This is a genomic window from Jeongeupia sp. USM3, assembly GCF_001808185.1.
Classification (GTDB): domain Bacteria; phylum Pseudomonadota; class Gammaproteobacteria; order Burkholderiales; family Chitinibacteraceae; genus Jeongeupia.
This window is the reverse complement of the sequence record NZ_CP017668.1, coordinates 3201714-3257025: the sequence shown is the minus strand read 5'-3', so window position 1 is coordinate 3257025 and position 55312 is coordinate 3201714. Positions and strand designations below refer to the sequence as shown.

General features: G+C 67.5%; 54 protein-coding genes and 4 tRNA genes (2 of these 58 only partly in view). 33 read left to right on the top strand and 25 right to left on the bottom strand.

Annotated elements, in window-relative coordinates:
- Positions 1–501, top strand: the 3' portion of a protein-coding gene (locus tag BJP62_RS15445; protein ID WP_070531031.1) for an ATP-binding protein. 885 nt of this gene lie to the left of the window's left edge; only the last 501 of its 1386 coding nucleotides appear in the window; its start codon lies off the left edge, out of view; its stop codon occupies positions 499–501.
- Between the two features lie 130 nt (positions 502–631).
- Here the strand turns inward: BJP62_RS15445 and tpiA are convergent, their stop codons facing one another.
- From tpiA to glpD, 3 genes are all read right to left on the bottom strand, one after another.
- The gene (gene tpiA, locus BJP62_RS15440) at positions 632–1393 is read right to left on the bottom strand and encodes a triose-phosphate isomerase (protein ID WP_070531029.1); all 762 of its coding nucleotides are present in this window, start codon (positions 1391–1393) and stop codon (positions 632–634) included.
- Positions 1394–1397: 4 nt separating this feature from the next.
- Entirely contained in the window at positions 1398–2894 is a 1497-nt protein-coding gene (gene glpK, locus BJP62_RS15435; protein WP_070531028.1) for a glycerol kinase GlpK, read from the bottom strand.
- Between the two features lie 80 nt (positions 2895–2974).
- Positions 2975–4630 carry a glycerol-3-phosphate dehydrogenase gene (gene glpD, locus BJP62_RS15430; RefSeq protein WP_070531026.1) on the bottom strand — a complete coding sequence of 552 codons (1656 nt, stop codon included), beginning with the start codon at positions 4628–4630 and terminating at the stop codon, positions 2975–2977.
- A gap of 165 nt (positions 4631–4795) precedes the next feature.
- On the opposite strand from glpD, the gene BJP62_RS15425 reads away from it, so the two are divergent.
- Complete coding sequence (locus BJP62_RS15425; protein WP_070531024.1) at positions 4796–5473, top strand: alpha/beta hydrolase; 678 nt, start codon at positions 4796–4798, stop codon at positions 5471–5473.
- Between the two features lie 65 nt (positions 5474–5538).
- Here BJP62_RS15425 and BJP62_RS15420 read toward each other — a convergent pair.
- The 5 genes from BJP62_RS15420 to BJP62_RS15400 form a co-directional block, all read right to left on the bottom strand.
- Positions 5539–5614 (bottom strand) — tRNA-Glu (locus tag BJP62_RS15420).
- 14 nt (positions 5615–5628) lie between these two features.
- Positions 5629–5705: transfer RNA gene (locus tag BJP62_RS15415), tRNA-Arg, on the bottom strand.
- Positions 5706–5732: 27 nt separating this feature from the next.
- A tRNA-Glu gene (locus tag BJP62_RS15410) sits at positions 5733–5808 on the bottom strand.
- 69 nt (positions 5809–5877) lie between these two features.
- A tRNA-Ala gene (locus BJP62_RS15405) sits at positions 5878–5953 on the bottom strand.
- Positions 5954–6037: 84 nt separating this feature from the next.
- Complete coding sequence (locus tag BJP62_RS15400) at positions 6038–6838, bottom strand: outer membrane protein assembly factor BamD (protein WP_083300956.1); 801 nt, start codon at positions 6836–6838, stop codon at positions 6038–6040.
- Here BJP62_RS15400 and rluD point away from each other — a divergent pair.
- Together rluD and pgeF are read left to right on the top strand one after the other, a co-directional pair.
- Positions 6837–7886 (top strand): 23S rRNA pseudouridine(1911/1915/1917) synthase RluD, encoded by a 1050-nt coding sequence (gene rluD / locus BJP62_RS15395; RefSeq protein ID WP_070531023.1) that lies wholly within the window; start codon positions 6837–6839, stop codon positions 7884–7886. The genes BJP62_RS15400 and rluD overlap by 2 nt on opposite strands.
- Positions 7852–8628 (top strand): peptidoglycan editing factor PgeF, encoded by a 777-nt coding sequence (gene pgeF, locus BJP62_RS15390; protein ID WP_258577562.1) that lies wholly within the window; start codon positions 7852–7854, stop codon positions 8626–8628. Before rluD ends, pgeF begins: the two co-directional genes overlap by 35 nt.
- Before the next feature lie 26 nt (positions 8629–8654).
- Here pgeF and BJP62_RS15385 read toward each other — a convergent pair whose 3' ends face one another.
- On the bottom strand, positions 8655–8852 hold the full coding sequence (locus BJP62_RS15385) for a hypothetical protein (RefSeq protein ID WP_070531019.1): 198 nt from the start codon (positions 8850–8852) through the stop codon (positions 8655–8657).
- Positions 8853–8964: 112 nt separating this feature from the next.
- Between BJP62_RS15385 and BJP62_RS15380 the strand changes: the two genes are divergently transcribed.
- A complete protein-coding gene (locus BJP62_RS15380) occupies positions 8965–10242 on the top strand; it encodes an inverse autotransporter beta domain-containing protein (protein WP_070531018.1) in 1278 nt (425 codons plus the stop codon).
- A 15-nt stretch (positions 10243–10257) separates the two neighbouring features.
- Here BJP62_RS15380 and folE2 read toward each other — a convergent pair whose 3' ends face one another.
- The 9 genes from folE2 to BJP62_RS15335 all read right to left on the bottom strand — a co-directional run bounded on the left by folE2 (position 10258) and on the right by BJP62_RS15335 (position 16675).
- Entirely contained in the window at positions 10258–11052 is a 795-nt protein-coding gene (gene folE2, locus BJP62_RS15375) for a GTP cyclohydrolase FolE2 (RefSeq protein WP_070531016.1), read from the bottom strand.
- 215 nt (positions 11053–11267) lie between these two features.
- On the bottom strand, positions 11268–12056 hold the full coding sequence (gene fliR, locus BJP62_RS15370) for a flagellar biosynthetic protein FliR (protein WP_070531014.1): 789 nt from the start codon (positions 12054–12056) through the stop codon (positions 11268–11270).
- Positions 12056–12325: a flagellar biosynthesis protein FliQ gene (gene fliQ, locus BJP62_RS15365; RefSeq protein ID WP_070531013.1), complete on the bottom strand. Its 270-nt coding sequence runs from the start codon at positions 12323–12325 to the stop codon at positions 12056–12058. Before fliQ ends, fliR begins: the two co-directional genes overlap by 1 nt.
- Before the next feature lie 30 nt (positions 12326–12355).
- Positions 12356–13096 (bottom strand): flagellar type III secretion system pore protein FliP, encoded by a 741-nt coding sequence (gene fliP, locus BJP62_RS15360; protein ID WP_070531011.1) that lies wholly within the window; start codon positions 13094–13096, stop codon positions 12356–12358.
- Entirely contained in the window at positions 13093–13503 is a 411-nt protein-coding gene (gene fliO, locus BJP62_RS15355) for a flagellar biosynthetic protein FliO (RefSeq protein WP_070531010.1), read from the bottom strand. Before fliO ends, fliP begins: the two co-directional genes overlap by 4 nt.
- Before the next feature lie 5 nt (positions 13504–13508).
- Positions 13509–13946: a flagellar motor switch protein FliN gene (gene fliN, locus BJP62_RS15350; protein ID WP_070531006.1), complete on the bottom strand. Its 438-nt coding sequence runs from the start codon at positions 13944–13946 to the stop codon at positions 13509–13511.
- Positions 13939–14949: a flagellar motor switch protein FliM gene (gene fliM / locus BJP62_RS15345; protein WP_070531004.1), complete on the bottom strand. Its 1011-nt coding sequence runs from the start codon at positions 14947–14949 to the stop codon at positions 13939–13941. Before fliM ends, fliN begins: the two co-directional genes overlap by 8 nt.
- A gap of 33 nt (positions 14950–14982) precedes the next feature.
- A complete protein-coding gene (gene fliL / locus BJP62_RS15340) occupies positions 14983–15483 on the bottom strand; it encodes a flagellar basal body-associated protein FliL (protein ID WP_070531002.1) in 501 nt (166 codons plus the stop codon).
- A 136-nt stretch (positions 15484–15619) separates the two neighbouring features.
- Positions 15620–16675 carry a flagellar hook-length control protein FliK gene (locus BJP62_RS15335; RefSeq protein WP_168163845.1) on the bottom strand — a complete coding sequence of 352 codons (1056 nt, stop codon included), beginning with the start codon at positions 16673–16675 and terminating at the stop codon, positions 15620–15622.
- On the opposite strand from BJP62_RS15335, the gene BJP62_RS19190 reads away from it, so the two are divergent.
- The 3 genes from BJP62_RS19190 to flhA all read left to right on the top strand — a co-directional run bounded on the left by BJP62_RS19190 (position 16674) and on the right by flhA (position 20027).
- Entirely contained in the window at positions 16674–16799 is a 126-nt protein-coding gene (locus BJP62_RS19190; protein WP_257785846.1) for a hypothetical protein, read from the top strand. The two genes, BJP62_RS15335 and BJP62_RS19190, sit on opposite strands and share 2 nt — an antisense overlap.
- Before the next feature lie 6 nt (positions 16800–16805).
- On the top strand, positions 16806–17942 hold the full coding sequence (flhB, locus tag BJP62_RS15330) for a flagellar biosynthesis protein FlhB (RefSeq protein ID WP_070530998.1): 1137 nt from the start codon (positions 16806–16808) through the stop codon (positions 17940–17942).
- Positions 17943–18017: 75 nt separating this feature from the next.
- The gene (gene flhA, locus BJP62_RS15325; RefSeq protein ID WP_083301063.1) at positions 18018–20027 is read left to right on the top strand and encodes a flagellar biosynthesis protein FlhA; all 2010 of its coding nucleotides are present in this window, start codon (positions 18018–18020) and stop codon (positions 20025–20027) included.
- Between the two features lie 164 nt (positions 20028–20191).
- Here the strand turns inward: flhA and BJP62_RS15320 are convergent, their stop codons facing one another.
- Positions 20192–20845, bottom strand: a complete 654-nt coding sequence (locus BJP62_RS15320; RefSeq protein WP_070530994.1) for an RluA family pseudouridine synthase — start codon at positions 20843–20845, stop codon at positions 20192–20194.
- Between the two features lie 100 nt (positions 20846–20945).
- On the opposite strand from BJP62_RS15320, the gene flhF reads away from it, so the two are divergent.
- The 15 genes from flhF to BJP62_RS15245 all read left to right on the top strand — a co-directional run bounded on the left by flhF (position 20946) and on the right by BJP62_RS15245 (position 34216).
- Complete coding sequence (flhF, locus tag BJP62_RS15315; protein ID WP_070530992.1) at positions 20946–22415, top strand: flagellar biosynthesis protein FlhF; 1470 nt, start codon at positions 20946–20948, stop codon at positions 22413–22415.
- A 16-nt stretch (positions 22416–22431) separates the two neighbouring features.
- The gene (locus BJP62_RS15310) at positions 22432–23322 is read left to right on the top strand and encodes an AAA family ATPase (protein ID WP_070530991.1); all 891 of its coding nucleotides are present in this window, start codon (positions 22432–22434) and stop codon (positions 23320–23322) included.
- Positions 23323–23353: 31 nt separating this feature from the next.
- Entirely contained in the window at positions 23354–23854 is a 501-nt protein-coding gene (locus BJP62_RS15305; RefSeq protein ID WP_145927228.1) for a GNAT family N-acetyltransferase, read from the top strand.
- The gene (locus BJP62_RS15300; protein WP_070530987.1) at positions 23851–24933 is read left to right on the top strand and encodes an ABC transporter permease; all 1083 of its coding nucleotides are present in this window, start codon (positions 23851–23853) and stop codon (positions 24931–24933) included. Before BJP62_RS15305 ends, BJP62_RS15300 begins: the two co-directional genes overlap by 4 nt.
- 2 nt (positions 24934–24935) lie before the next feature.
- Positions 24936–25688 (top strand): ABC transporter ATP-binding protein, encoded by a 753-nt coding sequence (locus BJP62_RS15295; protein ID WP_236943614.1) that lies wholly within the window; start codon positions 24936–24938, stop codon positions 25686–25688.
- Positions 25685–26734, top strand: coding sequence for an MlaD family protein (locus BJP62_RS15290; RefSeq protein WP_070530984.1), 1050 nt, complete (start codon positions 25685–25687; stop codon positions 26732–26734). Before BJP62_RS15295 ends, BJP62_RS15290 begins: the two co-directional genes overlap by 4 nt.
- An 8-nt stretch (positions 26735–26742) precedes the next feature.
- A complete protein-coding gene (locus BJP62_RS15285) occupies positions 26743–27324 on the top strand; it encodes a hypothetical protein (RefSeq protein ID WP_070530982.1) in 582 nt (193 codons plus the stop codon).
- A gap of 30 nt (positions 27325–27354) precedes the next feature.
- Positions 27355–28101 (top strand): RNA polymerase sigma factor FliA, encoded by a 747-nt coding sequence (locus tag BJP62_RS15280; protein ID WP_070530980.1) that lies wholly within the window; start codon positions 27355–27357, stop codon positions 28099–28101.
- Positions 28102–28845, top strand: coding sequence for a flagellar motor protein (locus BJP62_RS15275; RefSeq protein ID WP_070530978.1), 744 nt, complete (start codon positions 28102–28104; stop codon positions 28843–28845).
- A gap of 203 nt (positions 28846–29048) precedes the next feature.
- A complete protein-coding gene (locus BJP62_RS15270) occupies positions 29049–29792 on the top strand; it encodes a 1-acyl-sn-glycerol-3-phosphate acyltransferase (protein WP_070530976.1) in 744 nt (247 codons plus the stop codon).
- Positions 29793–29872: 80 nt separating this feature from the next.
- Entirely contained in the window at positions 29873–32227 is a 2355-nt protein-coding gene (locus tag BJP62_RS15265) for a DNA translocase FtsK (RefSeq protein WP_070530974.1), read from the top strand.
- The gene (locus tag BJP62_RS15260; protein ID WP_070530972.1) at positions 32224–33498 is read left to right on the top strand and encodes an ABC transporter substrate-binding protein; all 1275 of its coding nucleotides are present in this window, start codon (positions 32224–32226) and stop codon (positions 33496–33498) included. Before BJP62_RS15265 ends, BJP62_RS15260 begins: the two co-directional genes overlap by 4 nt.
- Positions 33499–33546: 48 nt before the next feature.
- Positions 33547–33780 (top strand): 50S ribosomal protein L28, encoded by a 234-nt coding sequence (rpmB, locus tag BJP62_RS15255; protein WP_070530970.1) that lies wholly within the window; start codon positions 33547–33549, stop codon positions 33778–33780.
- A gap of 16 nt (positions 33781–33796) precedes the next feature.
- Positions 33797–33952 (top strand): 50S ribosomal protein L33, encoded by a 156-nt coding sequence (rpmG, locus tag BJP62_RS15250; RefSeq protein ID WP_067110116.1) that lies wholly within the window; start codon positions 33797–33799, stop codon positions 33950–33952.
- Positions 33953–34036: 84 nt separating this feature from the next.
- On the top strand, positions 34037–34216 hold the full coding sequence (locus BJP62_RS15245; protein ID WP_070530968.1) for a hypothetical protein: 180 nt from the start codon (positions 34037–34039) through the stop codon (positions 34214–34216).
- A gap of 3 nt (positions 34217–34219) precedes the next feature.
- On the opposite strand, the gene BJP62_RS15240 is transcribed toward BJP62_RS15245, so the two are convergent.
- A complete protein-coding gene (locus BJP62_RS15240) occupies positions 34220–35110 on the bottom strand; it encodes a LysR family transcriptional regulator (protein WP_070530966.1) in 891 nt (296 codons plus the stop codon).
- Between the two features lie 231 nt (positions 35111–35341).
- Here BJP62_RS15240 and BJP62_RS15235 point away from each other — a divergent pair, with 231 nt between their 5' ends.
- The 5 genes from BJP62_RS15235 (at position 35342) to acs (ending at position 41953) form a co-directional block, all read left to right on the top strand.
- Positions 35342–35653: a DUF485 domain-containing protein gene (locus tag BJP62_RS15235; protein WP_070530964.1), complete on the top strand. Its 312-nt coding sequence runs from the start codon at positions 35342–35344 to the stop codon at positions 35651–35653.
- Entirely contained in the window at positions 35650–37344 is a 1695-nt protein-coding gene (locus BJP62_RS15230) for a cation acetate symporter (RefSeq protein WP_070530962.1), read from the top strand. The genes BJP62_RS15235 and BJP62_RS15230 overlap by 4 nt, the downstream gene beginning before the upstream one ends.
- Positions 37345–37414: 70 nt before the next feature.
- Entirely contained in the window at positions 37415–39214 is a 1800-nt protein-coding gene (locus BJP62_RS15225; protein WP_070530961.1) for a putative nucleotidyltransferase substrate binding domain-containing protein, read from the top strand.
- Positions 39215–39224: 10 nt separating this feature from the next.
- Complete coding sequence (locus BJP62_RS15220) at positions 39225–39830, top strand: 3'-5' exonuclease (RefSeq protein ID WP_070530959.1); 606 nt, start codon at positions 39225–39227, stop codon at positions 39828–39830.
- Between the two features lie 152 nt (positions 39831–39982).
- Positions 39983–41953: an acetate--CoA ligase gene (gene acs / locus BJP62_RS15215; RefSeq protein ID WP_070530958.1), complete on the top strand. Its 1971-nt coding sequence runs from the start codon at positions 39983–39985 to the stop codon at positions 41951–41953.
- 78 nt (positions 41954–42031) lie between these two features.
- Here acs and BJP62_RS15210 read toward each other — a convergent pair whose 3' ends face one another.
- The gene (locus BJP62_RS15210; protein ID WP_070530956.1) at positions 42032–42898 is read right to left on the bottom strand and encodes a helix-turn-helix transcriptional regulator; all 867 of its coding nucleotides are present in this window, start codon (positions 42896–42898) and stop codon (positions 42032–42034) included.
- 107 nt (positions 42899–43005) lie between these two features.
- On the opposite strand from BJP62_RS15210, the gene BJP62_RS15205 reads away from it, so the two are divergent.
- Both BJP62_RS15205 and BJP62_RS15200 read left to right on the top strand, forming a co-directional pair.
- Positions 43006–44187 carry a glycoside hydrolase family 18 protein gene (locus tag BJP62_RS15205; RefSeq protein WP_070530954.1) on the top strand — a complete coding sequence of 394 codons (1182 nt, stop codon included), beginning with the start codon at positions 43006–43008 and terminating at the stop codon, positions 44185–44187.
- Positions 44188–44448: 261 nt separating this feature from the next.
- On the top strand, positions 44449–46050 hold the full coding sequence (locus BJP62_RS15200; RefSeq protein WP_070530952.1) for a methyl-accepting chemotaxis protein: 1602 nt from the start codon (positions 44449–44451) through the stop codon (positions 46048–46050).
- Here the strand turns inward: BJP62_RS15200 and BJP62_RS15195 are convergent.
- Positions 46038–47177, bottom strand: a complete 1140-nt coding sequence (locus BJP62_RS15195) for a YbdK family carboxylate-amine ligase (RefSeq protein WP_070530950.1) — start codon at positions 47175–47177, stop codon at positions 46038–46040. The two genes, BJP62_RS15200 and BJP62_RS15195, sit on opposite strands and share 13 nt — an antisense overlap.
- Positions 47178–47464: 287 nt before the next feature.
- Positions 47465–49603, bottom strand: a complete 2139-nt coding sequence (locus BJP62_RS15190) for a TonB-dependent receptor (protein ID WP_070530948.1) — start codon at positions 49601–49603, stop codon at positions 47465–47467.
- A 384-nt stretch (positions 49604–49987) separates the two neighbouring features.
- Between BJP62_RS15190 and uvrB the strand changes: the two genes are divergently transcribed.
- A complete protein-coding gene (gene uvrB / locus BJP62_RS15185; RefSeq protein ID WP_070530946.1) occupies positions 49988–52006 on the top strand; it encodes an excinuclease ABC subunit UvrB in 2019 nt (672 codons plus the stop codon).
- A 173-nt stretch (positions 52007–52179) separates the two neighbouring features.
- A complete protein-coding gene (locus tag BJP62_RS15180) occupies positions 52180–53361 on the top strand; it encodes a carbohydrate-binding protein (protein WP_070530944.1) in 1182 nt (393 codons plus the stop codon).
- Between the two features lie 70 nt (positions 53362–53431).
- Here BJP62_RS15180 and BJP62_RS15175 read toward each other — a convergent pair whose 3' ends face one another.
- A complete protein-coding gene (locus BJP62_RS15175; protein WP_070530943.1) occupies positions 53432–53842 on the bottom strand; it encodes a Spy/CpxP family protein refolding chaperone in 411 nt (136 codons plus the stop codon).
- Between the two features lie 245 nt (positions 53843–54087).
- Between BJP62_RS15175 and BJP62_RS15170 the strand changes: the two genes are divergently transcribed.
- Complete coding sequence (locus tag BJP62_RS15170) at positions 54088–55200, top strand: response regulator (RefSeq protein WP_070530941.1); 1113 nt, start codon at positions 54088–54090, stop codon at positions 55198–55200.
- A gap of 33 nt (positions 55201–55233) precedes the next feature.
- On the opposite strand, the gene BJP62_RS15165 is transcribed toward BJP62_RS15170, so the two are convergent.
- Positions 55234–55312, bottom strand: partial view of a GGDEF domain-containing protein gene (locus BJP62_RS15165; RefSeq protein WP_070530940.1) — the 3' portion only. The gene runs 1697 nt beyond the window's last position; 79 of the gene's 1776 nt are visible here — the last part of the coding sequence; its start codon lies beyond the right edge, outside the window — the gene reads right to left on this strand; it ends in the stop codon at positions 55234–55236.

The following is a 55312-nucleotide window of genomic DNA, read 5'->3' as shown; positions in this document are numbered from 1 at the left end:
CTCGAAATGGACGAGATGATCGACAACACGCTCGCCTTCCTGCGCGCCGACGCCAGCAGCGAAAAAACGGTGAAGATCAACGTCGCCGCGCTGCTCGACGGCGTGATCGAGGACATGGAAGCGCTCGGCGCCGAGCCGGTGCTGCGCGGCGACACCCGCCGGCCGCTGCTGGGCCGGCCGCTGGCGCTGCGCCGCTGCCTGTCCAACCTGCTCGACAACGCGCGGCGCTACGGCGGCCCGCAGATCGCCGTCGACGTGAGCGAGACCGGCGACACGCTGGAAATCCGCATCGGCGACCGCGGCCCGGGCATTCCCGAAGCCGACCGCGAACGCGTCTTCGAACCGTATGTGCGGCTCGAAGCATCGCGTGCGCGCCACACCGGCGGCAGCGGCCTCGGGCTGGCGATCGCCCGCGCCACGGCACGCAGCCACGGCGGCGAGATCACGCTGGCCGACCGGCCCGGCGGTGGTCTGGTCGTCGTGCTGACGCTGCCGCTCTAAGCGCGGCTAATCCTGCTGGCCGTGCTCGCTCGCCGTCGTACTGTTGTGGCCGCAGGGACGCCCTGCGGGGCGTTTCGGCCCCCCAAAGGGCCCCTTGCCGGCACCGCTGCGCCGGATTTCGTGAATCGCGCTAGGTACGTGATCCGCGCTGCGCCGCCTTGACGATGGCGAGGAACTCGGCGGCGTCGAGCGACGCCCCACCGATCAGCCCGCCGTCGATGTCGGGCTGGGCAAAGAAACCCGCAGCGTTGTCCGGCTTGACGCTGCCGCCGTAGAGCACCGGCAGCGCCTCGGCCAGCCCGCGTGCCGCCAGTTGCGCCCGGATGAAGCGATGCACCGCCTGCGCGCCCCCGGGGGTCGGCGTCCTGCCGGTGCCGATCGCCCAGACCGGCTCGTAGGCGACGATGACCATCGCCAGCCGTGTTGCATTGAGCAGCGTGAACAGCGGCGACAGCTGCCGCGCCAGCACCGCTTCGGTCTCGCCGGCGTCGTGCTGCGCCTGCGTCTCGCCGATGCAGAACACCGGCCGCACGCCGTTCTCGACCGCGCGCAGCGCCTTCTCGGCGACGCGCACCTCGGACTCGCCATGGTAGATGCGCCGCTCCGAATGGCCGACGATGACGATGCCGCAATCGAAATCGGCCAGCATCGCGCCGCAGACTTCGCCGGTGAACGCACCGCCCACCTCGGCGGAAATGTCCTGCGCGCCCCAGACCACGGCCGACTCCCCCAGCATCTGCTGGCATTGCAGCAGGTAGGGGAACGGCGCGCAGACGCCGATGCGGCCCTCCCCGGCCAGTCTGGCCGCGTCGAGCACGCCGGCCAGCAGCGCCTGGTTGGCGACGAGGCCGCCGTTCATTTTCCAGTTGCCGATCACCCAGCGCTGCCGCATCGCCTCAGCCCCGGGCCGCGCGCCTGGCCGGCAGCGTCGCCTGCTCGACCGCGACTTCCCACTGCGCCATCCGCTGCGCCGCCTCGTCGCGGCTGACGGCGGGCATGAAGACCCGGTCGATCTGCCGCTGCGCTTCCAGCTCGGCAGCGCTGGCGAACAGCCCGGTCGCCAGCCCGGCCAGACAAGCGGCCCCCAGCGCCGTCGACTCGATCACCGTCGGCCTCACCACCGGAATGCCGAGCAGGTCGGCCTGGAACTGCAGCAGCAGATTGTTCGCCGCCGCGCCGCCGTCGACGCGCAGCTCGGTGATTGGCGACACCGCGTCGCGCTGCATCGCCGCAAGCACCGACGTGCTCTGGAAAGCGATCGATTCAAGCGCCGCGCGCGCGACATGGGCCACCGTGGTGCCGCGGCTGAGTCCGACGATCGCCCCCTGCGCCCCCGGCACCCAGTACGGCGCACCAAGGCCGGTGAACGACGGCACGAACACCACACCGCCCGAATCGGGCACCGAGAATGCCAGATCCTCGATATCGGATGAGCTCGAGATCGCCTTGAGTCCGTCGCGCAGCCACTGGACGACCGCGCCGCCGATGAAGACGCTGCCTTCGAGTGCGTACTGCGGCGTGGCGCCGCACGCGGCGGTGCTGATCAGCCCGTTCTGCGACGTCGCGACCGTATCGCCGGTGTGCATCAGCATGAAGCAGCCGGTGCCGTAGGTGTTCTTTGCCTGGCCGCGCGTAAAGCAGGCCTGGCCGAACAGTGCAGCCTGCTGGTCGCCGGCGATGCCGGCAATGGCCACCGGCGCGCCGAACCACTCCGGCTCGCAGCGGCCGTAGACATGGCTCGACGGTCCGACCTCGGCCAGCAGCGCGCGCGGAATGTCGAACGCGGCGAGTAGCGCGTCGTCCCAGCGCCGGGCATGGATGTCGAACAGCATCGTCCGCGACGCATTGGTGACGTCGGTGACATGCAGCCGGCCACCGGTCAGCTTCCACACCAGCCAGCTGTCGACGGTGCCGAACGCCAGCTCGCCCTCCTCGGCGCGCTGCCGCGCCCCCGGCACCTGATCGAGGATCCAGCGCAGCTTGGTGGCCGAAAAATACGGGTCGATGACCAGGCCGGTCCTCGCCCTGACCATGTCATCAAGGCCGGCGTCGCGCAATGCATCGCACAGCGTCTCGGTCCGACGGTCCTGCCAGACGATGGCGTTGGACACCGGCTCGCCGGTCCGCCGGTCCCAGACCAGCGTGGTTTCGCGCTGGTTGGTGATGCCGAGCGCGGCGAGTTCGCCGGCGGCAATGCCGGCCTTCGCCAGCGCCTCGCGGCAGGTCTGCAACTGGCTCTGCCAGATGTCCTGCGGATTGTGCTCAACCCAGCCCGGCTGCGGAAAATACTGGGGAAACTCGCGCTGCGCGCTGGCGACGATCTCGCCGCGCTCGTTGAAGATCACCGCGCGCGAACTCGACGTCCCCTGGTCCAGCGCCATCAGATACGGCATGTGAGGCCCTCGTGTGGCTCGGAGCACCCGTGCTCCGCAAGCCGCGAACTTACCCCCTTCCGGCACGCCGGCGCCAGCGCTCAACCGCGCTGCACCTCGGCGGCAGGCTGCTGCCGCCGCGCGCGCAGCCAGGCATCGAGCCGCTCGGCGTCGCCCCGCAGACAGTGCAGGCCGAGCTTGGTCCGCCGCCAGAGGATGTCGTCGGCGCTGGCCGCCCATTCGTGCTCGACCAGGTAGCGCGCCTCCGCCTCGTACAGGCCGGGTACCAGCTCGCGACCGAGCGCCGCCATCGACCGCGCGGCGCCGATCATCCGGTCGGCCCGGCTGCCGTACAGCCGGCAATAGCGTTCGGACAGCGCATCGGGCAGCCAGCGGTGACGCTGGCGGAAGCACTCGAGAAACGCCTCGAAATCCGGCACGTCGGCAAGCACCGCCGGCAGGCCGAGATCGCCGCCGGGCAGCGGCCGGGTTGCCGTCCACGCCGGCCCGGCGTTGTCGAACCGCGGCAGCAGCATCGCCAGCGCCTCTTCGGCCAGCCGGCGGTAGGTGGTGATCTTGCCGCCCCAGACGTTGAGCAGCGGCGCCCTGCCGGGGCCCGCGTCGTACGCAAGCCGGTAGTCGCGCGACAGCGCCGCCGCGGCTTCGCCGTCGTCGAGCAGCGCCCGGACGCCGGAAAAGCGCCAGACGATGTCGTCCGGCGTCACCGGCCGGGCGAAGTAGCGGCTGGCCATCTCGCACAGATAGCGCTCCTCGTCACCGTCTATCGCCACCAGCGCCGGGTCGCCGTCGTAGTCGACGTCGGTCGTGCCGATCAGCGTGAAATCGCGCTGGAACGGCATCGCGAACACGATGCGGCCGTCGGGATTCTGGAAGAGATAGGCGTACGGATGGTCGAACAGCCGGCGAACGACGATATGACTGCCCTTGACCAGACGCAATCCGCCAGCTTCCGGCGCGGTCGTGGCCAGCCGCAGCCCGATCGCCGATGGCGTGGCCGCCAGCCGCGACCCGGCCACCAATGGCGCGGCCGCCAGCCGCGGCCCGACCACCGATGGCGCGGCCGCCAGCCGCGCAAAGCCCGCCGCCCACGGGCCGGTCGCGTTGACGAGCACGCGCGCATGCAGCCGGGCCTGGCCGCCACCGGCGAGCTGCAGCGTCGCCAGCCAGCCGTCGGGGCCGCGTTCGAGATCGCAGCAGCGGGTTCGCGTCATGATCCGCGCACCGTGCTCGAAGGCATCGAGCGCATTCAGCACCACCAGCCGCGCATCGTCGACCCAGCCGTCCGAATAGACGAAGGCACGGCGGAATCCCGGCTTCAGCACCGCGCCGGCCGGATGCCCGGCCAGCCGGATCGCCCCGGATGCCGGCAGCAGCCGTCGCCGCGCCAGATGGTCGTAGAGGAAGAGCCCGGCCCGGATCAGCCAGGCCGGCCTTTGCGCCGCATCGTGCGGTACGACGAAACGCAGCGGCCGGATGATGTGCGGCGCGAGCCGCAGCAGCAGTTCCCGCTCCTGCAGCGCCTTGCGCACGAGGCCAAACTCGCGGTGCTCGAGGTAGCGGAGGCCACCGTGGATCAGCTTGGTGCTCGCCGACGACGTGTGCTGCGCCAGGTCGTCCTGTTCGCACAGCACCACGCGCAGCCCGCGCCCGGCCGCATCGCGGGCAATGCCGGCACCGTTGATGCCGCCGCCGACGACGAGCAGATCGCAGGGAGGAAGGACGGGCACGCTGGGCATGGCGCGGCACCGCAAATGATCGTACTGCAACTTAGCGCAAAAGCGCGGCGCGCGCAGGCCGGTAGGCCGCGCCGCGCATCCGGCAAACGGGCGGAATCACCGCGCGCGCAAACCGGATCCGGCTAGGCTGGGACAGTTTCCACCACCATCGGCAGGAGCATGAAAATGGCAGCTACCCGGGTTGTACTCGTCCACGGTGCTTGGGCGGATGGCTCGAACTGGAGCCGGGTGATCCCGCTGCTCGACGAGCAGGGCCTCGACGTCGTCGCGGCGCAACTGCCGCTGAGCGCGCTCGCCGACGATGTCGCCGTGGTGCGCAACCTGCTGGCGATGGACGACAGGCCGACCGTGCTCGTCGGCCATTCCTACGGCGGCGCCGTGATCACCGAGGCCGCCACGGCCAACGTCAAGGCGCTGGTCTACGTCGCGGCCTTCGCGCCCGACGCCGGCGAAAGCCTGGGCAGCATCTTCGCGCAGCAAGCCGCACCGCCGGGCGCACAAAGCATCCGGCCGCAGGACAACGGCCTGTTGTGGATAGATCGCAGCCTGTTCCGCGAGAGCTTTGCGCAGGACTGCAGCGAGGCCGACGCGCGTCTGATGGCGGCGGTGCAGAAACCGATCGCCGGCCGCTGTTTCGAGGACACCGTAAGCACGCCGGCCTGGAAGACGATCCCGGCGTGGTATCAGGTCTCGGACGACGACCGCATGATCCCGCCCGAGGCACAGCACCGGATGGCCCAACGGATGGCGGCAACGACGATCTCGCTGCCGGCCAGCCATGCGTCGCTGGTCTCGAGCCCGATCGAGATCACCAGACTGATTGCCGATGCCGCGAGAGCCTGAATCCGGCCGCAGACCGACGGACGAAAAAAAACGGCCCGACATCACTGTCGGACCGTTTTATGTATTGGCGTCCCCACGGGGATTCGAACCCCGGTAGTCACCGTGAAAGGGTGGTGTCCTAGGCCTCTAGACGATGGGGACTGCGGTCGAAGAAGTGGTGCACCCGGAGCGATTCGAACGCCCGACCCTCTGGTTCGTAGCCAGATACTCTATCCAACTGAGCTACGGGTGCACTGTAACTTCAACTTTACTGCTCTTTTGGCGTCCCCACGGGGATTCGAACCCCGGTAGTCACCGTGAAAGGGTGGTGTCCTAGGCCTCTAGACGATGGGGACGTCGTATTAACTTTGCTTCGTACTGCTAGAAATTCAAATCGGCCGCCCAAGCGGCCGATTTCTCAAAACTGGTGGAGGTAAACGGGATCGAACCGATGACCTCTTGCATGCCATGCAAGCGCTCTCCCAACTGAGCTATACCCCCCCAAAAGAGATGCACAGTATATAAACGGGTTCTGTCGTTGTAAAGCCCTTTTTGAAATATTTTTCGACAGAACCCGTCATTCGATCAGAACGGCGTCCACCACGACGGGTCTTCGAAGAAGCCCGGGTTCAATGCCTGCGTATTCGGATAGTTCTTCAGCAGTACGCGCTTGGCGTCGTCGCGCAGATCGTTCAGGCCGAGCTTGTCATAGCTCATCACCATCATCGCCAGCCCGCCCTCGACCTGCTTGGTGTTCGAGTACGTCTCGATCAGGTACTTGCCGCGGTTCGCCGCAGCCAGGTAGGCGCCGCGCTTGTAGTAATAGCGCGCGACGTGCAGCTCGTAACTCGCCAGCGCGCCAAGCAGATAGCCCATGCGTACCTGCGAATCGGCCGCATACTTGCTGTCGGGGAAGCGCTGGATCAGCGTCTTGAAGGTATCGAACGATTCCTTCGCCGCCTTCGGGTCGCGCTCGGACATGTCCTGCTTGGATACCGCCGACAGGAAACCCTGCACCTCGTTGAAGCTCACCAGCCCCTTGAGGTAGAGCGCGTAATCCATGCTCGGATGCACCGGGTTGCTCTTGACGAAGCGGTCGATCGCCGCCTGTGCGAGCAGCGGTTCCTGCGCCTTGTAATGGTTGTACGCTTCCTCGAGCTGCGCCTGCTGCGCGTAGCGGCCGTACGGGTAGCGTGCCTCGAGCGTCTCCAGGAGCTTGGTCGACTTCTCGAAGTTGCGATCGGCCTGCTCGGCCTTGGCGGCGCTGTACAACTGCTCGGCGGACCAGCCCTTGGTTTCGTCGTCGTCCACTTGCGTCGACGCGCAGCCGACCAGCAATACGGCGACCGAAGCGCACGCGAGGAATCGCGGTAGAATCTTGCCCATGATGCATCCTGATTTAGAACCCGACGATTATAGCGACATAAGCGAGTCGCGTGTCCTGACCGCACCGGCCGACGTCGCCGGATCGCGCCTCGATGCCGCGCTGGCGCAACTGCTGCCCGATTACTCGCGCAGCCGGCTTGCGAGCTGGATCAAGGACGGTCTTGTCACCGTCGACGGCCAGCCCGCCAGCCCGAAGCACAAGCTCTGGGGCGGCGAGGCCATCGCCGTCGACATCCAGGCCAGTCCGGACGAGGTCGCCTTCCAGCCCGAGGACATCGCGCTCGACGTGATCCATGAGGACGATACGATCATCGTCATCAACAAGCCGGCCGGCCTCGTCGTCCATCCGGGCAGCGGCAACTGGTCCGGCACGCTGCTGAACGGCCTGCTGCACCACTATCCCGAGCTCAAGGGCGTGCCGCGCGCCGGCATCGTCCACCGCCTCGACAAGGACACCAGCGGCCTGATGGTCGTCGCCCGCACGCTGCAGGCGCAGACCTCACTGGTCCAGCAGTTGCAGGCGCGGACGGTGAGCCGCCACTACTTCGCGATCGCCCAGGGCCTCGTCAAGCGCGACGGCCGCGTCGATGCACCGATCGGTCGTCACCCGCGCGAGCGGACCAGGATGGCCGTCGTCGGCACCGGCAAGCCGGCGGTCACCCACTACCGCGTGCTCGAGCGCTTTTCGGCGCACACGCTGGTCGAGTGCAAGCTGGAAACCGGCCGCACCCACCAGATCCGCGTGCACATGGCGCACATCGGCCATCCGCTCGCCGCCGACCCGGTCTACGGCGGCCGCCCCAGGCTGTTCGCGCCCGAAATCATGCTGGCACTCGAGGATTTCGGCCGGCAGGCGCTGCACGCGAAGAAGCTCAGCCTGGTCCACCCGGCCAGCGGCAAGACGATGACGTGGAAGTCGCCGCTGCCGGCGGATTTCGAAGGGCTGCTGGCGGCGCTGCGCGTCGAGGCCGGCTCGGACGATGCCGACGACGATGACTGGGATGACGATGACGATCACGACGTCGAGCTGGTCTATGTCCGCGACTGAGCGCGGCCCGCTCGAGCACGGCCTGATCCCCGACTGGCCGGCGCCGGCGCGCGTGCGTGCGCTGCAGACGACGCGGGCCGGCGGCGTCAGCGCCGCGCCGTATGACGGCTTCAACCTCGGCGACCATGTCGGCGACGATCCGGCGGCGGTTGCCGCCAACCGCGCCGCACTCGCCGCAGCGCTGCCGGCGACGCCGCTGTGGCTGACGCAGGTCCACGGCACGACGGTGCTCGACGCCGGCGTCCCCCAGCCCGATCCGGCCGCCGACGCCAGCGTCGCCCACGGCCCCGGCACCGTTTGCGCGATCATGACCGCCGACTGCCTGCCGGTGCTGCTGTGCAACGACCAGGGCACCGTTGTCGGTGCCGCCCACGCCGGCTGGCGCGGGCTGTGCGCCGGGGTGCTCGAAGCGACGGTTGCGGCGATGCAGGTGCCGGGTGACACGCTGATGGCGTGGCTCGGCCCGACCATCGGCCGCGATGCGTTCGAGGTCGGCACCGACGTCCGCGATGCCTTTATCGCCCGCGACGCGAACGCCGCCGCCGCGTTCCGGCCCGGCCGGCGCGACGGCAAGTACTGGGCTGACATCGAACTACTGGCAAGGCAGCGGCTTGCCGCGGCCGGTGTCAGCCGGGTCTACGGCGGCGGCCTGTGCACGGTGTCCGATGCGACCCGCTGGTACTCGTACCGGCGCGACCGGACGACCGGGCGGATGGCCAGCCTGATCTGGCTGCAGGACTGAGCAACGCCGCCCTCGGGCGGCGTTGCTCATTCATCGCCCGTTTCGCGGGCTGCCTCCTCGGCCTTGCGTTCGCGGACGATCTGGCCCCGGCGCTTGAGCCAGATCAGCAGCCAGGTCGGCAACACGCCGAGCAGCCCAATCCACACGATCGCCTTGGCGACGCTGCCGCTGGCGGCGGCGAACATCACCACGACATAGAGATAGCCGATCAGCAGGATATACACGGTCCGGTCCTCGTTGAGAGCCCGGATGATACGCCAGCGCGGGCGTCGTCCCACCTGCCGCTCGCAAATTAGTCACGGACCGGCCCCGGCGGTTTTGTCAGAATCGGGGACGATGAACCGTTCCACCCTGCTGGCCGTCCTGCTGCTGGCCTGTACGCAGGCCGGCGCGAGCGACGCCCCGTTCCGCACCGACGCCAGCGGCACCGCTGCGCTGCCCGACATCGGCAGCGGCATCAGCCGCGGCGATGGCGAAAAGGCGCTGGCGACACTCACCGAGCAATCGCTGTCGGCCGGCGAGTACGGCTGGCGCTCCACCCTGCTCGACCGGACGTCGAGCCGGCTCGAGTCCCTGCTCGACCGCTATGGCAAGGCACGGATCGACACCAGCCTCGGCGACGACGGCCGGCTCGCCAGCGCCGGTGCCGACCTACTGTTGCCGATCGACGAGTCCGGGCCGCGCAGCCGCTTCACCCAGCTCGGCGTCCACAGCGACCACGAGCGGACCGTGACCAATCTCGGTGTCGTCCAGCGCGAGCAGCACGGCGACTGGCTGCTCGGCTACAGCGCCTTTGTCGACCAGGGCGGCGACGCGACACGGCTGGGTATCGGCAACAGCATCAGCAGCGACTTTGTCAGCCTCGCCGTCAATGCCTATGTGCCGGTCGGGCAGGACGACGCTGACCGCAGCGAACGCGCCGCACCGGGCTTCGATCTGGATGCGCGCGCCTACCTGCCCGGTTACCCGCAGCTCGGCGGCAGCCTGAAGTTCGAGCGCTATCGCGGCGACGCCATCACGATGGCCGGCAACGACGACGCACGCGACAACCCCTCGGCCGTCACCGCGTCGCTGCACTACACGCCGGTCCCGCTGTTCAGCGTCGGCGCCAGCTACCGGCGCGACGATGATGACGAGCGCGACTGGCAGGTGCAGGCAACGCTCAGCTACCGCTTCGGCGTGCCGCTGGCCAGGCAGTTGCGCAACGACGCGCCAGCGAACAGCCTGACGCGCCGGCGCGACGATTTCGTCGACCGCAACGGCGTCATCGCATGGCAGGGCCGCAGCGAAGCGGAACCGGCCTTCAGTGCCAGCCTGTCGGGCGATACGGCGACCAGCGTGAACCTGTCGGTGCAATCGCAGTATCCGGTGGTCGCGCTGTCCTGGCTTGGCGACGCCGCCCCGCTGGTCGTCCCCGGCGGCCCGAGTCCGCTGCTCGGGCGCAGCGGCACGCTGTCGGCACGGATCAGACTGGCGCTGCCGGCCGACGGCCGCAGCTACACGCTGGCGGCGCGCATTGTCGACAGCAACGGCAATGCGGCGGTCACGCCGGTCGCCCGCGTGCAGGCGCCCGCGCAGCCCCCCATGCAAAACGGGGCCGACGGCCCCGTTTGATTCGCCCGATCGCGCTCAGCCGCGCTTGTCGTGCTCGATCAGCGCGTACGCCGAGTGGTTGTGGATCGACTCGAAATTCTCCGACTCGACCGTATAGGCGACGACGCGCGCATCGGCGTTCAGCCGCGCCGCGACATCGCGGACCATGTCCTCGACAAACTTCGGGTTCTCGTACGCGCGTTCGGTGACGAACTTCTCGTCCGGGCGCTTCAAGAGGCCGTAGAGCTCGCACGATGCCTCGGCCTCGACGATCTGCACCAGTTCCTCGATCCACACGTGCTCGCCCAGCGTGGCGGTGATCGTCACATGGCTGCGCTGGTTGTGCGCACCGTACTGCGAGATCTTCTTCGAGCACGGGCACAGGCTGGTCACCGGCACCAGCACCTTGAGCTGCTGGGTAAACACGCCGTTCTTCAACTCGCCGATCAGCGCCACGTCGTAGTCGAGCAGGCTCTCGACGCCCGACACCGGCGCGGTCTTGTTGATGAAGTACGGGAAACGCATTTCCAGATAACCGGCTTCGGCTTCGAGCCGCTCGCACATCTGCCGCAGGATGGTCTCAAACGAATCGACCGAGATCTCGCGTTCGTGGCCGTTGAGGATCTCGACGAAGCGGCTCATGTGCGTGCCCTTGAAATGCTGCGGCAGGAACACGTACATGTCGAATGTCGCCACCGTATGCTGCACGCCCTCGCTGCGGTCGGCGACGCGGACCGGATGGCGGATCGACTTGATCCCGACCTTGTTGATCGCGATATTGCGCAGGTCGGGGGTGCTTTGCACGTCGGGAATGGACTGCGGGGCGTTCATCGGGGTATCACTCCAGCGGTTGTCGGCCGGACAACCGGTATTTAATTGAAAGCGCAGCCATTATACCGGCGGCCAATAACCGAGTAAACCAGTCGGGAATTCATGCCGCCATGAGCGGTTTGGCGCGGCCGATGCGCCGGCGACGCCTCGCGGCTGGCGCCCTCAGCGGCCGGAACGCGGGCCATGCGGCATGGCTGCGGGCATCGGCCGGATCGCTACGCCGGGCGCAGCGCGGCGAACATCTGCGTGGCGAAGCGGGTCAGCGTCGCCAGCATCGCCTCGATATGCGGCAGCATGTACGGCAGGCTCAGGTACATCGCGGCGACGCCGATCGCCAGCAGCAGCGGAAAGCCGATCGCGAACACGTTCAGCTGCGGCGCGGCGCGGGTCATGATGCCGATCGCCAGGTTGGTGATCAGCAGCACGCCGACCACCGGCAGTGCCAGCATCAGGCCGAGACGGAAAATCGACGCCCCCTGCTCGACCAGCAGCCGGAAGCCGCCGGCGCCGAGCGGCGCGGCGTCGATCGGCAGCAGCGTGAAGCTCTCGACCAGAATGCGCAGCACGATCAGGTGACCGTTGAGCGCCAGGAAAACCAGCAGCAGCATCATGTTGATGAACTGCGCGACGATGGGGACGTTGGCGGCGCTGTGCGGATCGTAGAAGCTGGCGAAGCCGAGACCCATCTGCAGGCCGATCAGCTGCCCCGCCATGTCCACGGCGTTGAACATCAGCCGGACCGCGAAACCCAGCATCACGCCGATCACGAGCTGGTTGACGGCAATCAGGATGCCCGCGGGCGACACGGCGTTGACGCCGGCCGGCGGACTCAGCATCGGCGCAACCAGGATGGACAGCGCAATCGCCAGCCCGATGCGCAGCCGCACCGGCACCACCTTGTTGGAGAAGATCGGATCGGCGATCAGCAGGCCGAAAAAGCGGCAGAACGGCCACCAGAACAGCGCCAGCCAGAGCTCGATCTGCGCCTGCGTGACGGTGAACATCAACCGATCAGCTGCGGAATGCTCTGGTACAGCCGCACCGTGTAATCCATCGCCGTTTCGATCATCCACGGCCCGGCGAGCACGAAGACAATGAAGGCGATGAGCAGCTTCGGGATAAACGACAGCGTCGCCTCGTTGATCTGCGTCGCCGCCTGGAAGATGCTGACGACCAGACCGGTCGCAAGCATCGCCAGCAACAGCGGCCCGCCCAGCAGCACCATCATCTCCATTGCCTTCTGCATCACGGTGACTACGGCTTCCGGCGTCATCTCAGGCCCCGCTCACGATCCATTTCGCCGCTACCCCAGGTAGAAGCTCTGTACCAGCGACCCCATCAGCAGGGTCCAGCCGTCGACCAGCACGAACAGCATCAGCTTGAACGGCAGCGAGATGATCACCGGCGACACCATCATCATCCCCATCGCCATCAGCAGGCTGGCGATGACCAGGTCGATGATCAGGAAGGGAATGAACACCAGAAAGCCGATCTGGAACGCGGTCTTGAGCTCGCTGGTCACATAGGCCGGCACCAGCACGCGCAGGCTGACATCCTCGGGGCCGTTGGGCTTCTTCATGCCGGAGACTTCGATAAAGAACGCCAGATCCTTCTGCCGCGTCTGCTTGAGCATGAAATCCTTCAGCGGCACGCTGCCCTTGTCGAGCATCTCGTTGAAGCCGATCTTCTGCTCCGAGTACGGCTGGTAGGCCTGCGCGTAGATCTTGTCGAAGGTCGGCGCCATCACGAACAGCGTCAGGAACAGCGACATGCCGATGATGACCTGGTTCGGCGGCGCCATCGTCGTACCGAGCGCCTGGCGCAGCAAGGACAGCACGATGACGATGCGCGTGAACGCCGTCATCATCAGCAGCATCGCCGGCAGGAAGGTCAGTGCGGTCAGGAACAGCAGGGTCTGCAGCGACAGGCTGTAGGCGGTGCCGCCGGCGCCCTGGGTCGCGCTCATGAACGGCAGGCCGGGCTCGGCGGCGATCGCGGCACCGGTGGCGGACAGCAGCGCCAACGCCAGCAGCCAGCGCCTCACGCCTTGCCCTTCTTCATCAACGCGGCGAGCTTCTCGGCAAACGGCGGCAACGGCGCCTGCTGCGCGTCCGGTGCATCGGCCGGGCGCGGCTCGGTGTGCAGCAGGTTGACCGACTGTGCGGTCACGCCCAGCAGCAGCCAGGTCTCGCCGTGCTCGACGATGACGACGCGCTCCTTTGGCCCGACCATCACGCCCGAGACGACGCGCAGCCGGCCTCCGGCCTGGCCGGGCAGCAGCGAGAAACGCCGCATCAGCCAGGCTGCACCGACGATCAGTGCCAGCACCAGCGCCAGCATCGCCAGCACCTGGACGAACTGGCCGATGCCGGGGCTGGCGACGGCCGGCACCGACGCCTGCGCCGACGCAAGGCCGGGCAGCGCGGCCAGCGCAAACGGGGAAAAACGCATGGATTCTACTTGTGCAACCGGCGAATGCGTTCGGCCGGCGTGATGATGTCGGTGAGGCGGATACCGAACTTGTCGTTGACGACGACGACCTCGCCCTGCGCGATCAGGCAGCCGTTGACGAGCACGTCCATCGGCTCGCCGGCGAGCCCGTCGAGCTCGACGACCGAACCCTGTGCCAGTTGCAGCAGGCTGCGGATCGCGATCTTGGTCCGGCCGAGTTCGACCGTCAGCGTCACCGGAATATCGAGGATCATGTCGATATTGCCGCGACCGGCACCGGCAGACGGCGCGGTGTCGAAGCGCTCGAAAATGTCGGCAGCCTGCACCGACGCCTGCACGGCCTCGGTTTCGGCAGCCTCGCTCTGCGCCTGTTCGGCCATTGCCGCGGCCCAGTCGTCCATCACCTCGTCGGCCTGGCTGTTGTCTGTGTTCTCGTCAGCCATGCTGTTCTCCCTGACCTGCTTCATCCTGCGCGCCGTCAGGAGTGCCGAGCACCCGGTTGACCTTCAACGCATACTGGCCGTTGAGAATACCATACTTGCATTCGAGCACCGGCACGCCGTCGACCTCGGCGACGATCGCCTGCGGGATCTCCAGCGAGATCACGTCGCCGGCCTTGAGGTTGAGGATGTCGCCAAGCGTGATGTCCGCATTGCCGAGCGTCGCGATCAGGTCGACCTCGGCATTCTGCACCTGGCTTTGCAGCAGTTTCAGCCAGCGGTTGTCCGATTCGATCCGGTCGGCCTGCATCGTGCTGTAGAGCATGTCGCGGATCGGCTCGATCATCGAGTACGGCAGGCAGACGTGGAAATCGCCGCCGCTGGCGCCGAGCTCGATCCGGAACGTGTAGGCAACGACGACCTCGGTCGGCGTCGCGATATTGGCGAACTGCGTGTTCATTTCCGAGCGCAGGTAGCCGAACTCGCACTCGAACACCGGCTTCCACGCTTTCTGGTATTCCTCGAACACCACGTCGAGCAGGCGCTGGATGATCCGCTGCTCGGTCGGCGTGAAGTCCCGCCCCTCGACACGCACATGATAGCGGCCGTCCGACCCGAACAGGTTGTCGACGACGAGGAAGACGAAATCCGGATCGAAGATGAACAGGCCGGTGCCGCGCAACGGCTTCATCTGGATCAGGTTGAGGTTGGTCGGCACGACGAGGTTGCGGATGAACTCGCTGTACTTCTGCACCCGGACCGCGCCGACGCTGATCTCGGCATTGCGGCGCATGAAGTTGAACAGTGCGATCCGCAGGTTGCGGGCAAAGCGCTCGTTGATGATCTCGAGCGTCGGCATCCGGCCGCGGACGATGCGCTCCTGGCGGCCGATGTCGTAGGTGCGTACCGCAGAGGCGTCACCGGACTCGTCGGACTCGTCTTCTTCCCCGGTCACGCCGCGCAGCAGCGCGTCGACCTCTTCCTGGGAAAGGATATCGTCTGCCATGTATTCAGCGTCCGTCGGCTCGCAAAGACGTCATCACTGGACGATGAAGGTCGTGAAGTTGACCGACAGCACGCCTTCTTCGTCGCCCTCGGCGCCGAGCGTCCGGTTGATCAGCGCACGGACTTCGCCGCCGAGTTTGGTCATGCCGTCGACTGCGCGCACGTCCTGCGGCGACTTGCTGCGCAGGAGCTGGTTCACCTGGCTCTGGATCTTGGGCATCTGCGCCTTGATCCGCTCCTGGCTCTTGGCGTCGGCCAATTCGACGACGATGTCGGTTTGCAGCATGGCATCTTCGTCGGGCGAGTTCAAATTGACGGTGAACTGTTGCAGCTTTTCGAAGATGGGCGGGTGATCGGCGTCCTTGCCGGCCTTCTTCTTGCCGGTTTCCTGCGCCGTGGCAACCTCGTCGCCGGCATCCGCCGAGCGCGTCAGCAGGAACGCGGCGGCACCGGCCGCAGCAAGCAGAACCACCGCCAGCACGGCGGCGATGATGATAATGAGCTTCTTGTTGCCTTTCGGCTGAGCTTCGGCCATGAATCCACCCTGTCAGCGCGATGATGATCGCGTCAAAGCGGCCCCGGGCGGGGCCTGGTCGTTGAGCGCGGCGATTATAGCAAAGATTAATAACTAATTATAAACAAGCCCTTGCACCACTCTCAGCGCGGGCCATTCAGGCGTAGAAGCTCAAGCCGCCGCCGCTGACCGGCAGGCGGCGGGTACCGAGATCGACGCGCAATTCGGCCGGCTCGGCTGCGCTTGTCCCGCCGGGACTACGCTGCTGCGACGGGCCCGGGTCCGACTGCGCCTGCTGCTGCGCGTGCTGGTTGAGCGAATCGCTGGCGACCTGAACGTTGACGAGCTGGATGCCCTGGTCGGCAAGCAGCGCGGTCAGCCGCGGCGTCGCGGCGGCCAGTGCCTCGCGCACCGCGGCGTGCTGGCTGGCGAAGACGACGCTGGCCTGGTCGTGCGCCAGCGTCAGCTGCACGTCCATCGGCCCGAGGTTCGGCGGGTTGAGCTGCATCTCGAGCTTCTGCTCCTGGCGACCGATCATCATTGCCACACGCTGCGCGACCGCGTCGCCCCAGCGCGATTCGCCAACGGGCGTCGACACGTGGTGGGTCGGCGCCGGTTTCACCGGCGCTGCCACCGGCTCGGCGGCGGGGCGGAATGCGGTCTCGCTGCGGGCGGCGGCAAACTGTGCCGGATCGACCGTCTCGCCGTTCTCGCCGGTCTCGACGGCGGCAAGTCCGGCCGGCAACGGTTTGCCGTGGGCGGCAACTTCGTCCGTCTCGGTTGCCAGCGGCGCGGCGGCCTGCACGGCAGCGGCAGCCGGTGCATCGGCGCCATCCTGAACCGTTGCGGTGGCGACCTGCGGCATCAGCGCCGGCGTCACGGCCGCAGCCAGCGGGTCGACCGGCGTGTCCTGCAGCGTCGCGCCGGCAACTTCTTCTTCCTGCGGCAGCGGCTGTGCGACGACCTGCGCCATCGACTGCAGCAAGGCCAGCCATGGCGTGGCGGCATCGCCGGGTTCGGGCGCGTCGTCGCGGGCATCCTGCTGCGCCGTCGACGCGTCCTTGCTCTCCGTGGTCTGCGCCGGCTGGCGTGCGGCCACCTCGCGCGCCAGTGCGCTGCCGAAATCCTCCCGCTGGCCGGGATCGCGCGACGACGCGGCCTTGGTCGCCACGGCGCCGGTGGAGGAAGACAGATTGGTGACTGGAGTTGCCATGGGTACGCTCGAACAGACAGCAGGAACGGACTTAAAAGCAAAAGCGATGCCAGCGACGGATGCAAGCGGCGCCGACCGCTCGCACCGGCCGCTGGCCGTGCACGGGCGCAACACGGTAACGTAGCGCACCATGGCAGAAGATTCCGACCTCGAACGCACCGAACCGCCCTCGCCCAAACGGCTAGAGGATGCGCGCAAGAAGGGACAGATTCCCCGCTCGCAGGAGCTGGCATCGTTCAGCGTGCTGCTGACCGGGATGGTCGCGATCGCGATGACCGGCCCGGCGCTGCTGAATGCGCTCAAGCAGGTGATGCGCACCGAATTCAGTTTCACCCGCGCGGTGCTCGCCGACCCGATGCAGATGCACCTGCACTTCATCAAGGCCTGCGAGGCGATGCTCTGGGCCTGCCTGCCGGTGTTCGCCGCGTGCGCGGTGGCGGCGATGCTCGCGCCGATGCTGATGGGCGGCTGGCTGTTTTCGACCGAAGCGCTCGGCCCGAACTTCGGCCGGATGAATCCGGCCAGCGGCATCAAGCGCATGCTGTCGGTGCGCAGCCTCGTCGAGATGGTCAAGGCCATCCTCAAGTCGGGGCTGATCGGCGGCGTTGCCGCACTGGTGCTGTGGAAGGAGCGCGCCGACTTCGTCCAGCTCGTCGCGATGCCGCCCGACAACGGTCTCGTCTACCTGTGGGGGGTGGCGCGGTTCACGCTGTTCGCCGTTGTCGGTGCGATGGCGCTGATCGTGCTGATCGACGTGCCCTACCAGCTCTGGGAGTACTACAAGAACCTGCGCATGACCAAGGAGGAAGTGCGGCAGGAAATGAAGGAATCCGAAGGCGACCCGCAACTGAAGGGGCGCATCCGCCAGCTGCAGCGCGAAGCCGCCCGCAAGCGGATGATGTCGGCGATCCCGAAAGCCGACGTCATCGTCACCAACCCGACCCACTATGCGGTCGCGCTGCAGTACACCGAGACGATGCGCGCGCCGGTCGTCATCGCCAAAGGCTCCTTCCTGCTGGCCGAGCGCATCATCGAGCTCGGCAGGCAGCACAAGGTGACCGTCGTGCGCACGCCCCCGCTGGCGCGCGCGCTCTACCACCACGCCGAGCTCGGCGAGGAAATCCCGGCCGCGTTGTATACTGCTGCCGCCGAAGTGCTGGCGTATATCTACCAGTTGCGGCACTGGCAACGTTACGGCGGCGCCGAACCGGTGCTGAACGAGCAGTTGCCGGTCCCGAAAGACCTCGACCCCGAAGCCGCCGCGTGACGGTGGCACCAATGAAACTGAAGGCGTGTGCGCAATCTTAATCTGACGCGACTGGCCGGCCCGGCGCTGGTGTTCATGGTGCTCGGCATGATGATCCTGCCGCTGCCCGCGCTCGCGCTCGACTTCTTCTTCACCTTCAACATCGCGATCTCGATCATCGTGCTGATGGTGAGCCTGTACACGCGCGAACCGCTCGAGTTCTCGGCCTTTCCGACCGTGCTGCTGGTGACGACGCTGTTGCGCCTGAGCCTCAACGTCGCCTCGACCAAGCTGGTGCTGACCGAGGGGCACACCGGCGCCGGTGCGGCCGGCCAGGTGATCGAAGCCTTCGGCCACGTGCTGATCGGCGGCAACCTGACCGTGGGCATTATCGCCTTCGTCATTCTGACGATCATCAACTTCGTCGTCATCACCAAGGGCGCGGGCCGGATCGCCGAAGTGTCGGCACGCTTCACGCTCGATGCGATGCCCGGCAAGCAGATGGCGATCGACGCCGACCTCAATGCCGGGCTGATCGGCGAAGAGGAGGCGCGCAAGCGCCGCTCGGCGATTTCGCAGGAAGCCGACTTCTTCGGCTCGATGGACGGCGCGAGCAAGTTCGTCCGCGGCGACGCCGTCGCCGGCATCCTCGTGATGGTGATCAACCTGATCGGCGGGCTGATCATCGGCATGGTCCAGCACGACCTGCCGTTTGCCGAAGCCGGCCGCACCTACACGCTGCTGACGATCGGCGACGGCCTGGTGGCGCAGATTCCGTCGCTGATCATCTCGGTCGCCGCCGGCATCGTCGTCTCGCGCGTCGGCACCGAGCAGGACCTGTCCGAGCAGATGCTCGGCCAGCTGTTCGCCAACCCGCAGGTGCTCTACGTCACCGCGGTGGTGATCGGCATCCTCGGCATCATCCCCGGCATGCCGCACTTCGCCTTCCTGCTGATCGCCGCGATTGCCGCCGGCGTCGCGTGGTGGCTGGAAAAGCGCACGGCAAGGGCGCAGCAGATCGAAGCGCCGGGCGGCGCCGCACCGGCGGCAGCGGCAGCGGCGCCGCAACCCTTGCAGGAGGTCAGCTGGAGCGACGTCCAGCCGGTCGACCCGGTCGGGCTCGAGGTCGGTTACCGGCTGATTTCGCTGGTCGACCGCAACCAGGACGGCGAGCTGCTGCGGCGCATCCGCGGCATCCGCAAGAAGATCGCCCAGGAGCTCGGCTTCCTGGTCCCGGCGGTGCACATCCGCGACAACCTCGAGCTCAAGCCCAACCAGTACCGGATCCAGCTCAAGGGCGTCGACGTCGGGACCGGCGAGGCCTTCGTCGGCCAGTGGCTGGCGATCAACCCGGGCAACGTCGCCGGCTCGCTCGCCGGCACGGCCACCAAGGATCCGACCTTCGGCCTGCCGGCGACGTGGATCGACGCCAGCCTGCGCGACCAGGCGCAGGCGCTCGGCTACACCGTCGTCGACACCGCAACGGTGATCGGTACGCACATCTCGAACCTGCTGCAGGGGCACGCGGCCGAGCTGCTCGGCCGCGAGGAAGTGCAGTCGCTGCTCGACCACTTCGCCAAGGAGTCGCCGAAGCTGGTCGAGGATCTCGTCCCCAAGCTGATCCCGGTCGGAACGCTGCAGAAGGTGCTGCAAAGCCTGCTCGACGAAGGCATGCACATCCGCGACCTGCGGACCATCCTCGAGGCACTCGGCGAGCACATCGGCCGGACGCAGGACATCGACGAACTGACCGCCGCCGTGCGCGTTGCGCTCGGCCGCGCGATCATCCACCAGCTGTTCCCGGGCGAGACCGAGCTGCCGGTCGTCGCGCTCGAACCGCAGCTCGAGAACATCCTGATGTCGGCCAGTGCCGGCCGCGGCGGGCTCGAACCGGGCCTGGCCGAGCGCCTGCTGCAGCAGGCGTCGCAGTTGTCCGAGCAGATGGAAGCGCAGGGGCTCAACACCGTGCTGATCACGCCGGGCGCGCTGCGGCCGATGCTCAGCCGCTTCCTGCGCCGCTCGATCCCGAACCTGCGCGTGATCGCCCATACCGAAATCCCCGATACCAAGACGATACGCATCGTCGGCGTACTCGGCGGCGCCTGACCCCATCCCATTAGGCGGCTACGCCTGCGCATTTTGCCCCCATCCGATGCTCGGGATCCTCATGGACGTCATGTCCATTCCGGTCCCTGTGCTTCGGGTGGAGGCAAACTGCTTTGGCTCGCTCGCCTATTGGAACGGGCTCTGGTCGCTCCGAAAATCCAGGCTCAGAAAGGTGCCGGCGACTCGAACTCGATCAGCCTGCCGTCGTCCGGATGCGGCAGGACCAGCGACTGCGCATGCAACAGCAGTCGCGGCGCGCGTTCGGCCGCGCCGTACAGCGTATCGCCGAGGATGGGATGGCCGATCGCCATCAGGTGCACGCGCAACTGGTGCGTCCGGCCGGTGAGCGGTTCGAGCGCCACGCGGCTGCAGTCGGCGAGCGGCTCGCGCGACAGTACGGTGAATCGCGTCAGCGCACGCTTGCCGGCTTCGAAATCGACCTTCTGCCGCGGCCGGCTGGGCCAGTCCGCGGCCAGCGGCAGGTCGATCTCGCCCGCGTCATCGACGACCAGACCGCGAACGACCGCGACATAGCGCTTGACGACGCGCCGGTGTTCGAACGCGCTGCCCAGGCGCCGCTGTGCGTCCAGGCCGCGGCCGAACACCACCAGCCCCGATGTCGCCATGTCGAGCCGGTGGATGACCAGCGCGTCCGGATACACCGACTGCACCCGTGCACTGAGGCAGTCGGCCTTGTCGTCACCGCGGCCCGGCACCGTCAGCAACCCGGCGGGCTTGTCGACGACGAGCAGCGACGAATCGGCATGGACGAGGTTCAGGCCGGTATCGGCGGGCGGAAGGTAGGCGAGCGTATGCATGTCGGCAGAATGGGAAGAAGGACCTGCCACGGCCGCTGCCGTTTGTGCGATCCTCACGGGCTGGAGATAATAGCCCGGTTTAACCGGCTCGATTGGGACAATGGTCGTCAAGAAATTCTACGGAGCCACCACCCGTGACGCGCTGCGCCAGGTTCGCGACGAACTCGGCCCGGACGCGCTCATCCTGTCGAACCGGCAGGTGGCCGGCGGCGGCATCGAGATCATGGCCGTCGCCGACTCGGACGTCGCCGCGCTGACCAGCGCGCAGACCATCGCCGCCAGCCGCCCGTCGGCACCGTCGCGCATCGAACCGACACGCATCGAACCGGCACTGCAGCCCGGCCGGCCGCTCGCCAGGGCGCTCGAGCGCTCGTACGCCATTCCCGACGAAGACGACGACGCACCGGCACCGGCACCGGCGCCTGCACCGCAGGTCGTCCGCAGCAACCGGCCGCCGCGCACCGAAGCCCCGGCCGCCGCAGTCAGGCCGGCCGTCACGCCGAGCGTTGCACCGGCCACCGAGATCAAACCCGCGGCCGACACCCCGTTCCGCTATCGCGACGACGAGGCGGTGGAGCCGCCGCCGGCCATCGCGCCGGTCAACGGCGCGATCGACGACATCGCCCGCGAGATGCGCCAGCTGCGCGGGCTGATGGAGCACCAGCTCGCCGGGATGGCGTGGAGCGAATTGTCGCGCCAGTCGCCGGACAAGCTCGACGCGCTGCGGCAACTGCTTGCGGCCGGCTTCTGCCCGGCGCTCGCGCGCCAGCTCGTCGACAAGATGCCGGCACAGATGGCGCCGGAGCTGCGGGCACGCTGGCTCAAGGCCGCACTGGTCCACAATATCGCCGCCGTCGGCGACGGCGACGACCTGATCGCCCAGGGCGGCGTCTACGCGCTGATCGGCCCGACCGGCGTCGGCAAGACGACGACGGTCGCCAAGCTCGCCGCGCGCTGCGCCCTCGCCTACGGCCCCGAATCGGTCGCGCTGCTGACGACCGACAGCTACCGGATCGGCGCGACCGACCAGTTGCGCATCTACGGCCGCATCCTTGGCGTGCCGGTGCACGAGGTCAAGGACGACACCGATTTCGAACTGACGCTCGTCGACCTCGCGTCGCGCCACCTGGTGCTGATCGATACCGTCGGCATGGGCCAGCGCGATCTGCGCATCGTCGAGCAGTTGCGGCTGTTCCAGCACGAGCGTGCGCACACGCTGCTGCTGCTCGCCGCCAACGCCGCGCCGGCGACGCTCGACGACGTTGCGCGCCGCTACAAGAACGAACAGCTCGCCGGCGTGATCCTGACCAAGCTCGACGAGACGATGAGCCTCGGCGGCTGCCTCGACGTCGCGATCCGCCACCGCCTCAAGCTGCATTTCGTCACCAACGGCCAGCGCGTCCCCGAGGACCTGCACCCGGCCCGGGTCGAATACCTGGTCGACCGCGCGTTCCGCGCCGAACCGGGCCGGCCGTTCCAGCTGCAGCCCGACGAATACCCGGTCTACATGGGCGCGCAGGCGGCCAGCACCGACGACGCCGGCTTCGGCGAGCCGACGCCGCGCGCATAAGCGGCAGGGGTCCGAGATGAGCAGACTGTGGGACGACCAGGCCGCCGGGCTCAGGGCGCTGGTCGCCCGTCCCGCCTGCCGCAGCGTCAGCATCAACGGCGGTCGCGGCGGCGCCGGCGCGACGACCGTAGCGATCCATCTGGCCGCGGCGCTGGCCGAGCGCGAACGCGCGGTGCTGCTGCTCGACGAGCACACCGGCAACGGCAATGCCACGCAGCGGCTGCGGCTGTCGCCACCGTACGATTTCGAGGAAGCGATCCGCCGCGAGGTCACGCTCGCCGACGTCATCGTCCCGGCGCCGGGCGGCTTTTCGTTGCTGCCGGCCGCCGCCCGGCCGCAGGTGCTGGCCAGGCTCAACGAAGCCGAAGCGGCGTGGCTGGCGCGCGAATTCGACGCCGTCAGCGTCGACACCGACTGGCTGCTACTCGACACCCGCCCGGCGACCGAGCCCGGCGTACCGAGCCTGTCGCTCGCCGCCGACGATGTCGTACTGATCGTTTCCGAGCGTGCCGAATCGCTGACCGACGCCTACGCGGCGATCAAGCTGATGGCCACCGAGTACGCGCGCGGCGAGTTCCGCATCCTGATCAACCGCGTCGGCGGCGCACGCGAAGCCGGCGCGCTTTTCGAGCGACTGCAACAAGTAGCGATGCGCTATCTCGGTAACCGGGTCAGACTGCGGCTGATCGGCTTCGTCCCCGAAGACGAAAAACTGGCGCGTGCCGCCCGGCTCGGCCGGACGGTGTTCGACGCGTTTCCGGACACCGAGTCGGCGCATGCGTTCCGGCAACTGGCCGACGCGATGCTGCGCTGGCGCCGCCCGGCCGGCGCCGCCGACAGCGCCGCCGATTTCGCCTACCGGCTGGTCGAATCGAGCCGCATCCTCGCCGACCGGCTACAACGTTAGCGTGGGCCCCGTGCCCTGTATGGAAACCCGCATGACGATCTGCCCCGCCACCGAGCAGGACTTCGAAGCCATCTGGACGGTCTTTCGCGCCGTTGTCGCCGGCGGCGACAGCTACGTGTTCGCGCCGGACACCCCCCGTGACGATGCCCGCGCCTACTGGTTCGGCCCCGGCATCCGCAGCTGGGTCGCCGAGCTCGACGGCGAAGTGGCCGGCATGTACAGGCTGACCGCCAACCAGCGCGATCTCGGCAATCACGTCGCCAACGCCTCGTTCATGATTTCGCCGCACGCGCACGGCCAGGGGCTCGGCATGGCGCTCGGCCGGCATTGCCTGGCCGAAGCCCGGCGCGCCGGGTTTGCCGCGATGCAGTTCAACTTCGTCGTCGCGACCAACGAAGCGGCGGCCGCACTGTGGCGCAAACTCGGTTTCACCGTCGTCGGCACCCTGCCCAAGGCCTACCGGCACGCCCGGCTCGGCCTTGTCGACGCGCTGGTGATGCACCGCTTCCTCGACGACATCGAGGCCCGATGAGCACCGCGCCGAGCGCCGAGCTGATCGTCGACTCCGGAAAGCTGCGGCTGCGCGGCCGGCTCGACGCCGCCGGCGCCGCCGCGATCTGGGCGCAGGCGCGCAGCGCCGTCAGCGACGGCTGCATCGTCGATGCCAGCGGCGTCGATTACTGCGACGGCGCCGGCAGCGCGCTGCTGTTCGACCTGATCCGGCGCGGCGCCCGCGTCGACGGCCTGCCCGAACGCTACGCGGCCCTGCTGGCCGACCTGCGTCCGGACGACGCGCTGGTGGTACCCGAGCAGAAAAAACGCGGCCTCACCGACGAGCTTGCCGACTTCGGCAAGGCAATCAGCAGCGAGTTCAGGCTGACGATGGCCTTCATCGGCGTGTTCACCGCCGACATCGCGCGCATCTTCACCGCGCGCGGCAAGATCCGCTGGCGCAACGGTTTCGCCGTCGCCAGCAACGCCGGCGCCGACGCGCTGCCGATCATCGCGCTGGTCGCCTTCCTGTTCGGCGTGATCCTGTCGTTCCAGTCGGCGGTGCCGATGCGCCAGTTCGGCGCCGAACTGTTCGTCGCCGACCTCGTCGGCCTGTCGCTGGTCCGCGAGCTCGCGCCGCTGATGACCGCAATCCTGCTCGCCGGCCGTACCGGCGCGGCCTTTGCCGCCGAGCTCGGCACAATGAAGGTCAACGAGGAGATCAACGCGCTGGTCACGCTCGGGCTCGACCCGTTCCGCTATCTGGTGATCCCGCGACTGCTGGCCGTCGCGATCATCATGCCGATGCTGACCGTCTGCGCCGAGGTCATCGGCCTTGCCGGGATGGCGCTGGTGATGGCGAGCTTCGACATTCCGTTTGCGACCTCGCTGGCGCGGGCGACGGCCATCGTCGGTTTCGACGACTTCTTCGGCGGGCTCGGCAAATCGGTCGTGTTCGGCTTCTTCATCGCCGCGATCGGCTGCCTGCGCGGCCTGCGCACCGGCGCCGGTGCGGCGGCGGTCGGCGAATCGACGACGCGCGCCGTCGTCAGCAGCATCGTCATGCTCGTGGTCGTCGACGGGCTGTTCGCCGTCGTGTTCTATATCCTCGGATGGTGACAATGAGCGATCCGATCATCCGCGCCGAACACCTCGTCTGCGGTTACGACGACAAGGTGATCCTCGACGACGTGTCGTTCGAGGTCGAACGCGGCGAAGTCTTCGTCATCCTCGGCGGATCGGGCTGCGGCAAGTCGACGTTGCTGAAGAACCTGATCGGCCTGTACCGGCCGATGTCGGGACGGATCTGGCTCGCCGGCGAGGAGCTGACCGCACTCGACGGCGCGGCACGGCTGGCGCTGTACAAGCGTTTCGGCGTCGCCTACCAGTCCGGCGCGCTGTTCGGCTCGCTCTCCGTGCTCGAGAACGTGATGCTGCCGCTGTCCGAGCACACGGCGCTCGACACCGCCGCGGTCGAACTGGTCGCCCGGCTCAAGCTGCGCCTCGTCGGGCTCGAGAAGTTCGCCGACTACGTGCCGGCGTCGCTGTCGGGCGGGATGCAGAAGCGCGTTGCGATCGCCCGCGCGATCGCGCTCGACCCCGAGATCGTCTTCCTCGATGAACCGTCGGCCGGGCTTGATCCGGTCACCGGTGCCGAGCTCGACGCGCTGATCCTCCAGCTCTCGCACAGCCTCGGCCTGACCTTCGTCGTCGTCACCCATGAACTCGCGAGCATCATGGCGATCGCCGATACCGCGCTGATGCTCGACGCCAGCGTCCGCGGCGTGATCGCGAGCGGCCCGCCGGCCGAGCTCGCCAACCATTCGCCGGACGAACGCGTCCAGCGCTTCTTTCATCGCAAGGTGGCCGCATGACCCCACGACAAAGCCATATCCGCCTCGGCCTGTTCGTCACGCTGGCGCTGGCGCTGACGCTGGTGCTGCTGATCGCCTTCGGTGCCGGCCGCTGGTTCTCGACCGCGCCGGTGATGGAGACGTACTTCAACGAGTCGGTCAAGGGTCTCGACATCGGTTCGTCGGTCCGCTACCGCGGCGTCGCGATCGGCGAGGTCAGCAAGATCGGCTTCACCGCGAGCAAGTATCCCGAGGCCGCCACCAGCGGCTGGCGCCATCACTACGTGCTGATCGAAATGCAACTGAACCCCGAAACACTCGGGCCGCGCGCCGCGGCCACGCTGAACCAGGCCGCACTGAACGGCGAAATCGCCCGTGGCCTGCGCGTTCGCATCGCGCCGCAGGGCCTGACCGGTGCCAACTACATCGAGATCGACTATGTCGAGGGCAAGCCCAGCCCGATCCTGCCGATCAACTGGAAGCCGACGGCGCTCTACGTGCCGTCGGCGCGCAGCACCGTCGGCCAGTTGCTGAACGCGACGCAAAGCATCGCCGACAAGCTCGCCAAGCTCGACCTGCAGACCATGGTCGACAAGGTCGAGCAGGCCGCCGACACCGTCGACAGCAAGCTGAACGCACTGCCGCTCGAGGAAATCGGCCGCAATACGCAACAGGCCACCGAACAGCTGGCGGCGATGCAGTTGAAGCCGATCGGCGACGAGACGCTGGCCCTGGTGCGCGAGTTGCGGCAGAACAATGCGCGGCTCGGCGCCCTGCTCGCCGACCCGGCGCTCGCCAGCGCACCGGCCGAGCTGCACGCAACGCTGAAATCGGCCAATGCGCTGCTCGCCAACCCGGCATGGGGGTCGTCGCTGAACCGGCTCAACCAGTCGCTCGGCGAGGTCGACCGGCTGCTCGCCGAACGCCATGCAGCGCTCGGCAGCACGCTCGACAACCTCGACCGCGGCAGCGCCGAGCTCGACGCGCTGCTGCACGACATCCGCGCCAATCCGTCATCGCTGCTGTTCTCCGAACCGCCGGCGCCCTATTCCCTGCCGAAACGCTGAGGCACGCCATGCGCCCCCTTCTGATCATCATCGCCAGCCTGTTGATCGCCGGCTGCGCCGGCGGCAGCCGGCCGACCAGCGAATTCAACTACCTGCTCACCAGCGAGCGCCCGGCAGGCCAGGCCAGCCTGTCCGGCACCGTCTATGCGGCCCCGCTGACCGTCGACGAGCCGTTCGGGCAGCGCGGTTTCGTCTATCGCGAAGCCGCACAGCGCTTCGTCGTCGACCCGTATCGCGGTTACCTGTCCGCCCCGGGCCGGCTGATCGACCGCCGGCTGGCGGCCTGGCTGACCGCGGCCGGCGCGACACCGACGCTCGACCGGCAGGCCGCCCGCCATGTCGTCACCGGCCGGGTCGCCGCGCTGTATTTCGACCTGCGCCCGGAGCAGCCAGCCACCGCCGTCATCGAACTGCGGCTCGACCTCGGCAGTCCGGGTGAAGCCGGCCGGGCGCTCGTGATCACCGGCAGGGCCAGGGTCGCACCGGTCAGCAGCGACGGCCTGGCCGCGGCGAGCAACGCCGCGCTCGCTGATGCGCTTTCCCAACTGGAAACGGCGCTGGCGGGCGAAAGCCGGGCCGCGTTGCGGTAAACTGGCCCGGCACCCGTTCCGCCAAGATCCATGCCCAATAAACGCGCCCTCAAGCTTTACCGTGACACCCGCTCCGACAGCGATGCGGAGCTGCTTGCGCGCTCGACGCCGCTGGTCAAGAAGATCGCCTACCACCTGATCGCGCGGCTGCCGGCCAGCGTCGACGTCGAGGATCTGATCCAGGTCGGCCTGATCGGGCTGATGGATGCGGCGCGCAACTTCGATCCGGGCGCCGGCGTCCAGTTCGATACCTTTGCATCACAGCGTATCCGCGGCGCCATGCTCGACGAGCTGCGCAACGCCGACTGGCTGCCGCGCCAGGCGCGGCGCAATCTGCGTGGCATCGATGCGGCAATCCACAAACTCGAACACACGCTCGGGCGCGCGCCGAGCGAAGCCGAGGTCGCCAAGGCGCTCGACCTGCCGCTGGCCGACTATCAGGACATGCTCGGCGACGCACGCGGCCATCAGTTGATCCATTTCGACGACCATGCCGGCCACGACGACGACGGCTCGCTGCTCGACACGATCGCCGCCGACCGGGACGCCGATCCGCTGGCGCAGCTCGACGACAGCCACTTCCGCGCCCGGCTGATCGAAGGGATAGCGCAACTGCCCGAACGCGAAAAACTGCTGATGGCGCTGTACTACGACGAAGAACTCAACCTCAAGGAAATCGGCGCCGTGCTCGGTGTTTCCGAATCGCGCGTCTGCCAGCTGCACAGCCAGGCCGTTGCGCGGCTGCGCACCCGCCTGACCGACTGGACTGCCAGATAAATGGACAAGATCAGCATCCTCGGCCTCGCCATCGGCCTGACCGCCATCCTGCTCGGCCAGTGGCTCGAGGGCGGCCATCTCGGCTCGCTGCTGCAGCTGACGGCCTTCCTGATCGTGATCGGCGGTACTGCCGGTGCGGTGATGCTGCAGAGCCGGATGAGCGACTTCGTCGCCGGGATGAAGATGCTGCGCTGGGTGTTCGTACCGCCGCAGCACGACAACCGCAAGCTGCTGGCCACGCTGGTCAACTGGGGCCACCAGTCGCGCCGCGGCGGCCTCTTGGCGCTCGAGAACGTGATGAACGCCGAGAAGGATCCGTTCGTCAAACGCGGACTGCAGATGCTCGTCGACGGCGCCGAGCCCGAGATGATCCGCCGCGCATTCGAGCTCGACATCGACGCGTACGAGGCCAGCGCCAAGGCCGCCGCCAAGATCTGGGAAGCCGCAGGCGGCTACGCGCCGACGCTGGGGATTCTCGGCGCGGTGCTCGGGCTGATCCACGTGATGGAGAACCTGTCCGATCCGTCCAAGCTCGGCGCCGGCATCGCCGTCGCCTTTGTCGCGACGATCTACGGCGTCGGCATCGCCAACCTCGTTTTCCTGCCGATCGCCGGCAAGCTCAAGCGCCACATCCACAGCGAAGTCGTCCATCGCGAGATGCTGCTCGAAGGCCTGGTCGCGATCGCCTGCGGCGAGAACCCGCGGCTCTACGAGAACAAGCTCGCCGGCTACCTGCGGGGCTGAGCGCCAGTTCGGGGACTTGCCGCGCGTCGGCGGGAGCCATGCAAGGCCAAGCAGCGAATGCCCCAGGGGCCCTTTAGGGTCCGAAAAGTCCCACAGGGACTCCCTTCGGCCACAACGGTACGATCGGTACTGCAAGCGAGCACAACGCCGCCAGCAGGATTTTGTCGGCTGCGCTAAACCGGAAGCAGGACTCCGGAGGCCATATGCGCTGGCTGCTTCATCTGTCGCTCCGCGGGCTGGCCTGGCTCGATCTGGCGCTGTTCACGCTGGCCCTGCTGCTGCTCGGCCTGCTGCCCCGATCGTGGCTGGCCGGCGGATATCCGCGGCTGTTTCGCCGCTGGTGCAGCTGCTTCGTCCGGGCGCTCGACGTCGACCTGCGGCTTCATCAGCATCAGGCCCGGCCGCTGCCCGAGCATTTCATCCTGATCGCCAACCACCCGTCGGCGCTCGAACTCGTCGGCATCCCGGCGCTGTTCGACGTCGTCAACCTGGCCAAGATCGAGGTCCGCGACTGGTGGTTCGTCGGCCGGATCGCCGCCGTAGCCGGAACGGTTTTCGTCAAGCGCGAAAGCAAGGACTCGCGCCAGGGCGCGCTGGTCGCGATGACCGAGGCGGCCCGCAACGGCCGCAATATCGCGATCTACCCCGAAGGCGGCTGCAAGGGCCGGCGCCTCGCCGAACGCTTCCACTACGGCGCGTTCACGATCTCGCTCGAAACCGGCATCCCCGTCGTCCCGGTCTTCGTGCACTACGAGGCACAGGCCGCATTCGCCTGGGAGGGGCAGACGCTGCCGCAGATGCTGATCCAGATCGCCCGTGCGCCGAACCGGCGCGCCAACTACCACGTCTACGACGCGTTCGACCCGGCCGACTTCACCGATCGCGATGCTTACACCCGCCACGTCCATGCCTGCTATCTCGAGTGGCAACGCCGCCATCTCGAATGAACACAGCCCGTCGTCATCGCGCCCTGCGTAGCGGCGAAGCGCTTATAATCGCCGACTGAACCGCTTTCCATCGTTGCGACATGGCCATTTTCCGCAAGAAAAACATCGCCAAGGCGTCGACCCGCACCGCCTTGCCGCCGCAGTTCGCCAGCGTGCTGCGCGAGTCGTGGTGGCTGCTGCTGGTCGCCATCGTCGTCTACCTGGTGCTCGCGCTCGGCAGCTACCACCGCGCCGACCCGGGCTGGTCGCACAGCGCGACACAGGCGGCGGTGCAGAACCGTGGCGGCAGCGTCGGCGCCTGGGTCGCCGACATCCTGCTCTCGGCATTCGGCCTCTCGGCGTGGTGGTGGATCGCGTTCTGCCTCGCCGCCATCCTGTGGGGCTACCGGCGGATCGACCACGTCAACGATTCGTCCCGGCCGGTCGTACTGCTCGCGTGCACCGGTTTCTTCATGATCCTGCTGGCAAGCAGCAGCCTCGAGGCGCTCCGCCTGCACACGCTCGACATCGACCTGCCGCTGGCGCACGGCGGCATCGTCGGCGTGGCGCTCGGCGGCTGGCTGTACCGGGCCCTCGGCTTCGCCGGCGCCACGCTGACCCTGTTCGTCGTCTGGGCGCTCGGCGTTTCGCTGTTCACCGGTCTGTCATGGCTGGCGCTGATGGAAAGGCTCGGCACCGGCATCGAATGGCTGGGTTTCAAATGCGTCGACACCTGGCAGGCCGCGCAGGACCGCCGTATCGGCCGTCAGGCGTCGGTGCTGCGCGAAGAGAAGGTCAGCAGCGAGAAAAAGAAACAGGGAGACAAGGCGCCGCTGAAGATCGAAACGCCGCAGATCGAGGTCCCGGTCGCCAAGGCGGTGATCAAGGCCGCCGAGAAGGAAGCCGAAGCACAGCAGAAGAAGACGGTCCAGCCGACGCTGTTCGGCTTCGACGACCTTCCGGCACCGGTCGCCGGCGGCCTGCCGGCGCTGAGCCTGCTTGCGCCGGTGCCGACCGCGCAGGAAAGCATCAGCAACGACACGCTCGAATTCACCTCGCGGCTGATCGAGCGGAAACTCGCCGAGTTCAATGTCGAGGTCAAGGTCATCGCCGCCTACCCGGGCCCGGTGATCACCCGCTACGAGATCGAGCCGGCGGTCGGCGTCAAGGGCGCGCAGATCGTCAACCTGATGAAGGACCTGGCGCGCGCGCTCGGCCTTGTCAGCATCCGCGTCGTCGAGACCATCCCCGGCAAGACCTGCATGGGGCTCGAGCTGCCGAACCCGAAGCGGCAGATGATCCGGCTGTCGGAAATCCTGTCGTCCGAAGCCTTCCACGGCATGCATTCGAAGCTGACGATGGCGCTGGGCAAGGACATCACCGGCAAGCCGAGCGTCACCGATCTCGCCAAGGCGCCGCACATGCTCGTCGCCGGCACCACCGGCTCGGGCAAGTCGGTTGGCGTCAACGCGATGATTCTCTCGCTGCTGTACAAGGCAACGCCGGAAGAAGTCCGCTTCATCATGGTCGACCCGAAGATGCTCGAGCTGTCGGTCTACGACGGCATCCCGCACCTCTTGGCGCCGGTCGTCACCGACATGAAGCTCGCCGCCAACGCGCTGAACTGGTGCGTGGCCGAGATGGAGAAACGCTACCGGCTGATGAGCCATTTCGGCGTGCGCAACCTCGCCGGCTTCAACCAGAAGGTCAAGGAAGCCGAGAAGGCCGGCCAGAAACTGACCAACCCATTCACCTTGACCCCGGACAACCCGGAGCCGGTCGAGCACCTGCCCTTCATCGTCGTCGTCGTCGACGAGTTCGCCGACCTGATGATGGTCGCCGGCAAGAAGATCGAGGAGCTGATCGCCCGGCTGGCGCAGAAGGCCCGCGCCGCCGGCATCCACCTGATCCTCGCGACCCAGCGGCCGTCGGTCGACGTGATCACCGGGCTGATCAAGGCCAACATCCCGACCCGGCTGGCGTTCCAGGTGTCGAGCAAGATCGACAGCCGCACCATCCTCGACCAGATGGGCGCCGAGGCGCTCTTGGGCCAGGGCGACATGCTGTTCCTGCCGCCGGGCACCGGCTATCCGCAGCGCGTCCACGGCGCCTTCGTCGCCGACGACGAGGTGCACAAGGTGGTCGAATACCTGAAGAGTACCGGCGAGCCCGACTACATCGACGGCGTGCTCAACGGCGGCTTCGAAGCCGAAGCCGCCGGCGGGGCACCGTGGGAAGGCAGCGGCAATGCCGATCCGGAAGCCGACCCGCTGTACGACGAGGCCGTGGCCTTCGTGATCAAGTCGCGCCGTGCATCGATCTCGTCGGTCCAGCGCCAGCTGCGCATCGGCTACAACCGCGCCGCGCGGCTGATCGAGAGCATGGAAGCCGCCGGCCTCGTCAGCCCGATGGAAACCAACGGCAACCGCACGGTGCTCGCACCACCGGCCGAATGAAGACCCGCGCCGCAATCGCCGCCCTGGCCGCCGCGCTGAACGCGCAGGCGGCCGACATCGAGGTGCTGCACTGGTGGACCTCGCCCGGCGAGACGCGCGCGCTGCTGGAGCTCAAGCAGCGCGTCAACGCTGCCGGCTACCGCTGGAACGATTTCAGCGTTGTCGGCGGCGGCGGCGAGAACGCGCTCGGCGTGCTGCGCACCCGTGCCCGCTCGGACAACCTGCCCACCGCCGCAATGACCGGCGGGACCCAGTGGCAGGAATGGCACCGGCAGGGGCTGCTTGGCGACATCAGCGACGTTGCCGACGAGCAGGCATGGTCCGGCATCCTGCCGCCGGTGCTCGACGCCATGCTGAAGGTCGACGACCGCTACGTGGCCGTGCCGCTGGGACTCGCACGGGTCAACATGCTCTGGAGCAACGCCGCCGTCCTGCAGCGTGTCGGCGCCACGCCGCCGCAAAGCTGGAAGGCGTTCTTTCCGCTCGCCGACAAGCTGCGGCATGCCGGGATCGTGCCGCTTGCCCTCGGCCAGCAGAACTGGCAACTGGCAACGTTGCTCGAAGCCGTCATCCTGGCCGAGGCCGGCAGCGACATTCACCGGCAGGTCTTCGTCACACCGGTCGCCGGCGCGACCCGCGACCCGCGCTTCGTCCGGGCGCTGGAGCTGTTCAAAAGACTCAAGCCCTATACCAACGCCACCGGCCCGGGGCGCGAGTGGCATCAGGTCGCCGCCGACGTCATCGAAGGCCGCGCGGCGATGGCCGTGTTCGGCGACTGGGCCAAGGGCGAGTTCGCCGCCGCCGGCAAGCAGCCCGGGCGCGACTACCTGTGTACCGCCGCGCCGGGTTCCGCCTCGGCATTCAGCTTCGATGCGGACATGCTGGTCATGTTCCGCCAGCACGGTCCCGCCCACCAGGCACAGCAGGAGCTGGCGCGGATCGCGATGGGCAAGACGGCTCAGGAAGCCTTCAATTTTTACAAAGGCAATATCCCCGCCCGGACCGATGTGCAGCTCGAACGTTACGACGGCTGCGCCCGTCTGTCGGCCCGCGCGCTGGCCGACGCCGGTCGCCGCGACACGCTGGTACCGTCCTGGGCGCACAATATGGCGCTGCCCGAGGCCGCGCGCACCGCCGTGTTCGACGTGATCGGCCGCTACTGGCGCAGCCCGGCAATGACCGCCGCGCAGGCCGCACGGCAGATCGAGCAGGCGATCGCGACGACCGCCAAACCACAGCGACTTGCCACACAGCTTGAACGCGGCAATTGAATCGTGCTATAAATCCGGTTTTTCTCAGAAGTCAGGGAATACCTAACCATGGCACGAGTATGCAAAGTCACCGGCAAGCGCCCGATGACCGGGAACAATGTTTCCCACGCCAACAACAAGACCAAGCGTCGCTTCCTTCCGAACCTGCAATCCCGTCGTTTCTGGGTTGAAAGCGAAAACCGCTGGGTTCGTCTGCGCGTTTCCAACGCAGCGCTGCGCACCATCGACAAGAACGGCATCGACGTCGTTCTGGCCGACCTGCGCGCCCGCGGCGAACTGTAATCAGGGGTGAATGACCATGCGTGAAAAGATCAAGCTCGAATCGAGCGCCGGCACCGGCCACTTCTACACCACCACCAAGAACAAGCGCACCATGCCGGAAAAGATGGAGATCAAGAAGTTCGATCCCGTCGTCCGCAAGCATGTGATGTACAAGGAAACCAAGCTCAAGTAAGCTGGTTTTCGCTGGTGACACATACTCGAAACCCCGCTACAGGCGGGGTTTTTGTTTGAGCACCCACGATCCGAGGACGACAGAATGCCGATCAACCACTACGACCTTCAGAAGTTTGCCGGCGTGAAAATCAAGGACGCGATCCGCAAGAAGGGCTCGCCCGACCGCTTCGGCAAGGCATCGACCGGCGAACAGAACGCCGACGACAAGGCCAAAACTTCGCTGATGGGCAAGCTGCTCAGGCAGCACACCGAACCGAAGTAAGCCTTACTCGGCCGGCTGCCACACTTCGAGCAGCGTATCGCGCAGCATCGTCACCAGCGGATCGTTCTCGCGCTCGGCCGAGTAGACGAACTGCAGCGGTGCGCTGGTCACGCAGTCCCCGCCCCGCCACAGCGCGATCGAGCCGTCGGCGGCAAAGCGCTTGGCAGTCCGCTCGGCGAGGATCGCCACCCCGAGCCCGGCCTTGACGAGTTCGAGCAGCGTCGCCTCTTCATCGAACTCGCCGACCTTGCGCGGCGCCACGTTCTGCGCCCGCCACAACTCCTGCGTGATCGACGACAGGCTGTTGAACTGCGACAGCCCCAGCCACGGCACCCTGGCCAGTGACTCCCAGTCGTCACCGGCCAGCATCGGCGCCATCAGCGGCGGCAGCGCCACACAGAAGCCGATTTCGGTCAGCGGCAGGTTGTTGACGTTCTGGTACGGGTTGCGGCCGAGATAGAAGCCGCCGTCGAGCGTCTTCTTGCGCACTTCATTGAGGATGCCGCCGGAAATGCCGTGCGTCGTCTGCACCGTCAGCAGCGGATAGCGGCTGCGCAGGCAGGCCAGCCACGGCCCGAGCTTGAGCCGCGCCGGCACACCGATGGTGCCGATCTTGACCTTGCCCTTGGGCTCGCCCGACAGCGCCTTGGCCTTGTGCTGCATGCCGCGGGACAGCGCGAGGATGCGTTCGGCTTCGGGCAGGATGTCCTTGGCCGCCTCGGTCAGCTGCACGCCCCCCGGATAGCGCTCGAACAGCGCGACGCCGAGCTCTTCCTCGAGCGCCTTGATCTGCGCGGTGACCGCGGGCTGCGACAGGTGGAGCAGCTCGGCCGCCTGTGTCAGGTGGCCTTGCTGGGCGACGGCGACGAAGGTACGCAATTGGTACAGTTCCATGCCGTCGATTATCCCGCAAACCACCGCCGCCGTGCGAACGCACGACGAACGCATGTAGTCGCCACGCCGCAGTTTCACTGCACGAAGTAAGACTCGTGCAACGCGGCATCAGAAATGCTGATTCCCGACATCAAAAATTGCAATTAGCTCGCATCGGCGTCCCGGTCATAGAGTGCGTCACTAAGCGGTAACCGCCGGTTACCGCCGGAAACGACTCTCAGGAGGGATAGCATGGATGAAGCAATGATTCAGCGTATCCAGAACAACCCGAAGTTCAGGGAACTGGAGCACAAGAAGACCAGCTTGAGCTGGCTGCTTTCGATCATCATGCTCGTGATCTACTACGGGCTGATTCTGATGATCGCGTTTTCGCCCAAGACGCTCGGCACCCCGCTGGCCGCGAGCGGCGTCACCACCATCGGCATCCCGCTCGGGCTGCTCGTCATCGTTTCGGCCTTCGTGCTGACCGGCATCTACGTACGCCGCGCCAACACCGAGTTCGACCAGCTCAACGCCGAGCTCATCGAGGAGACCCGTCAATGATCCAGCGTCTTTCCACCCCCCTATCTACCCGGCTCGCTCTCGCCGGCACGGCATTGTGTGCCGGCGCGCCGGCCTGGGCCGCCGGTGCGCTCGAGGGGGCCGTGAAGCAGCGCGACCTGAACTGGCACGCGATCATCATGTTCGTGCTCTTCGTCGCCTTCACCCTCGGCATCACCTACTGGGCTGCGCGCCGCACCCGTTCGGCCAAGGACTTCTACGCGGCCGGCGGCGGCATCACCGGCTTCCAGAACGGCCTGGCGATCGCCGGCGACTACATGTCGGCGGCATCGTTCCTCGGGATTTCGGCACTGGTGATGGGCAGCGGCTACGACGGCCTGATCTACTCAATCGGCTTTCTGGTCGGCTGGCCGCTGATCACCTTCCTCGTCGCCGAACGGCTGCGCAACCTCGGCAAGTACACCTTCGCCGACGTCGCGTCCTACCGCCTCTCGCAGACGCCGGTACGCACCTTCGCCGCCATCGGCACCCTGGTCACCGTGCTGCTGTACCTGATCGCGCAGATGGTCGGTGCCGGCAAGCTGATCCAGCTGCTGTTCGGCATGAGCTACAGCTCGGCGGTGATCATCGTCGGCGTGCTGATGGTCGCCTACGTGACTTTCGGCGGCATGCTCGCGACCACCTGGGTGCAGATCATCAAGGCGGTGCTGCTGCTGTGCGGCGCGACCTTCATGGCCTTCATGGTGCTCGCCGCCAGCGGCTTCAGCTTCGAGACCATGTTCGCGACCGCCGTCGCCACGCATCCGAAAGGCATTTCGATCATGAGCCCGGGCGGCCTGGTGTCGAACCCGATCGACGCGATCTCGCTCGGCGTCGGCCTGATGTTCGGTACCGCCGGCCTGCCGCACATCCTGATGCGCTTCTTCACCGTGAAGGACGCCAAGGAAGCGCGCAAATCGGTGTTCTACGCGACCGGCTTCATCGGCTACTTCTACATCCTGACCTTCATCATCGGCTTCGGCGCGATCATGCTGGTGCTGGGTCGTCCGGAGTTCACCGAAAGCGTCAAGAACGGCATCCCGCAACTGATCGGCGGCTCGAACATGGCGGCGGTGCACCTCGCCAGCGCGGTCGGCGGCGACTTCTTCCTCGGCTTCATTTCGGCCGTGGCCTTCGCCACCATCCTCGCCGTGGTGTCGGGTCTGACGCTGTCGGGCGCATCGGCGGTCTCGCACGACCTGTATGCCAACGTGTTTGCCCGTGGTCGTGCCGACGAAGCGCACGAGATCCGCGTGTCGAAAATGGCGACGGTGGCGCTCGGCGTCCTGGCGATCCTGCTCGGCATCGCCTTCGAGAAGCAGAACGTCGCCTTCATGGTCGGCCTTGCGTTCGCGATCGCCGCATCGGCCAACTTCCCGGTGCTGTTCATGTCGATGTTCTGGAAGGGCCTGACGACCCGCGGCGCGGTGATCGGCGGTTCGGCCGGCCTGATCTGCGCGGTGGTGATGATCGTGCTCGGCCCGACCGTCTGGGTGAAGGTGCTCGGCAACGCCGCGGCAATCTTCCCGTACGACAACCCGGCGATCTTCTCGATGCCGCTGGCGTTCTTCGTCACCTGGCTGGTCTCGACCCTCGACAAGAGCGAATCGGCCGCCCGCGAGAAAGCCCTGTTCCTGCCGCAGTTCATCCGTTCGATGACCGGCATCGGCGCAGAAGGCGCATCGAAGCACTAAGCCCTGTAAAGTGGCAGCAGCACCTCAACGCCCCGCCCAGTGCGGGGCGTTTTTTTCGCGGAGCACCGCCATGCCGGAGTTCTTCAGCTACACCCAGCCACCGTTCGACTGCCTGACCCGGGCCGAGCGGAACCGGCTCGAAGCCGCCAGCGACATCGAGTACTTTCCGGCCGGTTCGACGCCGATCGCAGCCGGGACGGCGGTCGACGCGCTGTACGTGATCATCAAGGGCGTCGTCGACGAGATCGAAGACGGCGACATCGTCGCCAGCTATCGCGAGCACGACTGCTTCGACGGCCGCGCCCTCGTCGGCGGTACCGCGGTACGGGCCTTCGCGGTCCACGACGACGCGATCGTCCACCGGATTCCGCGCGACCTCGTCCTTGCCCTGACACGCAGCAATCCGCTGTTCGGCGCCTGGTTCTATCAGGACGTCGCCCAGCGGCTCGCGGCGCTGGCGCAGCACGCGATGCAGGGCGAACTGCAGTCGCTGATCACCGCCCGGGTCGCCGATGCGCCGCTGCGTGCGCCGGTCTGGCTGGCCGGCGACGCCTGCGTGCTCGACGCCGCCCGCGCGATGAAGGACGCGCGCACCTCGTCGGTGCTGGTCCGCGGCGTGCGCGGCGACGGCCTGTTCACCCAGAGCGACCTGCGCGACCTGGTGATCGCCGGCGCCGACGCGGCCACGACGACACTGGCCGATGTCGCGCAGTACACGCTGCTGACGATTGCCGACGGGGCCCACGTTGCCGAGGCGCTGCTGGCATTCACCCGCCACCGGGTCCAGCGCCTGCCGGTGACCCGGGATGGCGGGATCGTCGGCGTGCTCGAGCAGATCGACCTGCTCGCCTATTTCTCGAACCACTCCTACCTCGTCGCCGCGCAGATCGAACGCGCAAGCGATGTCGATGCGCTGGCCGCGGCAGCCGCGCAACTGCGTACGCTGATCGGGCTGCTGCACGCCCAGGGCGTCCGCATCCGGCTGATCGCCTCGCTGGTGAGCGAACTGACCGGCCAGTTGCAGCAGAAGCTGTTCGAGCTCGTTTTCCCGCCCGAATCCCGCGCCCATGCCTGCATCCTCGCGCTCGGCTCGCAGGGGCGCGGCGAGCAGATCGTCCCGACCGATCAGGACAACGCGCTGATCGTCGCCGACGGCTACGCCGGTCCGCCGCTCGACGACGCGGCGGCCGCGTACAACGCCGCGCTCGCCGGCTTCGGCTATCCGCGCTGTCCCGGCGGCGTGATGCTGTGCAATCCGCACTGGCGCCAGCGCCAGGCCGACTTCGCCCGCCGGCTCGATGCGCAGATCGCCACGCCGGACGGCGCGGCGATGCTCGAACTGGCGATGTGGCTCGATGCCGCGCCGGTCGCCGGCAACGCGGCGCTGTGGCCGCCGCTGCACCAGCGCATCGTCGCCGCCAGCCGCGGCAACGACGCGATGCTGAGCGCGCTGGCCCTGCCCATCGTCCAGTTCGCCGCCCCGGCATCGCTGTTTTCACGGCTGACCGGCAGCGACGAACACGTCGACCTGAAAAAAGCGGGGCTGTTTCCGATCGTCCACGGCCTGCGCGTGCTTGCGCTGCAGGCCGGCATCAACGCGACCAACAGCCAGCGCCGCATCGACGCGCTGGTCGACGCCCACGTGCTCGCGCCAGCCTTCGGGCGGGACCTGAGCGAGGCGCTTTCCTTTCTGCAGGCGCTGCAGCTCAGGCTCGGACTGGCACAACTGGCACGCGGCGAAGCACCGTCGTATCGGCTGCAGCCGGCGGCGCTGGCCGCGATCGAGCGCGAGCTGCTCAAGGACGCGCTCGGCATCGCCCGGCGGCTGCGCCAGCTGGTGCAGCACCGTTTCTCGCTGCAGCATTTTTGAGAGCCTGTCCATGCTCGCCGCCCTCTTCTGCAGATTGAATCGCCGCCGGCTTCGCGACCCGCGCTTCGCGGCGCTGTTCGATCCGCCGCCGGCCGGCGAATGCGTGAGCCTCGACTGCGAAACCACCAGCCTCGATGCGCGCAGCGCCGAGTTGCTGAGCATCGCCGCGGTACCGGTCCGCGACGGCCGCGTGCTGCTGTCCGAAAAGCTGGTGCTGACCGTCCGCCCCGAAGGGCCGATCGACGCCGGAACGATTCCGATCCACCGGCTGCGGCCGCAGGATGTCGCCGAAGGATTGCCAGCGCACGAGGCACTGGCGCGCTTGCTCGACTTCATCGGCCCGCGTCCGCTGGTCGGCTATTACCTCGAGTTCGATCTGGCGATCATCAACCGCCATCTGAAGCCATGGATCGGCATTGCGCTGCCGAACCGGGCGATCGACGTCTCCACGCTGTACTACGACCGCCACGTCTCGGCCTACCGGCCCGAGGTCGACCTCTCGCTCGACGCAATGCTCGAGACGCTGCAACTGCCGCGCTGGCCGCGCCACGACGCGCTCGGCGACGCCGTCACCGCGGCGCTGATCTACCTGAAGCTCGCAGCGAACCGCCGTTGAGCCGCTTGCGGCGACCGCCGGTCCCCCTCGCCGGGCCGGCATCAGCGTAACTGATTCCGCGCATCAGAAAACACGATTGGCTTTGCTCTTGCGACGGCTTTACAGTCGCAACATCGCATTTTTTCTTACTTCACAGGCAAGAAGGAGCAAGCATGAGCAGCATCGATTCCGTACTGAAAGAGAACCGCCTGTTCCCGCCGTCCGACGACTTCCGCGTCAAGGCCAACGTCTCGGGCATGGAGGGCTACAACGCGCTGTGCGAGCAGGCCAACCGCGACTACGCAGGCTTCTGGGCCGATCTCGGCCGCGAGCTCGTGAGCTGGAACAAGCCGTTCACCAAGGTACTGAACGACAGCAATGCACCGTTCTTCAAGTGGTTCGAAGACGGCCAGCTCAACATCTCGTACAACTGCCTCGATCGCCACCTCGACGCGCGCGGCGACAAGACCGCGATCATCTTCGAGGCCGACGACGGCAGCGTCGAACACGTGAGCTACCGCCAGCTGCACGCCCGCGTCTGCCAGTTCGCCAACGGCCTGAAACTGCTCGGCGTGAAGAAGGGCGACCGCGTCGTCGTCTACATGCCGCACACCGTCGAAGCCGTCGTGGCGATGCAGGCATGTGCCCGCATCGGTGCGATCCACTCGGTCGTGTTCGGCGGCTTCTCGGCCGGCGCCTTGCGCGACCGCATCCAGGACGCGCAGGCCAAGATCGTCATCACCGCCAACGAAGGCTTCCGCGGCGGCAAGCCGGTGCCGCTCAAGGCCACCGTCGACGAGGCCGTCGCGATGGAAGGCAGCGAATCGATCGAGAAGGTCGTCGTGCTGCGCCGGCTCGAGAACAGCAGCGCCGCGTTCAACGACGCCCGCGACGTCTGGTGGCACGAGCTGGTCGAAGGCCAGCCGACCCAGTGCGAACCGGAATGGGTCGACGCCGAGCACCCGCTGTTCATCCTCTACACCTCGGGTTCGACCGGCAAGCCCAAGGGCATCCAGCACAGCACCGGCGGCTACCTGCTCGGCGCGCTGACGACGATGAAGTGGGTCTTCGACTACCGCGAAGGCGACGTCTACTGGTGCACGGCCGACGTGGGCTGGATCACCGGCCACAGCTATGTTGCCTACGGCCCGCTGGCCATCGGCGCGACCCAGGTCGTGTTCGAAGGCGTGCCGACCTTCCCGGATGCCGGCCGATTCTGGCAGATGATCGAGAAGCACAAGGTCACGACGTTCTATACCGCGCCGACGGCGATCCGCTCGCTGATCAAGCTCGGTGGCGATCTGCCGAAGCAGTACGACCTGTCGAGCCTGCGCCTCTTGGGCACCGTCGGCGAGCCGATCAACCCCGAAGCGTGGATCTGGTATCACGAAACCGTCGGCGGTGGCCGCTGCCCGATCGTCGATACCTGGTGGCAGACCGAAACCGGCGCCAACATGATCGCCCCGCTGCCGGGCGCCGTCGCGACCAAGCCGGGTTCGTGCACGCTGCCGATCCCGGGCATCATCGCCGACATCGTCGACGAAGCCGGCGCGCCGGTCGAGCCGGGCAAGGGCGGTTTCCTCGTCGTGCGCAAGCCGTGGCCGTCGATGGTCCGCACGATCTGGAACGACCCGGAACGCTTCAAGAAGACCTATTTCCCCGAAGACTTCAACGGCCAGCTGTACCTGGCCGGCGACTCGGCCCATTTCGACGAGAACGGCTACATCTGGATCATGGGCCGCGTCGACGACGTGCTGAACGTCTCTGGCCACCGCCTCGGCACGATGGAAATCGAATCGGCACTGGTCGCCAACCCGCTGGTCGCCGAAGCCGCCGTCGTCGGCAAGCCGCACGAGATCAAGGGCGAGTCGGTCTGCGCCTTCGTCGTGCTCAAGGGTGCCCGTCCGGAAGGCGACGACGCCAAGCGCATCGCCAAGGAGCTGCGCGAATGGGTAGCGCACGAGATCGGCAAGATCGCGATGCCCGACGAAATCCGCTTCGGCGACAACCTGCCCAAGACCCGCTCGGGCAAGATCATGCGCCGCCTGCTGCGCGACATCGCCAAGGGCCAGGAGATCACCCAGGACACGTCGACGCTGGAAAACCCGGCCATTCTCGAGCAGCTGGCCAAGAGCGCGATCTGAGTTTCAGCAGGACCAGCAGTACGTTTTCACGGCAGCACTTCAGCCCCACCTTGCGGTGGGGCTTTTTTTCGTCGGGACTTAGCCGGCCGGCGCGCGCCGCAGCGCCTGCAGCAGCTCGCCCGGACTGATGTCGAAGTGCTGGCGGAAGCGGCGCGAGAAGCTCGCCACTTCCTGATAGCCGACCTGCTCGGCGACGGCGGCGACATTGCCGCCGCCGGCCACCAGCAGTTCGCGTGCACGGTGCATGCGCTGGCGGATGATCAGCTGCTGCGGCGTGGCGTCGAGATGCCGGACGCACAGCCGGTGCAGGTGCGCCGCGCTGACGCCGTGGGCGAGCGCGAACGCCTCGACCCGCCAGTCCCGCGCCGGCGCATGCCGGACCGGCTCGAACAGCGCCCGCAACCGCGCGGCGACCGCCTCGTCGCCCCGGCCGGCCAGCGCCCGCCGGAGCAGGTCGAGTGCCAGCAGCAGCGCCTGCCCGGCAAAGCCGGCCTGGCCGAGTCTGGCCTCGGCGCACAGCACGCGCACGGTCTGGTAGAGGCTGTCCGCATGCATCAGCGGCCGGATGCCGACGCGGTCGCCGGCCAGCATGCGCCACGCCGGTACGTCGTCGAGCAGGAACCACGCCAGCCGCCACGGCCCGCCGTCCGAGCGGAAGCCGCTGTGGCCGCGCGCCGGCAGCACCGCCATCTGCCCCGGGCCGAGCGCCAGCCTGTGTGCGCCATCGGTCACCACGCCGGTGCCGGCGGCACAGGCCAGCACCACGTGGAACGGCGCACCGATGCGCTCGACATGCAGATGGCCGTCGACCTCGGAATGGCCGGCAAACAGCAGCGCGTGCTCGGCCAGCGCGAGCAGGTGCGGGTGGTGGTAGCGGCGCGCGCCGACCGAGCACTGCCGGGTGCCCTCGCCCACATCGAACATTTCCTGATAGATCGTCGACATCGCCGGTGCTGGATTCGAACAAAATGACAATCAGATTGCGACATTCCATTGCGAAGCTCAATTGCTTAACTTGGCCACTTGCAGCTCATCCAACCAAGGAGAACCGAATGTTGCGTTACCTGCCGCTCGTCCTGTTGCCCGTCCTCAGCGCCTGCGCCACCGGCCCGGCGCAGACCGCCGACGCGCCGAAACTGATTTCCTACCTGCCGACCTGGCAGACCGACGCCGAGCGCGCGCGGGGCGCCGAAGTCCTGCCCGGTCTCGATGTCGGCATCTACTCCTTCCTGCTGGTGAAGCCGGACGGCAGCGCCTACATCGACGCCAAGAACGCCGATGCGGCCAAACAGTGGAAGCAGGCGTTCGCCAAGGCGCGGGTCAGGAACCCGAAGCTGGCCTGCCAGTGGGCGATCGGCGGCTGGACCGGCTCGCGCAACATCGCCAAGGTCGCGCAGACCGACGCCGGCCGGACCCGGCTGGCGCAGACCTCGGTCGCGATCATGCGCGACTACGGCTGTCAGGGCCTCGACCTCGACTGGGAGCACCCGGTGACCGGCGGCGACTATGCGGCCGACGCCTCACCGGCCGACCGCGACAATTACACCAAGCTGCTGCAGGCGCTGCGCAGCGAACTCGACCAGCGCGGCAAGGCCGATGGCGCCCGCTATGTGCTGACGGCAGCGATCCCCGGCACCAACGGCGGCTGGGGCTCGTCCGGTTACGACCTGAAGGCGGCGGCCAAGCTGCTCGACTGGGTCAACCTGATGAGCTACGACTTCTACGGCGCCTGGAGCCCGCGCGCCGGGCTGCACGCGGCGCTCTACCCGACCCCGGGCGAGGCCGATGCGAGCGTCCTCAACGCCGACGGTGGCGTGAAATACTTCATCGCCCAGGGCTTCAAGCCATCGCAACTGGTGCTCGGCGTGCCGTTCTACGCGCGCGGCCAGGGCAATGTCGAACCGGGCCCGAACGGCGACGGCCTGGCACAACCGTCCAAGGGGCCGGGCCTGCTCGACGACGCCGAACCCGGCACCGCCAAGTACTCGACGGCCGTCGCGACGCTGATCGGCAAACCCGGCTGGCAGTCGTTCCGCAGCAAGGAAGCCGGCAACGCGCCCTACCTGTACAACGCCGGGCTCAAGCAACTGGTCAGCTATGACGACGCGGTCTCGCTCAAGACCAAGGCCGACTACGTGAAGGCCGAGCAGCTCGGCGGCGTGATGATCTGGGAGCTGACGCAGGACGACGCCGAGCACAGCCTGTGGCATGCGCTCGAGCGCAACCTGCGCTGAAACCTGCGGGTCGCGCCGTCCGGACGGCGCGGCCCGCCAGGCTGCCCCGGCAGCCCCCTCCCCCGCGCTGTTTGCATTCGACTTTCTGCGCTTGCAACGCACAAAGGAACGGGCTGAAAGCCTTGCTGCAAGCCGGTTCCGGCGCCTTGCCGGACTCGGTAAAAACCCTGAGATCGTTTTGCCACACCGGTGCCGGCGGCAACGCTGTAGTGCGAAAACGGCTGCTACATTAGGTCATCATCATATTCGAGGGATGGCCCGATGAAGATCGCTACACGCCTGTACCTGCTCTGCGGACTCGGGGTCGCCGCCGTCGTGCTGATGGCACTGGTGTCCGGCCTGCTGCTGGCCAAGATCCGCGACAACTCGACCGAGATGCTCGACAACGCCGTTCCGGCGATGCAGAACCTGAACCGCGCACAGGAGGTGTTCCTGCGCCTGCGCATGAGCATCTACCAGCACCTGGTGCAGCAAGAACCAGCCGGCAAGGACAAGGTCGAAGCCGGCTTCAACAGCCTGCGCAGCGAGCTGGGCCAGATCTTCGAATCCCATCTGAACCGCTTCGGCAACCCCGCCGACGTGCGCCAGGCGCGCGACGAGATCGACCGCTACCTGCCCCAGGTGCAGGAGATCCTCAAGCATTCGAGGAGCGGCCAGCACGACGAAATACCGGCCGCCATCAGCCGGGCCGCGGCACAGGGTGAAAAGGCGATTGCCGCGATGAAGCAGGCCGTCGACAACAACCAGCGCCTGCTCGACCAGTCGCGCCAGGACGTGACCGGCGCCATCGCTACCGGGCAGAACGCGAGCCTGATCACCCCGCTGGTCGCCACCGCGCTACTGTTCGTGCTCGGCACGCTGATCGTGCGCAGCGTCACCGGCCCGCTCGGACAGCTGCGCGATTCGGTCGTCCGGCTCGCCAGCGACTACGATTTCACCCGCCGGATCCCGGCGCGCGGCAGCGACGAGGTGAACCAGACGCTGCACGCGTTCAACGGGCTGCTCGACACGATGCAGCAGAGCTTCCGCCAGCTGCAGCAGGTCGGCAGCGGCCTCGGTACGTCGGCGACCGAGCTGGCCGACGCGTCGACACAGATGTCGGCCGCGTCGAACGACGTCAGCGAGTCGACGGCGAACATGGCCGCCGCGGTCGAACAGATGACCGTCAGCGTCACCCACGTGGCCGACCGTGCCGGCGGTGCGGACGATCTGGCGCGTGAAGCCGGCCGGCTCGCCGGCAGCGGCGGCGCGGTGATCGAACAGACCATCGGCAAGATCAACGGCATCGCCGCGACGGTCGGTACCGCGGCAACGCAGATCGGCAGCCTGAAGGAGCGCACCGCCGAGATCAACGCGGTGGTCAACGTGATCAAGGACATCGCCGACCAGACCAACCTGCTGGCGCTGAATGCGGCGATCGAAGCGGCGCGCGCCGGTGAAACCGGCCGCGGCTTTGCCGTCGTCGCCGACGAGGTGCGCAAGCTCGCCGAACGCACCGCGGTATCGACGCGCGAGATCGCCGGCACCGTCGAGGCGATCCAGGCCGAAGCCGACCAGACGGTCACGTCGATGCAGGCCGTCGTCACGCTGGTCGGCGACGGCGTCGCCCAGGCCGAGCAGGCCGGCGCGGCGATCCGGCAGATCCGCAGCGGCAGCGACGACGTCGTGCATCAGGTCAGCGAGATTTCCGGCGCGATGCGCGAACAGAGCCAGGCCAGCACCAGCATTGCCCAGCAGATCGAACGGGTGGCGCAGATGAGCGAGGAGAGCAACGCCACGGCGATGCACACCGCCGCCGCGGCCGAGCACCTGCAGCAGATGTCGCGGCAGCTGCAAGCGGCGATCGAACGCTACCGGGTCTGACCGTCCGACGCGACCACGCCGGAGGCGAAGCAGTCGGCCTGCCAGCGCATCAGCCGCGGCAGGTCGCCGGCGGCCGCAACGGCGCGCTGATGGTCGGCCTGGCTCAGCCCCGGTTCGAGCTTGTCGCGGTAGACATGCAGCACCTTGGCGGCGTCGAATTCGCGCGCCAGCGGCGTGAGCCGGTCGAGCAAGGCGCGCGCATTGTCGAGATAGCCTGCGCGCTCGCCGGTCCACGGGTCGACCATCTCGCCGGCCAGCCCGTAGCGGCAGGCCTGGAAGCGGTTGTACGGATAGACGTCGTACAGCGGCGGCGGCGCCGGCCGGGCGAGGTAGTACGCGCACATCAGCTGTACCAGCCCGGCGAGGCCGGCGGCGATTTCGACCGTCAGCGGCGTATCGAAGATGCGGAACTCGACCGTGCCGTACTCGGGCTTGGGGCGGATGTCCCAGTAGAAATCCTTGATGCCGCCGACGATGCCGAGCCCGGTCAGACCGTCGATGTAGTCGCGGCACTCGGCCCAGTCGGCAAAGGCCGGCATCGCGCCGGAATACGGGAACGACGTCAGGCTGTGCAGCCGCGAGCAGGCAAAGCCGGTATCGGCGCCCTCCTGGAACGGCGACGCGACCGACAGCGCGATCAGCAGCGGAATCCACGGCGACACCGAGCGGATCAGCTCGATCGCCCGGTCGCCGTCGCCACCGACGCCGACGTGGACGTGCATGCCGAACACGGTGAACTGCTTGCTCAGGTAGCCGTACTTTTCACCGAGGTTGAGGTAGCGCTCCTTTGGGAAGAACGCCTGCTCGTGCCAGTTGCGGAACGCGTGGGTGCCGCCGCCGCTGATGCGCAGCCCGCATTCGTCGACCAGCGGCAAGAGATAGCTGCGCATCGCCCGCAACTCGTCGAGCAGTTCGTGCCAGCGGCCGTGCACGCCGCTGTTGTACTCGATCATCGTCTGGGTGATTTCGGGGCAGAAGAAGAAGCGCTTGTCGGCGTGCATGCGCATCAGCTCGAGCAGGTTGAGCGCTCCGGCGCTGAGCTCGAAGGTATGCGGCTCGAGCAGCATCAGCTCGAGCTCGACCCCGAGCGTGAGCATGCCCGCGGATTTGAACGGCGGCAAAGACATGGCGGCTCCCCGCGGGCGAAAAGCGTCCGCGCAATAGCTACGATGCCGGGCGGCGGGTTAAATTCCCGCATTCCGTCCATTCGAGCGGACCGCCCTGTTCGTCGAACGCCCGAACCCGCCGAACAAGCCGTGCCGGCCCTTCCCGCCCGCCGGCGCCCCGGCGGCGCCGCCGCCGTCCGTCAGGCCGGCGTCCGGCGTGATGCGCGGACAGCGCCGGCCCTGCACCGCAGGTCGAATGCGTCGCGCAGCGAGGAGGGCAACGCCGCCGCGGACGGCCCGGCGCCCGCTCAGAACCGCACGGCCAGGCCGGCCCTGGCGCTGCGCCGCCCTTGCGGCGCGATGTCACGGGTCAGCGAGCTCGCGTAGCGGATTTCCTCGTTGCTCAGGTTGTCGCCACGCAGATAGGTCGTCCAGTCGGTTGCGCCATTGCGGAAGCGGTAGCTGAGCGCCACGTTGGCCACGGTGTACGCGTCGCTGGGCGTGTCGTTCTGCGGCACACGGTCCTGCTCGGCCGCGTGCAGCACTTCGGCGCGCAGCGACAGCGGTCCCCGGCCGTAGACGATCGCGCCGTTCAGGCGCAGCGGCGGAATGCGCGGCAATGCCTCGCCGGAATCCCGCTGCTCGCCCCGGGTCACATCCCCCCACACCTGCAGGTCGATCGACTGCGCCGCGTTCTGGAACACGCGCCAGTTGCTGTCGAGCTCGAAGCCGTACAGCTTGGCCGGCACGCCCTCGTAGGCGTATTCCGGCGACTCGCCCTCGCGCTGCACCTTGCCGCAGTGGTCGTGATCGCCGTGCGAATGGCACCAGCGGCCGGTACGCTCGAGCGCGATGAAATTGGCGAAGTGGCTGTAATAACCGCCAAGCGAGAGCCGGTCGGCGCCGGCCCGGTAACGCAAGGCCGCATCCAGCGAGCCGGCTTTTTCCTTGCCGGCATCCGGATCGCCACGCTCGAACGTGCCGGTGGCGACGTGTTCGCCGTTGGCATACAGCTCGTACTGGCTCGGCGCGCGCTCGGTGTACGCCGCGTTGCCGGCGAGCGACCAGCCGCCGGCGAGCGGCTGCACGACGCCGGCCGACAGCGAGCCGGCGGTGAACGAGCGCGACTCGCTGTTCTTGAAGCGGCGGTTGTCCGAGGCGTTCGGGCTGAGGCTGCTGTAGTCGATCCGGCCCCCAAGGCTGAACTGCGCCGTCGCCGCCTGCCACTGCTCGAGCACGAACAGCGCGATCTTTTGCGTTTCGGTATCGGGCACGAAGGCTTCCTCGCCCAGCGCCGAGAATCGTGTCTGGCCGAACTGCACGCCGACGACGCCGGTCAGCGCGCCGACGGCGGCATGGCGCCCTTCGATCCGTGCGTCGTAGCCGCGATTGCCGAAGGTCGTACCCACCTCGCTGCCGTGCAGTTCCTGATGGCCGTAATCGGTGTAGGCCAGATCGGCCTTGACGTCGGTGAACGGACCGGCCAGCCCGTTTTTGGCGAACGCCAGCGAAAACCGGTCCTGCTTCAGGTCCAGACGTACGTCCTCCTCAGCCACCGAACCGTAGTTGCTGCGGTAGCCGCTGTAGGCGAAGCCCAGATGGCCGTCGTCCCAGGTCCGCGACACGCCGAACGCCCCGCCATGCGCGCGGCTGTCGCTGTTGGGCAGCCGGCCCTGTGGCGACTCGGGCTCCGACGCCTCGTGCCCGTGCTCGTCTTCTTCGCCATGTTCATGGCCGTGCTGCGGCGGCTGATAGCTGCCCTGCCCGGCACGCTGGCGCTCGGACCAGGCATAGCCGGGGATGCGCAGGTCGTCGCTGCGGCGGCCGAACACGTCGACGTGCACGGCGTAGTCGCCGTTGCCGGCGTCGATACGGGCACCGCCAACGCGCTCGTTGGCCGCGCCACCGTATTCAAGCCGCGCGGCACCGGACACGCCGTCGAGCTGCGCCGACGGAATGCGGTTGTCCAGCGTGTTGACGACGCCACCGATGGCGTTGCCGCCGTACAGCAGTGCGGCCGGGCCGCGGACGATTTCGATGCGTTCGGCAACGGCGACATCCTGCGCGACCGCGTGGTCGTACGACAGCGCCGAAGCATCCAGCGCCCCCATGCCGTTCTGCAACAGCAGAATCCGGTCGCCGTCGAGCCCGCGGATCACCGGCCGGCTGGCACCGGGGCCGAACGACGTCGATGCGACACCGGGCAGGCCGGTCAGCACTTCGCCCAGCGTGCCGGCGTCGCGCAGCAACAGCGCATCCCCGGCCAGCTGGGTGACCGGTACGGCCAGATCGCCGTTGCCGAGCGGATTGGCGGTGACCACCAAGGGCGCGAGCGTGGTCTCCGTTTTCCGCTCGTCGGCCAGCACGGCCGGTGAAAACGCCAGGGTAAAAGCCGCGAGCAGCGGCGTCAGCGGACGCGCCCGCAACGGGCGGTGAGGGTGAGACATGACAACTCCATGGGTTCGGGATGGCAGCCGAAAGCGGCCCGGCCCGGCGATGCCGCGGGGCCGGGCGCCGCCACCGGGGTCGACGAGAGGTCTGTCGGCGCTCGCCGGCACGAGGGGGGCGTGCACGGCCGGCAGAACCGGCGCATCGGCAAGGCAGACAGGTTCAAACCGGGCCACAAATGCAACTCAGTTTCAACAAGCATCTCATAAATGCAACTGTGTTGCATATATCAATGGCATTCGGCTGTATTTGCCAAGCGTCATTGCCCCCTGAACCGGCGTGCGGAAGGATTTTGACCCGGAGCCCGGCTTGCCCCTGCAAGCCGGCGGGCCGGGCGCGTACAATCGACCGCATTCGCGCCCGAGACGCGCCCGAGACCGATCATGTTCGTCGAATTCCCGAATTCACCGTACAAGCTGTTCCAGCCCTTCCCGCCTGCCGGCGACCAGCCGACGGCGATCGCCGGGCTGATCGACGGCATCGAAGACGGCCTCAAGTACCAGACGCTGCTCGGCGTCACCGGCTCGGGCAAGACCTACACGATGGCCAACGTCATCGCCCGCACCGGCCGGCCGGCGATCGTGATGGCGCCGAACAAGACGCTGGCGGCGCAGCTCTACGCCGAGTTCCGCGAGTTCTTCCCCGAGAACGCCGTCGAGTACTTCGTCAGCTACTACGACTATTACCAGCCCGAAGCCTACGTGCCGAGCCGCGACCTGTTCATCGAGAAGGACTCGGCGATCAACGAGCACATCGAGCAGATGCGTTTGAGCGCGACCAAGGCGATGCTCGAGCGGCCGGACTGCATCATCGTCGCCACCGTCTCGGCGATCTACGGTATCGGCGACCCGTCCGACTACCACAAGATGATCCTGCACCTCAAAGAGGGCGAGAAGCACGCGCAGCGCGACATCATCAAGCGGCTCACCGCGATGCAGTACGACCGCAACGAAACCGACTTCGCCCGCGGCACCTTCCGCGTCCGCGGCGACGTGATCGACATCTTTCCGGCCGAAAACGCCGAGCTGGCGCTGCGGATCTCGCTGTTCGACGACGAGATCGAGACGCTGCAGCTGTTCGACCCGCTGACCGGCCACATCCGCCAGCGCGCGGGCCGCTACACGGTGTTCCCGTCCAGCCATTACGTGACGCCGCGCGACACGGTTTTGCGCGCGGTCGAGACGATCAAGGAAGAGCTGCGCACCCGGCTCGAGTTCTATTACAGGGAGCAGAAACTGGTCGAAGCGCAGCGGCTCGAACAGCGCACGCGTTTCGATCTGGAAATGCTCGGCGAAATGGGCTTTTGCAAGGGGATCGAGAATTACTCGCGGCATTTCTCGGGCAAGAAACCCGGGGAGGCGCCGCCGACGCTGATCAACTACCTGCCCGAAGGCGCGCTGATGTTCCTCGACGAATCGCACGTGATGATCGGCCAGGTCGGCGCGATGTACAAAGGCGACCGCTCGCGCAAGGAGAACCTCGTCGACTACGGCTTCCGGCTGCCCTCCGCCCTGGACAACCGGCCGCTGAAGTTCGAGGAGTTCGAGCACATGATGCCGCAGACGGTGTTCGTCTCGGCCACCCCGGCCGCCTACGAGAAAGAGCATCAGGGCCAGGTCGTCGAACAGGTGGTGCGGCCGACCGGCCTCGTCGACCCGCGCATCGAAGTCCGCCCGGTGACGACCCAAGTCGACGACCTGCTCTCGGAGATCAGGAAGCGCACCGCCGAAAACGAGCGCGTGCTGGTGACGACGCTGACCAAGCGCATGTCGGAACAGCTGACCGAATACCTCGACGAACACGGCGTGAAGGTGCGCTACCTGCACTCGGACATCGATACGGTCGAGCGCGTCGAGATCCTGCGCGACCTGCGCCTCGGCGTGTTCGACGTGCTGGTCGGCATCAACCTGCTGCGCGAGGGGCTCGACATCCCCGAGGTGTCGCTGGTGGCGATCCTCGACGCCGACAAGGAAGGCTTCCTGCGAAGCGAGCGCAGCCTGATCCAGACCATCGGCCGCGCCGCGCGCAACCTCAACGGCACGGCGATCCTCTACGCCGACCGGATCACCGAGTCGATGAAGAAGGCGATCGACGAAACCGAGCGCCGCCGCGCCAAGCAGATCGCCTTCAACGAGGCCAACGGCATCGTGCCGAAATCGGTGACCAAGCGGATCAAGGACATCATCGACGGCGTCTACAACGCCGAGGATGCCGCCGCCGCGCGGATCGAGGCCAAGCGCCACCGGCTGGTCGAGGAGATGGACGAGAAGGACCTGTCCAAGGAACTCAAGCGCATCGAGAAGGACATGATGACCGCGGCAAAGAACCTCGAATTCGAGAAGGCTGCGCAACTGCGCGACCAGCTCAAGGTGCTGCGCGAGCGGGCCTTCGGCCACCAGTAAACCCCCATGTCCACCTGACCGGCCGACCGGCCGACCGGCCGCCCGGCCCCGCGCCCGTCGGCCTGACGGCCGGTGCACGCCGGTCGTCGCCGACCGGTGTGCCCGCCCCGACATTATGCTTTTGGCATGATGAGCGGCGCGCATCTGCGCGACTCAATCAGGATGGACATTTCATGCGAACGACTTCGGCCGCCGCAGCCATTGCAATGCTGGCAAGCGCCTGCCTCGCCGCGGCACCGGCCTGGCAAAACGACCAAGCCTATCAGGCCGGCGATACGGTGACCGTTGCTGGCACCGACTACCGCGCCCAGTGGTGGACCCAGGGGCAGCCCCCGCAATCCCACGCCGGCGCCCCCGGCAGCGGCCAGCCGTGGCTGCGGCTCGACCCGACCCAGCCGCCGCTCGCCTGCGGCGACGTCTGGCGCGGCCAGACCGCCTACACCGGCAACGCGATCGTCAGCCGGCAGGGGCGCAACTATCTCGCCAACTGGTGGACGCAGGGCAGCGATCCGGCCGCCGGCGAGAGCCGCGCAGTGTGGCGCGACCTGGGCGCCTGCAACTACGTCAGCCAGTACACGTTCACGCTCGCGTCGACGCGGGTGCAGCCGCTGACGTTCGGCCCTCATACGGCGGGCGCCGATTATCCGGTCGAGGTGATGCTGCCGGACGGCTTCCAGCCCGACCGGGCGTATCCGGTGCTGTACGTGCTCGACTGGTTCCTCGTCGCCGATACCTTCAAGCAGCAGCATCGGGCACTGAGCGATGCCGGCAGCGTGCAGCCGTTCATCGTGGTCGGCATCGGCTGCGCCGACGCCGAAGCGGCGTGCTGGCTGCGCCGGGAACGCGACTACACACCGAGCTACTGGCTGCCCGAGGAACATTACCTCGGCAACACCGACCCCGAACTGCGCATCACCGGCGGCGGCGCCAACTTCCTGGCCTTCCTCAAGCACGAGCTCATTCCGCGCATCGAAACGCGCTACCTGAGCCAGCCGGCGGAACGCGGCATTCACGGCACCTCGCTCAGCGCACTGCTGGCCAGCCATGCGCTGGTGCACGACAGCGAGACGTTCGGCCATTACCTCGTCAACAGCCCGGCGCTCTGGTATCACGACGGCCTGCTGGCCGGCGAAGCGCAAGCCAGCCCCGCCGGGCAGTACAGCGGTGTCCAAAAGGTTTACCTGAGCATGGGCAGCCTGGAAGAAGGCCCCAATCTGCTCGATACCGCCAACTTTGCGGCAACGCTTGGCGACAAGGGGCTCGCGGTACGGCACAGCGTGCTGCAGGGGCAGACCCATTATTCGGCGGCCGAGGTCGCCAGCACCGAGGGCCTGCGCTACGCCTATCCCCGCTGAGCAGGCAAGCGCGCGGCATGGCGAGCCGGCCCCGCCCGCCATGCCGCCATGCCGCCGGCCGCCGCAGCGCTCAGTCCGCGGCGAGTTCCTTCTTGAACAGCTCGGCAAAGTGCTGGCGCTGCTCGCCGGTCAGCACCTGGCTGATGTCGAACAGCGCCTTGACGCGGATATAGGTCACCTGGTTGTCGACGTCGCCGACGGCGTCGATCCGGTTCCTGGCGCGGGTTTCGTCCCACTTGCCGGCCTTGATCATGTCGCGGAACACGCCGGGCTCGATCTTGCTGGTGTCGACGGCAGCGATACGCTTCTGCTCGTCCTTCCTGATCGCGTCGATCCGCTGCTGCTGCGCCTTGCTCAGATTGAGTTCGCTCGCGAGCGAAGGGGCCGGCGCGTCGTCGCCCGCCGCGGCGTCGGCGGCGAACACCGTCGACACGGGCAGGAGCAGTGCGGTAGCGAGCATGAGGGTCTTGATCGTTTTCATCGTCGTTCCTGGGTTAGTGGCGGACTGAAGTCACGGGCATCTTCGCCTTGCCGCCACCGCAAGCCAAGTGGTTTATTTACACAACCAGATGACGCAAGCGGGACCGGCCGGAACGCCGCGTCAGCCGGCCCCGGCCGAGGGTGTCGCCACGATGCCGCAAGCCGCGTCCTGTCATTTTCAAACGGCAGCGCGGCGGCAAGCTGCTGTGCTAGGCTGACGATCAGCCTGAAAGCCACGAGGTATGCATGTCCACCGAACTCGCTCCCCTGCCCCGCCTGCTGATCGTCGACGATTCACGCATCGTCCGCGCCACGGTCAGGAAGCACCTCGCCGGCGCCTACGACGTCATCGAGGAAAACGACGGGCTGGCGGGCTGGCAACGAGCCCAGCAGGACGACACGATCCGGCTGCTGATCTCCGACCTGTCGATGCCCGAACTCGACGGCCTGGGCCTGCTGGACAAATTGCGCAGCAGCGCCGACCCGCGCCTGAACCAGCTGCCGGTGATCATCATCTCCGGCGAGGAGGACGAAGCGACGCGCGAACGCTGCGTGGCGCATGGCGCCAACGACTTCATCACCAAATCGACCGACCGCAGCGAGATGCTCGCGCGCGTTCACGCCAATATCGAGCTCGCCGACCGGCAGCACGCGCTCGAAGCCGCGCGCGCGCAGCAGGCGCAAACGGCGACGCATGACAACACCGGCGCAGGCAGCCCGCACCTGCTGTCGCTGCAGGCCGACCAGGCGCTCGCCTACGCACAGCGCCACGGCACGACGGTATCGCTGCTGCTGCTGCAGCTCGACCGCTTCGACCTGCTGGCCGAACGCGTCGGCGAGCGGCTGGCCGAACAGCTGCTCGGCGTGTTTGCCAAACACCTGACCGCCAGGCTGCGGCGCGAAGATACCCTCGCCCACGTCGAAGCCGGCCGTTTTGCCGTGCTCTCGCCCGGCGCAACGCTCGCCGAAGCGCAGGTGCTGGCCGAACGCCTGCGCCAGACCGTCCGCGCGGCCCGGCTGAACTTCCGCGGCGACCAGCTGACCGTGACCGCAAGCCTGGCGATCGCCAACAGCGGCCATGACGGCTGTACCGGCGCGGCACGGTTGTTCGACACCGCGCAGTCCCGCCTCGATGCGGCACCCGGCGAAGACCGGATCATCGCCCCGGCCACCGCGGCCGCCAGCCTTGGCCCGGCCGAAGCCCTGCAGCGGCTCGCCCGCGGCGATGCCGACGGCGTGCGTGCCCACCTGCCGGCGCTGCTGGCGCAACTGGCGCCGCTGCTGCGGCTGGCTGGTACGGAAATGGGCGAAGCGGCCGTGCTGGCCGCGATCAAGCAGGAAGAAAAGGTCTCCGCCTAGCTCACGTTCGCGCCGGACGGAAAGGGCAGCCGCTCAGGCCGCGACCGACCAGGGCTGGGCGTGCGGGCCGGTGCGGCGCTCGACGAAGAGCGACGAACCCGGTTCGCGCTTG

What these genes read in the sequence shown, in the direction of transcription:
- fliL (WP_070531002.1), bottom strand. Translation starts at nt 15,483, where the DNA reads ATGGCCGAAGCTCAGCCGAAAGGCAACAAGAAGCTCATTATCATCATC.
- BJP62_RS15220 (WP_070530959.1), top strand. Translation starts at nt 39,225, where the DNA reads ATGCTCGCCGCCCTCTTCTGCAGATTGAATCGCCGCCGGCTTCGCGAC.
- BJP62_RS15300 (WP_070530987.1), top strand. Translation starts at nt 23,851, where the DNA reads ATGAGCACCGCGCCGAGCGCCGAGCTGATCGTCGACTCCGGAAAGCTG.
- BJP62_RS15380 (WP_070531018.1), top strand. Translation starts at nt 8,965, where the DNA reads ATGAACCGTTCCACCCTGCTGGCCGTCCTGCTGCTGGCCTGTACGCAG.
- BJP62_RS15205 (WP_070530954.1), top strand. Translation starts at nt 43,006, where the DNA reads ATGTTGCGTTACCTGCCGCTCGTCCTGTTGCCCGTCCTCAGCGCCTGC.
- BJP62_RS15335 (WP_168163845.1), bottom strand. Translation starts at nt 16,675, where the DNA reads ATGGCAACTCCAGTCACCAATCTGTCTTCCTCCACCGGCGCCGTGGCG.
- rluD (WP_070531023.1), top strand. Translation starts at nt 6,837, where the DNA reads ATGATGCATCCTGATTTAGAACCCGACGATTATAGCGACATAAGCGAG.
- folE2 (WP_070531016.1), bottom strand. Translation starts at nt 11,052, where the DNA reads ATGAACGCCCCGCAGTCCATTCCCGACGTGCAAAGCACCCCCGACCTG.
- BJP62_RS15210 (WP_070530956.1), bottom strand. Translation starts at nt 42,898, where the DNA reads ATGTCGACGATCTATCAGGAAATGTTCGATGTGGGCGAGGGCACCCGG.
- BJP62_RS15320 (WP_070530994.1), bottom strand. Translation starts at nt 20,845, where the DNA reads ATGCATACGCTCGCCTACCTTCCGCCCGCCGATACCGGCCTGAACCTC.
- fliM (WP_070531004.1), bottom strand. Translation starts at nt 14,949, where the DNA reads ATGGCAGACGATATCCTTTCCCAGGAAGAGGTCGACGCGCTGCTGCGC.
- BJP62_RS15190 (WP_070530948.1), bottom strand. Translation starts at nt 49,603, where the DNA reads ATGTCTCACCCTCACCGCCCGTTGCGGGCGCGTCCGCTGACGCCGCTG.
- rpmG (WP_067110116.1), top strand. Translation starts at nt 33,797, where the DNA reads ATGCGTGAAAAGATCAAGCTCGAATCGAGCGCCGGCACCGGCCACTTC.
- BJP62_RS15240 (WP_070530966.1), bottom strand. Translation starts at nt 35,110, where the DNA reads ATGGAACTGTACCAATTGCGTACCTTCGTCGCCGTCGCCCAGCAAGGC.
- flhA (WP_083301063.1), top strand. Translation starts at nt 18,018, where the DNA reads ATGGTGCTCGGCATGATGATCCTGCCGCTGCCCGCGCTCGCGCTCGAC.
- BJP62_RS15295 (WP_236943614.1), top strand. Translation starts at nt 24,936, where the DNA reads ATGAGCGATCCGATCATCCGCGCCGAACACCTCGTCTGCGGTTACGAC.
- glpD (WP_070531026.1), bottom strand. Translation starts at nt 4,630, where the DNA reads ATGCCCAGCGTGCCCGTCCTTCCTCCCTGCGATCTGCTCGTCGTCGGC.
- BJP62_RS15265 (WP_070530974.1), top strand. Translation starts at nt 29,873, where the DNA reads ATGGCCATTTTCCGCAAGAAAAACATCGCCAAGGCGTCGACCCGCACC.
- rpmB (WP_070530970.1), top strand. Translation starts at nt 33,547, where the DNA reads ATGGCACGAGTATGCAAAGTCACCGGCAAGCGCCCGATGACCGGGAAC.
- BJP62_RS15270 (WP_070530976.1), top strand. Translation starts at nt 29,049, where the DNA reads ATGCGCTGGCTGCTTCATCTGTCGCTCCGCGGGCTGGCCTGGCTCGAT.
- BJP62_RS15170 (WP_070530941.1), top strand. Translation starts at nt 54,088, where the DNA reads ATGTCCACCGAACTCGCTCCCCTGCCCCGCCTGCTGATCGTCGACGAT.
- flhB (WP_070530998.1), top strand. Translation starts at nt 16,806, where the DNA reads ATGGCAGAAGATTCCGACCTCGAACGCACCGAACCGCCCTCGCCCAAA.
- BJP62_RS15310 (WP_070530991.1), top strand. Translation starts at nt 22,432, where the DNA reads ATGAGCAGACTGTGGGACGACCAGGCCGCCGGGCTCAGGGCGCTGGTC.
- uvrB (WP_070530946.1), top strand. Translation starts at nt 49,988, where the DNA reads ATGTTCGTCGAATTCCCGAATTCACCGTACAAGCTGTTCCAGCCCTTC.
- fliN (WP_070531006.1), bottom strand. Translation starts at nt 13,946, where the DNA reads ATGGCTGACGAGAACACAGACAACAGCCAGGCCGACGAGGTGATGGAC.
- BJP62_RS15195 (WP_070530950.1), bottom strand. Translation starts at nt 47,177, where the DNA reads ATGTCTTTGCCGCCGTTCAAATCCGCGGGCATGCTCACGCTCGGGGTC.
- BJP62_RS15275 (WP_070530978.1), top strand. Translation starts at nt 28,102, where the DNA reads ATGGACAAGATCAGCATCCTCGGCCTCGCCATCGGCCTGACCGCCATC.
- BJP62_RS15230 (WP_070530962.1), top strand. Translation starts at nt 35,650, where the DNA reads ATGATCCAGCGTCTTTCCACCCCCCTATCTACCCGGCTCGCTCTCGCC.
- BJP62_RS15200 (WP_070530952.1), top strand. Translation starts at nt 44,449, where the DNA reads ATGAAGATCGCTACACGCCTGTACCTGCTCTGCGGACTCGGGGTCGCC.
- acs (WP_070530958.1), top strand. Translation starts at nt 39,983, where the DNA reads ATGAGCAGCATCGATTCCGTACTGAAAGAGAACCGCCTGTTCCCGCCG.
- flhF (WP_070530992.1), top strand. Translation starts at nt 20,946, where the DNA reads ATGGTCGTCAAGAAATTCTACGGAGCCACCACCCGTGACGCGCTGCGC.
- BJP62_RS15305 (WP_145927228.1), top strand. Translation starts at nt 23,354, where the DNA reads ATGACGATCTGCCCCGCCACCGAGCAGGACTTCGAAGCCATCTGGACG.
- BJP62_RS15280 (WP_070530980.1), top strand. Translation starts at nt 27,355, where the DNA reads ATGCCCAATAAACGCGCCCTCAAGCTTTACCGTGACACCCGCTCCGAC.
- BJP62_RS15285 (WP_070530982.1), top strand. Translation starts at nt 26,743, where the DNA reads ATGCGCCCCCTTCTGATCATCATCGCCAGCCTGTTGATCGCCGGCTGC.
- glpK (WP_070531028.1), bottom strand. Translation starts at nt 2,894, where the DNA reads ATGCCGTATCTGATGGCGCTGGACCAGGGGACGTCGAGTTCGCGCGCG.
- BJP62_RS15225 (WP_070530961.1), top strand. Translation starts at nt 37,415, where the DNA reads ATGCCGGAGTTCTTCAGCTACACCCAGCCACCGTTCGACTGCCTGACC.
- BJP62_RS15290 (WP_070530984.1), top strand. Translation starts at nt 25,685, where the DNA reads ATGACCCCACGACAAAGCCATATCCGCCTCGGCCTGTTCGTCACGCTG.
- BJP62_RS19190 (WP_257785846.1), top strand. Translation starts at nt 16,674, where the DNA reads ATGGGTACGCTCGAACAGACAGCAGGAACGGACTTAAAAGCAAAAGCG.
- BJP62_RS15260 (WP_070530972.1), top strand. Translation starts at nt 32,224, where the DNA reads ATGAAGACCCGCGCCGCAATCGCCGCCCTGGCCGCCGCGCTGAACGCG.
- BJP62_RS15235 (WP_070530964.1), top strand. Translation starts at nt 35,342, where the DNA reads ATGGATGAAGCAATGATTCAGCGTATCCAGAACAACCCGAAGTTCAGG.
- fliO (WP_070531010.1), bottom strand. Translation starts at nt 13,503, where the DNA reads ATGCGTTTTTCCCCGTTTGCGCTGGCCGCGCTGCCCGGCCTTGCGTCG.
- BJP62_RS15400 (WP_083300956.1), bottom strand. Translation starts at nt 6,838, where the DNA reads ATGGGCAAGATTCTACCGCGATTCCTCGCGTGCGCTTCGGTCGCCGTA.
- BJP62_RS15180 (WP_070530944.1), top strand. Translation starts at nt 52,180, where the DNA reads ATGCGAACGACTTCGGCCGCCGCAGCCATTGCAATGCTGGCAAGCGCC.
- fliR (WP_070531014.1), bottom strand. Translation starts at nt 12,056, where the DNA reads ATGTTCACCGTCACGCAGGCGCAGATCGAGCTCTGGCTGGCGCTGTTC.
- tpiA (WP_070531029.1), bottom strand. Translation starts at nt 1,393, where the DNA reads ATGCGGCAGCGCTGGGTGATCGGCAACTGGAAAATGAACGGCGGCCTC.
- BJP62_RS15175 (WP_070530943.1), bottom strand. Translation starts at nt 53,842, where the DNA reads ATGAAAACGATCAAGACCCTCATGCTCGCTACCGCACTGCTCCTGCCC.
- BJP62_RS15425 (WP_070531024.1), top strand. Translation starts at nt 4,796, where the DNA reads ATGGCAGCTACCCGGGTTGTACTCGTCCACGGTGCTTGGGCGGATGGC.
- fliQ (WP_070531013.1), bottom strand. Translation starts at nt 12,325, where the DNA reads ATGACGCCGGAAGCCGTAGTCACCGTGATGCAGAAGGCAATGGAGATG.
- BJP62_RS15245 (WP_070530968.1), top strand. Translation starts at nt 34,037, where the DNA reads ATGCCGATCAACCACTACGACCTTCAGAAGTTTGCCGGCGTGAAAATC.